Here is a 57,671-nt window from a genome sequence, read left to right as displayed (position 1 = left end):
TGAATTCACAGTCACTTCCAGCAAGCAAAACTTAAGTGAGCTGGTCAACGCCTATGTTGATCAAATGTTCAACGATACTACCGGAAAATATGAGGTATCCATGGAAGATGATGTGGAGTTTACCGGGTCACTCAAAGCCTTCAGTGCAGAAATCCCTTTTTCCATCCGGTTGGAGCCGATTGTCCAGGAAAACGGGGACCTCGTCCTCAAACAAAAAGACATTTCCCTGGGATTGCTGTATTTGCCCAAAAGAAAAGTGCTGGAATATCTGAATAAAAGCTATCCGACCCCTGATTGGGTGGTCGTCAATCCAGAAGAGGAAACGATTTACATTGCCATCACCCAAATGGAAATGAAGAGTAACTTCAAAGTCAAAGCGGAAAAATTCGATTTGGAGAATGATGATATTTCCTTCCGCATCAAGGTGCCTAATGAAACGCTGGGGCTTTGATGCCGCCTGTGGCAACCTTGTAAGGTTGGCCGCTTTTTATTCGGGAACAAGTCCCTGGCGATAGGCATACACCGCAGCCTGAGTGCGATCCTGTACCTCCAGCTTGCTTAAAATGTTACTGACGTGCACTTTTGCTGTTTTCAGGGCGATGAACAATTCGTCAGCAATTTCCTGATTGGTCTTTCCTTGTGCGACCAGTAACAGCACCTCCATCTCCCGAGCCGTCAAGCTTTCATGCGGAAGAGTCGTCCTTCTGTTTCTCATTTTTGCCATCACCTTATTGGTGACTTCTGGCTCGAATACCGCTTCTCCTTGGTATGTGGAACGGATTGCCTGTGCTATTTCACTGGCTTTAGATGTTTTTAACAAGTAACTGGAAGCACCCGCTTCTAGAGCAGGATACACTTTTTCATCGTCAATGAAACTGGTCACGACAATGATTTTCGCTTCCGGCCAGGCTTGGACAATCTTTTCTGTCGCTTCGATTCCATCCATCCCCTCCATGACCAGATCCATCAGAATAATATCCGGACGCAGCTCCAGCGCCAATTCAATCGCTTTTTTTCCATTATCGGCTTCGGCGATCACTTCGATATCCGGCTGGGTAGTCAAATAAGCACTTACCCCGATCCGGACCATTTCATGATCGTCGACAAACAATACCTTAATCATGTCCATCACCCTCTGACTTTATTACCGGCACTCTTACTTCCAATCTTGTCCCTCTATCCGGCAAACTAATGATTTTGATGGCAGCCCCCACTTCGGCCGCCCGTTCTTTCATATTCTGCAACCCATAAGATCCGGACTGGCTTTTTTCCACATGGAACCCCACCCCATCATCGATCACCCGTAAAATGACCTGGTCTCCGTTTTCAATGAGCAGAATATCCAGTGCGTGGGCTTTAGCATGGCGCAATGTATTGGACACTGACTCCTGCAAGATGCGAAAAAGATGATCTTCAATCCCTCTTTCAAGTTGTACGTCGTCCATTTTCCAGGAAATATCTATCGGGACCTTTTGTTTCAGCTCTCCCAGCAGCTGTTCGATTCCTTCCTGAAGAGATTTCCCTTTCAATGCGGCAGGCCGCAAGTGCAAGAGCAGCGCCCGCATTTCCAGCTGGGACTGCTGAACCATCGCTTCGATTTGTTCCAACTGCAAAGAGACTGCTTCATCGTTATTCAGTTCATTGAGCGCAGAAATCAACATCGAAGCAGCAAACAGCTCCTGACTGACGGAATCGTGCAGCTCTCTGGCCAATCGGTTTCTTTCCTCCGATATGACACGCTCGATTTCCTTCTCTTGGCTCTCCACCCGCTCGGTTGCCATTTTTTGAGCAAGTTTTGTCTGGTCGTAAATATAGGTTTGGAGTTTTGCAGCTTTCTCCTGTATGGCACGCACTTCAGCCAACGAAGCAGATTCCTCAAGAGTTCGCTTATAGTCCTGGTTTCTATCCAGCACCGTTTCCAATAAGCTTAATTGTTTTTTCCAAAAAAGTCCTTCCGCAATTCCGAAGCTGCCCCCTGCCGCCAATGTTATCACGATGATAAATACGGCAAACGGCAATTCCCATACTTTTCGTTGCCAAAGAGCCCCCCAGTCATCGAACGGAAAACCAATCCAGAATACGACCGAGAATACCACCAGCAAAACCAAAGCCGTCAACAAACCGACGACAAGCGAGCGTTGCACGACGTTTTTCATATGCGCTTCACCTCTATTTTGCCGGCCAGCATCGAAGTGACGATTTTCACCTTTTGTTTCGCCTGGTGGTAATTTTCGGTTTCGAGATGGATAACCTTGTTCCACATGTGATCTTCTGCGTAATCAAGAATCTCGGCGGTTCCCAACAAGGTGGAATGGCTGATGCTTATTTCTATTTCATAAGGGACAAGTATCTCGATGTTGCCGAAGAGATTGCGGATTAAAACGACCGACTCCCCTTTTGGCAGCACCGTATTATTCATATCGATAATCGAATCGCCGATACCTGTCTGAATATTGATATCCTGCCATTCGTATGCCCCTGTGCTGGTTTTTTGGCGGCCGAACCATTTATTGGTGAACATCGCCGGACGCTGGACAGTCTCTCCATTCGTGCCATTCTCCCCAAATTGCGGCTGATAGTACACCGGTTGTTTTTTGGAATGATACCATTTGAGCACAAAATAAGCGACGATGGTTAATAGTAAGAATTTGAAGGCGACCGTGTTGAGAATCATGATGATCAGTCCGACCAAGCCTGCCCAAAACACGAGTCTTCCCCAAGATTTGTCAATCCGCTTCCGACCATAGTAAATGGCCGCACTGTAAAGGAAAATAAAGAAGAGAAGCCAAGGTCCATCAAAAAGCAATTCAAACACAAAAATGACGACCGTAATTAGCAAGATCATATCGATGAGGTCTGTATTTTTACGATTAAACATAAGGCTGCTCCTCTTTTTCTAATTAGCTGTCCCAATAGACGGCGATCCCGTTACGGAGATGCTCCTCGCTCATTCGCTGACTGCTATCTCCAAAAGCTGCGCATACAACTTGTTTGCGCAGCTTTTGGAAATTCATTAAAAACGCCATGTATTTCCTTCATCAGCTAAACGATGGGGCACTTCGATCATACAGCCAATTCCCAAAACATGAAGGCGTACGACTAGTACGCCATCCAGTTTTTATCAGCTAGTACGTTCCCTTCTAGATTACCAGAACTCATATGCGAGGAGAAGCGCTAATTATTCCGCTCTTTTTTCTAATTCAGCGATGCGGGCGTCCAGTGTATAGCTTCGGTATTCAGCGTTCACCTGGTTTTCCAGACGCTCGATGTAATCTTCCATTTCAGCAAAGGTTGCATTGCTTTGATCGGCAAAACGATCAGTGTGGAGCACATTATTCATCCCTTTGTGAGCTTGCGCTGCGTTCTCCCGTCCCTTCAACTCCATCCTTTTTACATAGAGATCCTTCAGCTTATGCTTCATCTCTACATATTTGCTTTCCAGGGATTCCAGTTCCTTGATGGCGTTTCGTTTGATGGATTCCAGCTTATCCGCCCGTTCCTCAAAATACACCTGATCCTTATGGGCTTGTTCATGCAGTTCCTGTTCATTTGCCTTCAAGGCAATTTCAGCCTGTCGCTTACGCTTGTCCGCCATAGCGGCGGCCTGATGGAATTCTCTGGTGAACTCCTGCTTGAGGGCATATTGCTTTTCCATGAGGCCCCTGATTTTCTTCACTTCCTGTTCACAGCGGCGTACATATTGATTGATTTGTGCGATCGGATTTTTTCGCTCCTTTTGATCAAGCATCTCATTAAAATCGGCTGAAATCGTGTCCTTAATTCTCGTAAATAAATTACTCATTTTTCATCCAACTCCTCTTCTATGTTTTGTTCTACCAGGATCCTTTTGCGTTTTCGTTAAAGAGACCATCATCCAGAGAACTGGTTTCGTGTCTGTCTTTTTTCCACACCTTATAGGTATAGTACAAAACGACGAAAGCAGCTACTCCAATCAATGCAGGGAGGTTTGTCAAGGAAATCGAAAGACCGATCAGAATGGCGATTGCCCAAAGCGCCTTCTGGCCGATTGTATCCGCAAGAACGAACTTTTTCACTGCATAGTAAGAAACAACCAGACTGACAGCCAGTAAAATCATCGGTCCAAGATTGGCCAGGACGAGGATGACTGCTGTCACACCAAGTAATAGCAACAGGAATGTTTTCATGTCGATATCCTCCTTTCTTGTCTCTATCTTAAAGGGAATCATGAGTGAATATAACGACCTGGAGCTATAACTTTCACTAAGCCTGAAGGCTTATCCCAGGCAATTGATTTAAAAAATCGTGAACAAGGCGTTTCGTTTCCACCAAACAGAGGCAATATAAAAAAGCGTACTTATTTATCGATGCTATATAATTACCTGCAAGCTACGGGAAGGAAGGATAACAAATGAAAGAATTGTGGAGTCTGCTCAAACAAGGAACGAAATCTTCTTTGTGGGCGGCGACAATCAACATTGTCGTCGGAATTATCAAAACTATCGCCTACTTCATCACAGGGAACGTAGCCATGTTTGCGGAAATGATGCACAGTTATGCAGATGCGGCCAACCAATTGTTCGTATTCACCGGTTCGGCATTAAGTAAAAAATCGCCGACAGAACGGTTTCCGAATGGATTCGGTCGTCTGGTGAACCTAGTCCTTCTCGGAGCCGTTTTGATTGTCGGGATTCTCGCTTATGAGACGATAAAAGAGGGGATCCATCATATTTTTCAACCGGAAGGACATGAAGGCTGGTTTTGGCTCAACATAGGTGTACTGGGAGTATCATTTCTTCTGGAAGGATTTGTCCTGACGAAAGCAATGAAGGAAATAACCGAGCATGTTGCCGATGAGGAAAAGAAAGGGTTGAAGCTAGTTACGCAAAGCTTTAAACATGCCAAGGAGGCAAACCCAGCGACAAAACTTGTATTTTTAGAGGACCTGGTTGCGACACTGGGTGCACTGATTGCCATGATTGCCATCGCTCTTTCCAGCTATACGCCTTTTCACAGTGCCACTGGCTATGCTTCTGTCATTATCGGCCTGTTATTGTTTATCGTGGTCGGAAGGATTTTCCTCGATAACGCCGCAGGGGCGCTGGGAATCACTGTACCTGAAATGGAAAACGCGATTGGCAACCTGGCTATAAAGGAAGCGATGGTCAAAGACATCAAACGCCTTCATGTCATCAAAGAAGGCGACCAGCGCCACGTCGAGTTGAAAATTGAAGTAGACCCCAAAGTGACCATAGCCGAAGCTGATGACATGCGGGATCGTCTCGAAAAAAATATCATGTCCCAAAAAGGGGTCACAGACGTAATTATCGAATTTGATGAAGACGACCAGGTTCCGAGCTGGTCCAGAACATCTGAAAAAGAAAACGAATAATCCAGGATATGGCACAAAATCACTTTTAAATTCTTAGGAAAGACTTCCTTTTATGCTGTTGTCGAGTGCTTCGCATGCCACGGCAAGAAATTGCGCTTTTCACGGACATGGGATTCAACTTGCCCGGGAAAAGCGAAGCCCCTTGCCGCAGCGGTTGCAAACGCAGCCAAAATGAGAAGAAATGAAAGGAAGTCCATTTAAAAAGAATTCTCCTTTTCTTCATGGCTTATCCAACCGACCCTATAGTAGTTCCTTTCATACCAGCTAACCCGCTGTTTTCCGTTTGTTTTTTTTCCGTTCCTCGTTTCCTGTAAAAGAAGGCTAACAAAGTTTGAAATAAAAGTATGAGGGAAAAAGGAAACAATTACGGTAATAATAACAAGAATGCTGTAAGCGTTTTCTAACCTAGGGACTGGCCAATGGATATCTAAAGAATAGAAAGGGGGGAGTCTAATGTTTTTATCAATTATTTTTAAACTGTTGATCGGTTTGATTGGCATTGTAGCAATCACCAGATTTTTAGGGAAAAAGGAATTGTCGCAAGTTACCCCACTAGATTTTGTATATGTTTTGATTTTAGGCGGAATCATCGAGGAAGCAATTTATGATCAAAACACTAAATTTTATCACGTGCTATTTGCTTTATTCCTTTGGGGATTCTTAATATGGGGAGTTGAAAAAATAACGCAAAAATTCGAAACCCTGCGTACGATCATGAAAGGAAAAAATGTTGTACTCATTGAAGATGGAAAAGTGAATGTAAAAACAATCAAAGAAAACAAATTAGAAATTGAAGAAATCCGCACCTTATTGCGTATGAAAGGTATCTTTTCTATTAATCAAGTTCAATTTGCCATTTTGGAAACCAGCGGCATGATTAGTGTAATAGAGCAAGCAAAAAATGAACCAGTTACAAAAAAAGAGTTACTCGAGGACTATACAGAAAACGCTCCTTCTTATTTGTTGATCGAGGAAAAAGAAATCAAGGAAGACAATCTAAAGAAAATGGGTAAAGAGAAAGATTGGATTTTGAGCGAAATCAAAAAGAAGGGGTATCAATTAAACGATATTTATTTTGCTGAATGGAATAAAAAAGAGGGGCTTTTCATCCAAGTGTACCAATAGGAGATGAATCAAAAGCATAATAACAGATAAAAGGTAACAAACACCTCTTTGGAACAGCATTTGCTACCTCTTGCCTGTTACTTAACTTTCTATGGAAAATCCCGTTCATTTGCGTTTTTCTTGATTATTGTAAAAAATCTTCGATATAAACAAACCAATGACACCGAGCGTGATGAATAAAACCGCCCGCCAAACGATATCGATCGTCGTTAGGTCATAGAGGATGATTTTCGCCAGGGTAACCAGCAGGAACGTTAACCCCAGATACTGCCAGTGCTTTTCCTTAAAAAAACTGTATGCGCCATACATCAGCGCAACGAATATCATCCAGGAAATCGACAGTGCAATATCAAAATCCAGCGCCTTGCGGAATGTCAGCAAATCGGCTATTTCACCAAAAAAGTAGAGAAGCAAACCAGCAATGACGTATGGCGCCGCTATGCCCACCAATGACGGCTTTAACACGACCGCTTTCTCCTTGAAGCAATAAATCACGAGGAAAAAGCCGATCAGCAGCAGCCAGCAAAGAACTTCGGTTGTCGACAGGTCCCTTCCCGGGTAAAAAGTCAATTGGCTGAGCACCGGAAATAAAAGGAATAAGCTTGCGAGAGTTCCCAATAAGCTATCCCTCTTTTGAGAAAGATAATAGACTATAGCTGCCTGGATGATATAAACAAGTATCTGCACATACACGGTTTCTCCCAAGGCTTTGTCGATGATCAAAAACAGATAGAACATCGAGAAGACGAAGAACGTATTTTTCAATACAGCGTGGGATTCACTTTTCATGACGCTCAATCCACCGTATAGGACCGCCGTAACGATATAAAAGCTGTATAGCTGATAGTCATGTTGTCCGAACACATCCCACCCTATCAAGTAAAGGATTAAAGCTCCTGCAGAAATCGCCGGAATATACATTTCCTTGCTTGCTGTGTGATGAATCCGGAAGGTCAGATAAATGATCAACAGTTGCTGGACAACCAGTGCAGAAAAAGTGACAATGGTTGTCGTCCCCATCCCGGCAAAAGCAAAAAACACCACGGCAAACAAAAATGCATAGTTGGCAATGTTCCAAGTTACCTTATATTGCTTATAAATCGATTCCAATACCAAGCCGGCAAAAATCACCGTCTCATACAAGTAAAACACCGTTTCTGTTCCCCTGTCGCCAGCAAATAAAAAGGGATAAAGGTAAGCACCCAGACCGATGATGGCAAGCAGACTTTGAGAAGCAAATTTCCTCGACATCCAAACCCCTGCCATCATTCCTGCTGTCAATAGAATCAAGGTGATTGCGTAAGGAATGAGCTGGTACAAAACATTCCCGGCAAACACCGAAGCAATGTACACAACGATACTGCCGCCAAGCAGGACGATACTGAGTGCGCTTGGGTTTTTGCGAAACTGCATGTGTCCCGATCCATACAGCAATCCAGAGACAACAAATCCAGCCAATACCCGGATCGGCGGGCTGAGAATTCCTCTGTCCATTGCAGCAATGAAAGCCCAGATGATGCCGAGAACGAATACCAAAATGAATACACGCGGCAGCCAATCACTGATGATTTGCTCCAAGGTTTTCGGCTCTTTTTCCGTGACTGACGGGTGCTTCTCTGCCATGGCGGGTTGCTTTTCGATTAGGCCTGTATCGACTTCTCCTTGTTTCAAACTCCTTAATTCTTTTTTCACTTCCACTAACTCCGCCTCGATACGACGGACTTTTTCTTCAAGTTGATAAGCACGGTCATTCATGTTATTTCTCCTTTTCCATCCAATAAATGGGTTCCACTCTTATAATTCAGGATATGCAGCGAAATTCCTTCCTATCTTTAAATAATGTGCTCTCCCTGCTGAACCTCTGCAGTTCGCCTGAATCATTTTAAGCTCCATCGGCCAGATAAAGGAGTGCTCCTCATCGTTACAGCAATATACTTCGCTTCTTTGCTGAATGGAAAGCGTGCTGTCTTTCCGGGGTGGTGTTTTTCTACCTTTTTATGAAAAGGGCAGAACGGTTTATCATCCGTCAATCCCGTTTACATGCAAAAAAACCGAGCAGGTTCGACTGCCTTGGCAACGAACCTTCGTCCGGTTTTCAGATGTGTCATGCTTTGAAGACGTTCTATGCTTCAAAAAATTAGTAGGGACAGTTTTTTTATGCAGTACTCTTTTTCGTCCCCATCTGTTTCTGCTTCGTTTCCTCGATATAGAAAGGGTAATCGGTTAATTTCCCTCTGAAGATTAACTGAAGTTCATGCCATGAGCGGATATCCTGCGGTTTGGTGAGACATGGCGGTTTTTCATGCAGATAGCATCCGCACTCGGAAAGCAGTGTTGCTACGAACTGTGAACAAAAGAAGGCATTTTTTCGCTGCAATTCCCGTTTCAACGGCACAAGGAACAAACCGATAAAATTGTATCGATAGTTTGCTTTGTCTTCTTCCATGGCTCTTATCCGTTCCTTCATTTGCTGATATTCGTCATTGCTGACAGATAAGCGGTAAACCGCTCCTTTGCTGTTGTGAAAAAAAGCAGTCCGGATATCTTCTTTGACAAAGCCGCCGATAAACGGGTTGCGCGGATTCTTTCTTCCAAAACTATAGAGCTCCCTCAAATCATAATCAAAGGCAATCGACACATGGTTCATGCTCGACTTCGTCCAAAGATTGATAACCCGGCCCAAAACGGTGCCGGTATCTGAAAAAACCAAAAAAACCTGCTTGGTTTGCATGTCCATTCCCCCATCGAAACTATCGCGCTTTCTCTTTTTTAAAAGGGCGTATTACTCTTTAATATAGGGGAAAGCAAATTTTTTAGCAATAGACCTGTCAGAAAATTTACATTGCTGGCAACCCCTTCGTTCATGCTATAGAAAAGACCTCCGGCAAAACAGCCGGAGGTCTACCTTATCGCTTATTTGTTTTTCAGTTTTGACAATGCTTCGGCAAGCGCCGGATTGGTGAACTCTTCATTTTGTTTCTTCATATACTTGTTCACATCTTTTTTCGACACTTTACTCTGCTTCTCTTTTTTCTTCCGTTCATTGAACGTCGACAGTTTTTCACGGTGACCGCAGCTGCAGGTGAACATCTGCCCTTCTCCTTCACCGCGCAATTCCAATCGTTTGTGACAATTCGGGCATCTCGCATTGGTCTTTTTGGCGATGTTCTTCTTGCTCCCGCAAGAACGATCCTGACAGACAAGCATCCTGCCTTTTTTCCCGTTGACTTCCAGCATCAGTTTACCGCATTCCGGACACTTGGTACCGGTCATATTATCATGCTTGAAGGTTGCATCGCTGTGTTTGATTTCCTGTACGACTTGCTTCGCATATCCCTTCATTTCTTGGATGAAGGCAGCCTTACTGCGCTTTCCATCCGCTATTTCTCCAAGCTTCTGTTCCCATTCCGCAGTCAAAGCGGGTGACCTAAGGTCTTCTGGTACAAGGTCAAGTAGTTGGCGGCCTTTGGAAGTAATCAAAATATGCTTGCCTTTCTTCTCCATATAAAAGCTGTTGAACAGCTTTTCGATAATATCCGCGCGGGTGGCGACGGTCCCTAATCCACCTGTCTGGTTGATGGTTTTGGCCAGGTGTTTGTCATCCTTGGCCATATAGCGGACTGGATTTTCCATCGCTTGCAGGAGGTTCCCCTCGGTAAACCGTTCCGGCGGCTTTGTTTTACCGTTCGTTAACGAGATTTTCAGTTCTGTGAATGTATCGCCGGCCTCGATATTCGGCAGCTTCTGGTCTTCATCCTGATCGTTTTCATCCTGATAGCGATGGTCATAAACTTCCTTCCAGCCTTGCTTACTGATTCTCTTGCCGCTTGCAGTAAAGATATGGCCGCCAATCTCTGCAGTAATCTTCGTCTGTTCGTATTCATGCGGCGGGTACAAAACAGCAAGGAACCGTTTGACGACGAGGTCATAAATTTTTCGTTCCTTGTCGTTTAATTCCGCCAATAGGACGGTTTGTTCGGTCGGGATGATGGCATGGTGGTCGGAAACTTTGTTGTTGTCCACGACAGATTTTCCGAGTTTGATGTCCCGTTGGCTGATTTTATTGGCCAGCTTGGCATATTCATCGACTCCGCATGCTTTCACCCTGTCCTTTATGGTTGGAACGATATCAGTGGACAAATAACGGGAATCGGTTCGTGGATACGTCAGAACTTTGTGTTGTTCATACAGTTTCTGCATGAGCGACAACGTCTGTTTTCCGGAAAAACCGAAAATCTGGTTCGCGTCCCGCTGCAGTTCAGTCAAGTCATACAGCTGCGGTGCAAAAGTTTTTTTCTGCTTTTTATCGGCTTTCGTCACTTTTGCCGGCTTCCCTTTGATACTGTTAAGGATTTGCTCAGCTTTCTGCTTGGAAAAAGTCCGATTGTTATGCTTCTCATCCTGCCAGGTCAACGTAAATCCTTTGTTTGTTTTTGCCTGGACTCCATAGTATTCCTGTGGCTTGAATTCCTTGATTTCTTTCTCCCTTGCGGCAATCATCGCAAGGGTCGGTGTTTGTACACGACCGCTCGACAACTGGGCATTGAATTTGGTCGTCAATGCTCTGGTGGCGTTCAAACCGACATACCAGTCCGCTTCCGAGCGTGCTACAGCCGCATCGTACAGGTGTTCATACTGCTTACCTGGTTTCAATTGCTTAAACCCGTCTTTGATCGCTTTGTCGGTGACGGAAGAAATCCAAAGCCGTTTGACCGGTTTTTTGACACGTGCTTTTTCAATGATCCAACGCGCTACCAGCTCTCCTTCACGTCCGGCATCGGTAGCGATGACGATTTGATTTACATCATTACGGTTCAATTGTGTTTTCACCGTGTTGAACTGCTTGCCCGTCTTCTTGATGACAACAAGCTTCAGGCGATCCGGCAGCATCGGCAGATCTTCCATCCGCCATGTTTTATATTTTTCATCATACAATTCCGGGTCCGCCAAAGTCACTAGATGACCGAGTGCCCATGTTACAATATATTGTGAACCTTCAAAGAAGCCGTTGCCTTGTTTATGACAATTAAGCACCCTGGCAATATCTCTTCCTACTGAAGGTTTTTCTGCTAATACTACAGTTTTACTCATCAAAACAAATCCTTTCTGGATAATGCTCTTCTTAACTTTAACACATTTTGACTTTTGGCAGAATAGATCTTCCTTGTGTTTGAAAGGAAATAAAAAGGATCAACTCCTTAGCTGGATTCCTTTTACCATGTGGAAATAAGTGCTTCGTATCGACTGTTCATTAGAAAAGCGCGGCAAGTACTAAACAAAAGGATAATAAGAAAACATACAAATAAAACCGAACGAATTTGATTGGCATTTAGAATTCGCTCGGTTTTTACTTTGGTGGCCATGCTATTGTCCCAGTTTCTTTTAGATCGGTTTTTATTCTCCCGTTTCGGCAAAGCGTCGAATGCGTTCACCGATTTGGTCACGTACACGTTGGAACACTTGCCATTTTTCTTCATCTGTACCTTTTGCTTTTGCCGGGTCATCGAAACCCCAGTGTTCCCTTTTCACCTGAGGGGGTGTCATCGGACATTTATCTGCTGCATCTCCGCATAGCGTAACTACCAAGTCCGCAGTGTTTAGAATGTCGGAATCGATAATATCTGAAGTTTGGTCTGAAATATCGATAGCAACCTCGTTCATTGCCTTCACCGCATTGGGATTCAGCCCGTGAGCCTCGATTCCGGCACTTTTGACATCCCATTCGTCTCCAAGATACTTTTTTCCCCAGCCCTCGGCCATTTGACTTCTGCAGGAATTACCCGTACATAAAAAGTAAAGTGTTTTCTTATCCATGTTATCCATCTCCTTGATTTACAGTAATAATAGCGTTAGAAATAATCCTATCAACGTAATGAACAGGATGGGAATCGTCAAAATGATCCCTGTCTTGAAGTAAGTGCCCCAGCTGATTTTTACGCCTTTTTGCGAAAGGACATGGAGCCATAGCAATGTCGCCAGGGAACCGATCGGTGTAATTTTCGGCCCTAAATCAGATCCAATGACATTGGCGTAAACGAGCGCCTCCCGCATGACTCCAGTAGTATCCGTTTCTGCAATCGCCAGCGCATCGATCATGACGGTCGGCATGTTATTCATAATCGAGGATAAAATAGCCGCAATAAAGCCCATTGCCACTGTCCCGACAAACAACCCTTGTTCGGCACTTGCTTCAATCGCCCGGGCCAGAACCTCTGTCAGTCCGGCATTCCGCAACCCATACACCACGACATACATGCCGATCGAGAAAAACACAATCTCCCAAGGCGCACCTTTTACGACAGCTGTCGTGTTCACGGCTTTGCTTCCACGTGCCAGTCCCAGGAAGCATATCGCAATCACACCGGCTACAATGGAAACCGGTAGGGCGATGAATTCACTGACAAAATAACCGATGAGCAGAATACCGAGCACATACCAGGAAATCCGGAACAGTTTTGGATCTCTTACGGCTTCCCCCGGTGTTTTCAACTGGGACAAATCGTATTGCCTGGGAATGTTTTTTCTGAAGTAAATAAATAGTACCAGTACGGTTGCAGCCAGTGAGAACAAGTTCGGGATGATCATCCGCGATGCATATTCCAGAAAACCAATGCCGAAGAAATCGGCCGATACAATGTTCACCAGGTTGCTGACAACCAGGGGCAGCGAGGTGGTATCGGCAATAAAACCGCTCGCCATGATGAATGGAAAGATCATTTTTTCTTGAAAGTTCAAATTGCGCACCATCGCCAACACGATCGGCGTTAATATCAAGGCTGCTCCGTCATTGGCAAACAGTGCCGCCACAATCGCTCCCAACAAGCTGACGTAAATAAACATTTTCACGCCATTGCCTCGTGCGGCTCTTGCCATATGTAAAGCAGCCCATTCAAAGAAACCAATTTCATCCAGAATAAGAGAAATAATAATAATGGCGACAAAGGCGAGCGTGGCATTCCAGACTATTTCGGTTACTTCCCAGACATCACTGAATCCGACCACTCCTGCCAACAATGCAAGAACAGCACCGCCGCAGGCAGACCATCCAATCGATAAACCTTTCGGCTGCCAAATGACGAGAACGAGAGTCGCCAAAAAAATCAACAGTGCTAAGATGACTGACAAAGACAACGTTTATTCCCTCCGATCAACAACATGTAATCCGTGTACCTTTTGCTTCCAGTTCTTTTAATTTTTCCTCCTGATCAGGCAATTGCGTGAGCACTTGCTGGACAAACGAAAAATATTCACTATTCTTATTGATCGAATAAAAAATCCATTGTCCTTTCCGTTCTTCTTTGACAATCCCGACATCACGCAGTTTGCGGAGGTGCTGACTGATCGACGGCTGACTTGCCTGGAATATTTCGACGAATTCACAAACACAACAATCATGGTTTTCAAGCAGCTTCATCATCGTCAGCCGGGTTTTATCCCCCAACAATTTCAAGATCATGGCAGCTTTCTCCATTTCGAGTTCCCTTTTCAGCATATATGTCTCTCCCTTCAATCCGTATATTAATATATAATGATTTGCTTATATATGCAAATAAAAAAAACTTTCATAAAAACATATCCGGCATCCCCCTCCACCCTCATGCAATCACCTTAATGGAAGAGGATCCCAGCAATGAACTGGAATATTATATTTTTTTCATTATCTTGCCTTGTCCATCGCACTCAGGACATTTATTATCCAGGCGAAAGAACAGGAACTTTTTTTGGATACTTCCTTTCCCACGACAGCTGCGGCATATCGTATATAACTTCACATGTCCAATCCTTTCTGGTTTTTGATTGTACGCAAAATGTAAATTTTTAGTTAATTTCAATTATATCATATTGATTCCCTTGAAAGAGGGTAAACACTTAAGCGTATGCCGACATGGTATAGAAGAATCCCGTTTCCACGATTACCATTTTGATTTTTGATGAAAGAAAAGGAACGGGAACAAAAGCAGCGTGATCAATATAAAAACCGAACCATCTCGTTCGGTTTTTTGGTTAGAAAGGAGTACACTGTTCTACACTTTTAAAAAGAGCAACGCTCCACTCCGGCAAGGTACTTCGCTTCCGCGGATACGTAGTATCTTGCCGAAACGATTCGAAGCACATATCAAACAACAGGATAAAAAGAAGTCTATCTAGGGACAAATAACAACCGGCCTCTTCCCTTTTTATATAGTCACTTTCCAATTATGATCACAAGTAGCTTCAATTGTTTTTCTTTTTAAAATATAGTCTGCAATCAGCTCGGTCATGTCGACCGGAATATCTTTGACCAGCGGCTTGCCCTGGTACATATCGAAGTCGCCGGCACCACCAGCGCGGTAGTTGTTCATTACTACATCATACTGCTTATCAAGATCGATCGGTTTGCCGTGATAGTCCAGCTTGACTACGCGGTCCCCAACCGGATTGGAGATTTGCAGCTGATAATCGATCCCTTCCCACATATCATAGTTATAATGCTGCGGTTTTGGCTCGATAAAAGCTGGATTGACGGTGATTTCTCCATCCACGACCTGGAAGTATTTCGCGCTTTGCTCCAAGGCATCCTTGATATCCTGTCCACTGATGCGGATGACGTTCAATGTGTTTGGATACACATAATTCGAAACAATGTCCCTCATGGTGACATTTTCTCCAAACCCTGGTGAATCATTATTGAATAGTGCGGTATTGGCAATATCCACACCTGCCGCATCCATTTGTACCTTATTGATGAATTCAATCAAAGGATTGTCCTGAAGCCGTGTTTGCATGGGATCATCTATCGTCATATCCCCTTGGATTTTCCCAATCGGACTATCCAGCCATTCCTGTGTGGCTTCCTCGAATTCAGCAATCAAATCCAACACTTCTTCGTCCGCCTGAATCTGTTCATCTATTTCGATTACTGCGGGAAGCGCCTGTTTCAGTTGCCATCCTTCACCGCCCTTCTCCAGTGACAATCTCACTTCTCCAAGCACTTGTCCATTGTTGCTTGGCTGGACGACAGCTATGTTATTGACCGTTTCGGCAATCGTGCGATGCTGATGACCAGTAATCAGCACATCGACTCCCTCAAGCTCCTCCACCATTTGATAACCTTCATTTTCGCCGGTCAGCCTTTCGGTCGGTTCCCCGGTTTTCAAATCCCGTTCAAATCCGCCGTGATAGGAGACGATCATAACGTCCGGCCGCTCTGTTTCCCGGATAAATGCCACCCATTTTTTTGCCGTCTCCAAGGCATCCGGGAACTCCAGCCCCTCGATATTCCGCGCTTCTTCCCAATTCGGAATGAATTGAGTCGTTATACCGAGCACCGCAATTTTGACCCCGGCGATTTCCTTTATGATGTATGGGTCGCCAAATGCCGGTTTTCCCGTAGCTCCATCGACGACTGTCGCGGAAAGCCAGGGAAAATCCGCTTGTTCCACCACTTTTTTCAAATATTCCAGTCCATAATTGAATTCATGGTTTCCAAAAACCGAGGATTGATAGCCCATATGATTGGCCACTTTGATAATCGGGTTCGGCTCCTCCTGTTTATACTTCGCATGGTAATAAGTCAGAGGACTCCCCTGGATCAAGTCTCCATTGTCGAGCAGCAGTACATTGCTTCCTGTCCGCTTTTGATTTACAAGGGTGGAAATTTTCGCGAGCCCGAGCCCTCGGTCTGTATGGTCCCGGTAAGTAGTCGGATAGATGTATCCATGGATATCGCTGGTGACTAGTACGTGAATCTCTCTCTCCATGATTTCCCTCCTGTTAATGGTTATCTCCTGTTTCTCTAAAAATATCATAACAATACCAAAATCTATTATAATCGAAATCGGGAAAATTTTTTAAAAATTTTACAAACTATTTACATCATATGACAAAAATTATGCTATAGTAACGGAGTAACACATTTTAAAAAATATTGGAGGTAGTTTTCCTATGTTGTTTAAGAAGCTTGCAACAGTTGGAGCGACTTTAGCTTTAACGGCTGGTATTATTAGTGGATGCGGCGGTTCAGATGATGCAGAAGGCGCTAGCGGTGAAGGTTCAGAGGCTTATGTTCCAGAGAAATTGACGGTGCAATTCGTCCCTTCCCAGAATGCCGATACATTGGAAGCCAAAGCGAAGCCATTGGAAGAATTGCTTAGTGAACGTCTGGACATCCCGGTTGAAGTTAGTGTATCCACGAACTACAACACAATCATAGAAGCTATGGATTCAAAGAAAGTTGACGTAGGATTCTTACCCCCTACTGCTTATGTGTTAGCAAAAGAAAAAGGTGCAGCAGAAGTAATCCTGCAAGCACAGCGTTACGGTGTAGAAGATGAAACCGGACAGCCGACAGACGAGCTGGTGGACGGTTATAAATCCGAGTTTGTCGTTAAAGCAGACTCTGATATTGAAAGCATTGAAGACTTAAAAGGCAAAAAAATCGCCTTCCAGGACGTTACTTCTTCTGCAGGATATGTATGGCCGGCAGCAGCTTTGATGGATGCTGGAATCGATCCGCTTGAAGATGTACAAGGTGTCACTGTCAAAGGCCACGACCAAGGTGTCATCTCGGTTCTTAATGGCGATGTTGACGCGGCAGTTGTTTTCCAGGATGCACGTAACACGGTAGTGGGAGATTACCCGACCGTATTTGAAGATACGAAGATTGTTGAGTTTACTGAAATGATCCCTAACGATACCATCGCTGTCCGTTCCGACATGGATTCCGAATGGAGCGATAAAATCAAAGAAGCCTTCATCGACATCGGCCAAGATGAAGAAGGCCATGAAATCGTCAAAGAAATCTATACACATGAAGGATATGTTGAATCAGAAGACAGCAAGTTTGATATTGTAAGAGAATACTCCGACAAAGTAAAAACCGAATAGTTTCATCCGTTTTCGGGATTTAGCCTATCCAATAGTATGAACATACAGCCAGTCGATATTATCTCGTACTGGCTTTTCTTTTATGTAAACAATTAGGTATATCCAGCAGCTCAGATTGATTAAATTCTTGTAAAGGTTGGTATGAAGAGTGATAGAATTCAAGAACGTTTCGAAAGTTTATCCGAATGGTACTCAGGGATTGAAAAACATCAATATCAAGATAGAAAAAGGCGAATTCGTCGTTATTGTCGGGCTTTCCGGGGCTGGTAAATCTACTTTTCTCCGCTCGATCAACAGATTGCACGAAATTACATCCGGTGAAATCACCATCGACGGCAAATCGATCACGAAAGCAAAAGGGAAAGATTTACGCATCGCCCGCCGTAACATCGGGATGATTTTCCAGAACTTCAACCTGGTGAAAAGGTCGACGGTTATCCGGAATGTCCTGTCAGGCCGGGTTGGCTATCATTCCACCTTGCGGACAGTACTAGGCTTGTTCCCCAAAGAAGATGTCAATCTTGCCCTCAACGCATTGGACCGGGTGAACATAGTCGAGAAAGCTTACACCCGATCTGATCAGCTTTCCGGCGGGCAGCAACAAAGGGTATCGATTGCCCGTGCACTTGCCCAGGAAGCAAAAATCATCCTGGCAGACGAGCCTGTTGCCTCGCTTGACCCTTTGACGACGAAACAAGTAATGGATGACTTGCAAAAAATCAATCAGGATTTGGGGATCACAACCGTGGTAAACCTGCATTTCATCGACATCGCAAGGCAATATGCTACCAGAATCATCGGCCTGCAAGCTGGTGAAGTCGTATTCGACGGTCCAGTCGAAGAAGCAACCGATGAAAGGTTCTCAGAAATTTACGGCCGTCCTCTTGAAACACGAGAAGAGGACGAAGTAGAAGTAGGAGAGTCTGCCAATGAATCAAGTAAATGAACAAAAGATTCCGAAAGCACCCAGCAAACTGAAGCATTATTTTACGTTCATCCTGATTTTGCTGCTGCTTTGGGGCAGCGCCTACCAAACTGACAGCACGTTCAGCGAATTGATCGAAGGCTTTCCAAACATGTTTTCTGTGCTTGACCAAATGATTCCGCCCAATTGGGCCTACTTCGACAACATTATCGAAGCCATGCTCGACACCATCCGTATGGCCGTTTTAGGAACGACCATCGGGGCAATCATTGCCATTCCGTTTGCGATTTTCTCGGCTAGTAACATGATAAAGTCCACTTGGGTGTATTACCCTGTAAGGTTTCTTTTAAACCTGGTCCGTACCATTCCGGAATTGTTATTGGCGGCAATATTCGTTGCCATTTTCGGTTTAGGACCGCTCCCTGGTATCTTTGCCTTGGGTATTTTTTCGACCGGAATCATCGCCAAGTTGACATATGAAGCAATTGAAGGCATCGACAAAGGCCCTCTTGAATCGATGACAGCGGTCGGCGCCAATAAGATACAATGGATCATGTTCTCTGTGGTGCCGCAGGTTGCCGCTTATTATGTATCCTATGTACTTTATTCTTTTGAAATCAATGTCCGTGCTGCTGCAATATTGGGACTCGTCGGAGCTGGCGGTATCGGGGAATATTACGACCGGACCCTTGGCTTCCTGGAGTATGACAAGGTCAGCACGATTATTATATTCACATTGTTGGTTGTGTTAATAATTGATTATATCAGTACTAAATTACGGGAGAATTTACTATGAGCAGTGCAACTAGACCGATTAAACCAAAAAAGAATATCGTCAGACGCTGGGTTATCTTTATAGCGCTCGCTTTGTTGTATATCTGGGCTTTATCCGGTGTTCCGATTGAGGGATTCAAAGAGACTGCCGGACAAATCTCGAAAGCGATCGTCTCGGGTATCTTTTCACCGGATTGGGACTATGTTTATTTACCTGAAGGGGAAGACCTTCTGCGCGGCCTCCTGGATACTTTGGCCATCGCCATTCTGGGGACGTTCATTTCGGCCTTTCTCTGTATCCCGTTCGCTTTCTGGGCAGCAAACAATATGAGTAAATTCAAAGCCAATGCCGGTATCGGAAAGTTCTTCCTCAGCTTTGTCCGTACGTTTCCGGAATTGGTTATGGCCTTGTTGTTCATCAAAATGGTCGGACCGGGTTCGTTTGCCGGGGTTCTGGCATTGGGACTCCATTCCATCGGCATGCTCGGAAAATTATTCTCCGAGGAAGTGGAAAACATTGATTTCGGGCCTTCCGAAGCCTTGAAGGCGACCGGTGCCCGTCCGCTTCAAACATTGTGGTTTGCCGTGTTCCCACAGGTTTTGCCCGGTTTTATCTCTTATACCTTGTATCGTTTTGAAATCAACCTCCGTTCTGCCAGTGTGCTTGGTATCATCGGAGCCGGCGGTATCGGTACGCCGTTGATTTTCGCTATGCAATCCAGGGATTGGAGCCGAGTAGGTATCATCCTTCTCGGAATTATCGTCATGGTAACCATCGTCGATATCATTTCCGGATATCTTCGTAAAAAAATTGTTTAATAGTACCGACATTGTCACCCAATAGACAGACACCCGCAGAAAACTACAATTGCCGTGAAATCCAGATCGGTAGATTGTAGTTTTTCTGTTAAATCTTTTCCTTATTATAAGAACGTTGATTGATAGAAATGCTGTGTGGCATCTTGATTGATTGCTGTGATGCCCACATCATTCTCCTATTGCATTGATCTTTAGAACGTGCTTTTCTGAGGGTTCGGTGTTTGTAGCAGGCACAGCCGCCCACGGTAGCGTATTGTAGTTGCAGGCAAATTACACCTTCACTCTCCCGAAAAGTCAGATAGAATCCACAACTTGTCAGAAGCAGTCCTCGCAGTACATTGACTAAAAGCAGCAAAACCTTTATCCTTGATTGGATGGAATACTATTTGGAGGAATGTTATAACTTATGATAAATGTGAGCAATGTAAGTCTCCGTTATGGCGATAAAAAGTTGTTTGAAGACGTTAATATAAAATTCACTGCCGGTAATTGCTATGGCTTGATTGGTGCCAATGGCGCCGGAAAATCAACCTTCTTAAAGGTGCTTTCCGGAGAAGTCGAACCGCAAACCGGTCATGTGTCCCTTGGCCCCGATGAGCGGCTGGCTGTGTTGAAGCAGGACCACTTTGAGTATGAAGAATATGAAGTTCTGAAAACTGTCGTGATGGGCCATGAACGCCTGTACCAAATCATGCAGGAGAAAGACGCCATTTACATGAAGCCGGATTTTTCCGAGGAAGACGGCATGCGGGCTGCCGAGCTTGAAGGCGAATTCGCCGAATTGAACGGTTGGGAAGCTGAGTCCGATGCAGCCGTTCTATTGAAGGGGTTGGGAATCGGTGAAGATCTCCACACGAAGCAAATGGCCGACTTAACAGGTTCTGAAAAGGTAAAAGTGCTTCTTGCCCAAGCCTTGTTCGGCAATCCGGACATTCTACTGTTGGATGAACCGACCAACCATCTGGACATCCATGCAATTCAGTGGCTGGAAGAGTTCTTGATCAACTTCGAGAACACCGTCATCGTCGTTTCCCATGACCGTCACTTCCTGAATAAGGTGTGTACCCATATTGCTGACGTCGATTATGGAAAAATTGAAATCTATGTCGGCAACTATGACTTCTGGTACGAGTCGAGCCAGCTTGCTTTGAAAATGGCCCAGGAAGCGAACAAGAAAAAGGAAGAAAAAATCAAGGAACTGCAAAACTTCGTTGCCCGATTTAGCGCGAATGCTTCGAAGTCGAAACAGGCCACTTCCCGAAAAAAAATGCTCGATAATATTACCCTGGATGATATCAAGCCGTCCTCACGCCGTTATCCGTATGTGGCATTCACACCGGGCCGTGAAATCGGGAATGACCTTTTGCGCGTTGAAGGGATTTCCAAAACAATCGATGGTGAAAAGGTACTTGATAACGTCAGCTTTACCATGAATAAAGATGACAAGATTGCACTTGTCGGTAAAAATGAGATTGCCAAAACCACCTTGCTCCGGATATTGATGGGTGAAATCGAACCAGATGAAGGAACATACAAATGGGGAGTAACCACTTCACAATCGTATTTCCCGAAAGATAATACCGAGTATTTCAAAAATGGTGACTTAAACTTGGTCGACTGGCTGCGTCAATATTCACCTGAAGACCAAACGGAAACCTTCCTGCGCGGATTCCTGGGAAGAATGTTGTTCTCTGGTGAAGAAGCGTTGAAGAAATCCAATGTTCTTTCCGGGGGAGAAAAAGTGCGCTGCATGCTTTCCAAGATGATGCTCAGCAATGCCAATGTCTTATTGTTGGATGAACCTACCAACCATCTGGACTTGGAATCGATCACCTCATTAAATAACGGTTTGGTCAATTTCAAGGGATCTGTTCTATTCACTTCCCATGACCAGCAGTTTGTCGACAGTATTGCCAACCGCTTGATTGAAATTACGCCAAAAGGCTTGGTCGACAAAGAAATGAGCTACGATGAATATGTAGCAGACAAAAAATTGCAACAGCAAATAGAAGAAATGTACGCTGTTTGACTTGTGGAGGCAGAGACAACAGTGTATGTCTGTTCTACCCGCTAAAACCGAACGATTCCAAATCGTTCGGTTTTTTGATTACAAGATAGGAACCGTCTTCCCCCTTCTCTTTGGAAGCTTGCCTTCCCAATCCGGCAAGTTTCGCTTTCCGTGGGCACGGCTTCTAGTCACTGGCCATCAAAGAGTCCCTTCTATGTTTTTAGGTCTATATACCTATTTTGTGAAATATATCACAAAGTTGTTGATTTATCCTCCCGACGGGTCTATACTTGGTATGTAATCAATTGTGATTAATTTCACATGTATATGTGAATTGATTCACATGTATATATACTATCAATCCATTGGAGGATGATTTTCTATGAAAGTAGCAGTTATCGGATGTACCCACGCAGGGACTGCAGCAATAACAAATATTTTGAATATGTATCCTGATGCAGAAATTGATGTATTTGAAAAAAATGACAATGTTTCTTTTTTATCCTGTGGCATCGCCTTATATGTAGGCGGAGTCGTAAAAGATCCAGACGGCTTGTTCTATGCATCCGTTGAAGGCTTTGAAAAACAAGGAGTCCGAATGCATATGCAGCACATCGTGACGGAATGCGATACGAACAACAAAACCTTGGTAGCAAAAAACCTGAAAACAGACGAAACAAGAGAATATCAGTACGACAAACTGATTATCACCTCTGGATCTTGGCCAGTGACACCGCCTATTCCAGGAAGTGACCTGGAAAATGTGCAGCTTTGTAAAAACTTTCACCATGCCAACGAAATCATACAGCGTTCTGAACACGCCGAGAACATCGTGGTAGTCGGTGCCGGCTATATCGGTATTGAGCTAGTCGAAGCATTCGAGCAGGCTGGAAAGCAGGTAACGTTGATCGATAGTGAAAGCCGCATCCTTAACCGTTATCTGGATGAGGAATTCACCAGTCCGATTGAAAAAACACTTAGCGAAAAAGGAGTCACCTTGGCTCTCGACCAGACAGTCAGTTCCTTCCAGGGCGATGGTGGCAAGGTCACACAAGTAATCACCGGGCAATCGAGCTATGATGCAGATTTAGTCATTATGTGTATCGGCTTCCGTCCGAACACCGCATTGTTTACCGGGCAAGTAGACATGCTTGAAAATGGGGCCATCATCGTGAATGAGTATATGCAAACAAGCAAAAAAGACGTTTTCGCAGCAGGTGACTGTTGTGCCGTAGCTTACAATCCTACGGAAAAACCGGCTTATATTCCTTTAGCCACAAACGCTGTCCGGATGGGTACATTGGCTGCTTACAATCTATTGGTACCACGAATCCCCCATCAAGGGACACAGGGTACTTCTGGATTGAAGATCCATCAGCACAACCTATCGGCAACTGGTTTGACAGAAACCGCAGCCGCTACAGCCGGCATGCGAGTGGGAAGCGCGTTGCTGGAAGATACCTACAGACCAGAATTCATGCCGGAAAATACTATGCTCAGACTGAAGGTCGTGTACGAGATGGACAGCCACCGGATTGTCGGTGCCCAAGTCATCTCTGAAGGAGATTTCACTCAAGCAATGAACACATTGAGTGTCGCCATTCAAAACAAGATGACGATTGAACAAATGGCACTGACAGATTTCTTCTTCCAGCCACATTATAACAAGCCATGGAATTACCTCAATCAAGTATGTATCCAGGCAATGAAACAAATCGAGGAAAAGCAGATTAGACAACAAAAGGAGCCTGGGACAAAAGCATCGTGACCAAAATAAAACCGAACGATACTACCATTCGTTCGGTTTTTTGATGAGCAAAAAGCAAAACGTTCGGCTCTATAATGAATGTGGTGGTGCCCCCTGTCGTAATGGCTGTTCCTGCAGTGTGCAAAAAAACACACGCATTCCCTCTCTCTTTGTTACCTTAAAGTTGCGACACCAAAGGAAAAAGAGAGGGATAGGAGTGCAATGTCATTTAATCATAGAATTATTGGGGATTAAAGATAAACAAGTGGATGTATGGGGTGTAGAGGAAGAAGACAGTGCTTTTAGGGTAGAACTCTACACAAGACAAAAACGACAAACGTGCCCGTTCTGTAAAGAGAAAACAAAACGGGTACATATATATCCATTTAATAATGGGGATATCGAGGGAATAAACAATACATAAAGGTTTTAAAACGAGATTCCTTAAGGATCAAATACTTTGGACGATTAAAGCATAAAATTTTATGGCAGGAAGTGGTTAAAAAGGCTCCATAGAGCGAAATAGCGTAGCAGAGGAAATAAGCGAGACTCCTGCGGAAAAACGGGCGGCCGAGACCCCGCAGCGGCCTTTGCGAGGAGGCTCGGGCGTTCGTCCGCGGAAAGCGAGTTTATTTCCTCTGCGGTCTGAGTAAAATAGCTATTTTTGGAATGAGTTTTCGATAAAGAGAGGGGGGAAGAAAAATCACACCCCCCATGTGACAGAGTACCAAACGTTCTCCCCCTTACAATAGTGCAAATTTCCACTCCGGCAAGGTACTTCACTTTCCGCGTATCTGGCCGTAGCGATTTGAAGCACACATCAAACAACAGGATAAAACGAGAATATATCAAGAAAAACCGAACGGATGTAGTATAAATTTACAATTCGTTCGGTTTTTTCTTTACTGGCCATGCTTTTATCCCGGCCTCTGTTTTACTTTCTAACTGCATTCAAATCCAAAGAAATCCTATTATGCATAGCTCGTTGTCTAGACAAGGATCCATTGCTAGTTATTCAGCAGTTGTCTGCTCCTTGCCGCTTGCTGCAGCTATCAATGTTTTGATTTCCTCACGGTTGTTTTGATGAAGGGCATCGACGATTTTGCTTCCCACGACCACCCCGTCACAGTTGGCGCTCAGTTCTTTGACATGTTCGGGAGTCGATACCCCGAATCCGGCAAGCACCGGTTCCTGGCAAATATTTTTCAAAGAAGCCAAATGTTCCTGCAATTCATCCTTGAAATCTGCCCTCGCTCCGGTTGTTCCGGTCACGGTGACCGCATACAAAAAACCTTCTGTGCGTCTTGCCAATTCCTTCAGACGCTCTGGAGGACTAGTCAAGGATGCTAAGCGGATCAAGGCAATATCGTTGGCCTGCAGCTCCTTTGCGACCAGGTTTTCTTCTTCGAGCGGCAGGTCGGGAATAATCAAGCCGCTGACTCCGGCAGTCCGGCAAGCTGAAGCAAATGCCTCTATCCCATATGCATAAATTGGATTCAGATAGGTCATAAGGACAATCGGAATCGAACGTTTTTCCTTGAATTGGCCGAGTTTATCCAATATCGCACGAAGACTGACACCTTGTTCAAGAGCACGGATACCCGCCTCCTGTATTGTCGGGCCGTCTGCTACAGGATCGGAAAACGGAACGCCAAGCTCCAGAATGGTCGCACCGCTGTCCTGCAAAAATTGAACCTTTTCTTCTAAACTGTCCAAGCCGCCATCTCCGGCCATGATATAAGGAACAAACGCCTTATCGCCTTGATCAAGCACTTCCTGAAACGCCTGTTTTATTCGTTGTTTACTCATATGAACTCCCTCCAAACGCAGATCTCACCGTATCCACATCCTTATCCCCGCGACCAGATAAACAGACGACAATCGTTTCCGATGCCTCCATTTTTTTAGCCAGCTTCATGCTGTAAGCAACCGCATGAGCACTTTCCAACGCCGGCATGATTCCTTCCGTCTTGGTCAAAAGCTGCAATGCCTCCAATGCCTCCGTATCTGTGATGGAGTCATAGAGGACTCTTCCCGTTTCTTTCAAATGACTGTGCTCCGGCCCGATTCCAGGGTAATCAAGGCCGGCTGAAATCGAGTGCGCCTCCGTCACCTGGCCGTTCTCATCCTGCAGCAAGTAGCTGAGGGTGCCATGAAGAATACCGGCTTTTCCGTCCGTCAATGTAGCAGCATGCTTACCAGTGTCAATGCCCGACCCGCCTGCTTCCACACCATGAAGCGTTACCTGTTCATCTTCGACAAATGGATAAAACATCCCCATCGAATTACTCCCGCCACCGATACAGGCTACGACTGCCTCCGGAAGTTTCCCTTCCTGCTCAACAATTTGTTTGCGTGTTTCAATCCCGATCACGCTTTGGAAGTCCCGCACAATTTTCGGAAATGGATGGGGTCCGACGACGGAGCCGATAATATAATGGGTATCTTCCACATTTGTCACCCAGTACCGCAGCGCTTCGTTCACAGCATCCTTAAGCGTTCCGCTCCCTTGGTCCACGCTCTCGACTCGTGCGCCAAGCAGTTCCATCCGGAAAACATTCAGTTTTTGTCTTCGTATATCCTCTTTGCCCATGAAAATCACACAATCCAGCCCGAGCAATGCACAAACAGTGGCGGTTGCCACGCCATGCTGTCCCGCTCCGGTTTCTGCCACTACTTTTTTCTTGCCCATCCGTTGGGTGAGCAGGGCCTGCCCGATGGCATTGTTGATTTTATGAGCACCGGTATGGTTGAGATCCTCCCGCTTCAAATAAATTTTGGGTCCACCAAGCTGGCGGGAAAAATTTTCGGCATAGTACAAAGGGGTTTCCCTGCCTACATATTGCTTGAAGTAATAATCCACTTGATCAATAAATGCCGGATCCGCCATTGCTTCTTCATATGCCTTTTCCAGCTCCAATACGGCCGGCATCAATGTTTCAGGGACGAATCTTCCGCCAAAACTGCCAAAATGGCCCTGGATATCGGGTTGTTGGTAGGTTTTCATGTTATCCTTCCTCTCCTGTGGTTTTTGCCGCTTGAATAAATGTGCGGATTTTTTTTTCATCCTTCATCCCTTCCGTTTCCACCCCACTTGATACGTCCACCGCATACGGGGTGACCTCTTGTATCGCCTCTCTGACATTATCGGCATGTAATCCGCCCGCCAGAATCAACTTTCCGTTCAATGATGGCAGCTCACTGGTCAGTGACCAGTCGAATACTTCTCCGTTCCCACCACGATATTTCCCGGCAGGGCTGTCGAGCAAAAAGTAATCACATTGATAGAAAGCCAGTTTTTTCAGGTCTGTTGTACTTGTGATTTGAAATGCTTTGATTACAGGGATTTTCAAGCTTTTTACCATTTCCGGCGATTCGTCTCCATGAAGCTGAGCATAATCCAGTCCGACGCGTGCGGCAATTTCCTCGACTGTTTCCGCCTGCTCATTGACAAATACACCGACTTTTTTCACTTCGGCAGGAAGTTTTTCTGCAATGGAGCGGGCCTGTTCCACACTAACCCGACGCTTACTTGGGGCAAAGACAAAGCCAATGAAGTCGGCTCCCCCGTTCACCGCTGCTTCTGCTGCCTCCCGTGTCGTTATCCCGCAAATTTTCACTTGCATGTCTACATCCTCCTAAAACTGCGGCACCCGCAAATCCTTAAATGTCTGTGCTAAATTTCCTGAACGCATCATGGTTTCTCCGACCAATATACCTTTGACACCGTGCTGCCGGACTCTTTCTACATCGTCTCTGTGCCGAAATCCACTTTCGCTGATGACCAATGTTTCCGGATCCTTGATGTGCGATGCAAGCCGTTCTGTAATACCGAGATCCACTTCAAATGTTTTTAAATCCCGGTTGTTGATTCCGATGATTTGCGCACCTATGCCTTTTGCCGTGTCCAATTCTTCCTCGTTATGCACCTCCAGCAAGACATCGAGGTCTTTTGCCTTCGCATACTGGTATAATGCGGTCAAACGCTCTTTAGGAAGAGCGGCAGCGATCAGCAAAATAACGTCTGCTCCATAATCCTTTGCCCGGTCGATTTGAATTTCATCAATCATAAAGTCTTTGTTCAAAATCGGTACTTCGACCTTCTGACGGACAGCTGCCAAATCGAGCATGGTACCTTGAAAAAATGGCTGATCGGTCAAAATCGAAATCGCTCCTGCCCCGTTGCCGGCATACTCCTGTGCCTGTTCAGGTGGATTTACGGCAGTGTTTATCACTCCCTTGGAAGGGGAAGCCCGCTTTATTTCTGCGATGATACCGATGGTTTCAGCATGGATAAACCGGTCATATAAGGAGCGTTTCGCTGTCACGGATGCACGGGATGCCGGCTGGTAGCTATGTTTCAGTTGAGCAACTTCTTTCGCTTTTTCTGCCAAAATTTTATCCAGGATAGTCATCAGCCGACCACCTCCTGTTTCACTTTGTTGCTGTAATCAATCAAATTCTCCAGCTTGGTCAATGCTGCTCCCGAATCTATGCTCTCCTTGGCCAGAGCCACGCCTTCATGGACGGTAGACGCTTTACCGTTAGCCAAAATCGCCAGTCCGGCATTGAAAACAACAGTATCCCTATAGGCGCCCGTTTCTCCTCTCAGTACTCGATTTAAAATATCCGCATTTGCTTTGGCATCTCCACCGCGAATGTCGGCATTTGGATAAACGGGAAGCCCGACCTCCTCCGGATGTAACGTAAACGGAATCAATTCGCCCTTTTCCATCAACACCAAATGATTTTTTCCAGCCAGCGAAGCTTCATCCATATAACCGGCGCCATTGACAACCAACGCGCGTTTTCGGCCCAGACGATGCAGCGCTGCAGCCATCATTTCCAGCATCTCCCGGCTGTATATGCCGAGCAACTGGGTTTCTAATGTTACCGGGTTTGTCAACGGGCCGATCAGGTTGAAAATGGTCGGGATCCGCAAGTTTTGCCGGACCTTCATGATTTTCTTCAGAGATGGATGCACATGTGGTGCAAACAAAAAGGCGATGCCGTTATCCCTCAGTACTTCCTGCATTTGCTGCTTCGTCAAATCGAGCGATACTCCGAGCTCTTCCAGTACATCAGCGCTTCCGGTTTTGCTTGAAACACTGCGATTTCCATGTTTGGCGACAGGGATTCCGGCTCCGGCTATCACAAATGCGGAAGTAGTACTGATGTTAAAGCTGTGAGAACCGTCTCCTCCCGTGCCACAGTTATCCATCACCCCATCGATTCCATCGGTAGCGGCAATCGATTTTTCCCGAATGACATTGACGAGTCCTGCGATTTCTCCTGCCTGTTCTCCTTTGATTTTCAACGCGGTCAAAAATGCACCAATTTCCGTCTCGGATGTTTTATCCTGGAACATTTCCTGTGCTGCCTGCTCCATTTCCTGCTGGCTCAATGTTTCCTGTTGCATCAATTTATCGAGATACCGTTTCATATACATCCTCCTTACGTGTTGTCGAAAAGAAATTGCGAAGTATCGCCTTTCCTGTTTCCGTACCGATCGATTCCGGATGGAACTGCAGTCCGTAAACTGGATATTCCTGGTGCTGGAGTGCCATGATTTCCCCGTCGTCTTCGGAAGACGCTGTTACTTCCAAACAAGTCGGAACAGAGGTCTTATCCACGACGAGGGAATGATATCGCATCACTTCCAGCCCATCGGGAAAGCCTGCAAAAAGCTGCGACCCTGTATGAGTAATCGTCGACGTTTTCCCGTGCATGACCCTTGAAGCATGGACAATCGAACCACCGAAAGCTTCCCCTATTGCCTGGTGTCCGAGACAAATGCCAAGTAACGGTATGTTTCCGGCAAACTGCTGTACCGTCTCGACACATATCCCGGCTTCACTGGGACTCCCGGGTCCTGGCGATAAAACGATTGCTTTCGGGGCCATTTTCTGAATATCCGTTATTTTTATTGCATCGTTGCGGACAACCTGCACGGTTTCGCCTAATTCGGAAATATATTGAAACAGGTTATACGTAAAGGAATCATAGTTATCGATTAATAAAATCATGTTGGTTTACCTCCAATAAAGATTTCGCCTTATTGAGTGTCTCCTGATATTCAGCTGCCGGATCGGAGTCAAAAACGATACCGGCTCCGGCCTGTACGTAAGCCTTGTCGTCCTTGATGACCATCGTCCGGATGGCAAGGGCCAGATCGACATCTCCGTTCATATTCAAATAACCGACTGCTCCGGCATACACTCCGCGCCTTTCTTTTTCCAGATCATTTATGATTTGCATCGCCCTTATTTTCGGTGCGCCGGACACAGTACCTGCCGGGAGTGTCGCCGCCAGTGCATCCAGTCCGCTATAGCCCGCCAGAAGGGTACCTTGTACTTCCGAAACAATATGCATCACATGCTGGTATCGTTCAATCGTCATATATTTCGGAATCGAGATCGATCCAACCTGGCAAACTCTTCCCAGATCATTTCTGCTTAAGTCCACCAGCATCTTATGTTCGGCAAGCTCTTTTTCGTCTGTAATCAATTCTCCTGCCAGTTTGTCATCCTCTGCTGTTGTCCTCCCCCGCCGCCGGGTTCCCGCAATAGGGTTGGTGATGACTTGGTCACCTTTCGTTTTAATCAAGCTTTCCGGGGAAGCACCGAGGACAATGTAATCGTCAAAATCCAGATAAAACATATACGGAGAAGGATTCGCCCGGCGCAGGTGCCTGTAAAAAGTAAAAGGATCGGCATCAAAGCTTGCTTTCATACGCTGGGAAAGGACGACCTGGAAGATGTCTCCATCGACGATATGTTGTTTCGCCTGCTCGACTCTTTTCATAAATTCCTGTTTCTCCAGTTCCGGCGTAAATTCGACCGGTTCCAAGAGAGAGGAATCATCCTCCTTCCCCATCGAAACCATACGATGCAAGTCGGATAGTCGCTGCTCCAGTTCCTGTTCTGCCCGTTCCCCCGTCATGTCGATAGCAACGAGGGAAACGGTATGGTGGAGGTGGTCGAAAACAATGACATCCTGATAAAACAGCAAGTGCATATCTGGCATCGCTATTTCATCGTTTGCCACATCTCCAATATCTTCGTATTGCCGAATTGCGTCATAACCGACGTAACCGACCGCACCTCCGTAAAACGGAAACGGAAGCGGCAGTTCCTCTTCCCTCAAATGCTGTTTCGCCACCTCAAGTGGCCTGCCGGTTTCTGTAAAAGCTTGATCGGATAGCGTATCTTTGATGAATGCTTGATTGCCATCCCCTACGATTTCCTTGTATGGATCTGCACCCAAAAAAGAGTACCGTCCTTTTTCCGATTCACTTCCCAAGCTTTCCAATAAAAATTTTCGTTCTCCCTTCAACCGTTTGAACACGGAGATTGGGGTCAATGTATCTCCATTCACTTGCATTTGTTTATATACCGGGATATTCTTCGTCACCGTCATTTTCACACGCTCCTTTTATAATGATGTAGCTGATAAATAAAAAACCCCTATAAACACAACTAACTGTGTTTATAGGGGACGGTTTCTGCCGCGGTGCCACCACTATTGAAGGATTATCCTTCCGCTTTTTCGAGTACGGGACCGATTAAAATGCTTCATCCGATACTCTATCCCTGTAACGTGGGAATGACGGTTCTTCCTACTCCACTTTCAGAAAAACTCTCGTAAGGCCATTCAGTTTTTTTATTCTGCCAGGATCCCACCATCCCCGGCTCTCTTGAAGAAATCAAAAAACTTACTCTTCTTACTCGACGATTTAATCACCTATCTAATTGTCTGGAACGTATAAAAAAAACGGGTTCCCTCTCCATATAAAGGACGAGGGAACCCGTGGTACCACCTTTTTAGCTATTTAAGAAAACAGCCGCTCTGACAGCACAAACCGAAGTCTGCACCTGCCCTTTTAACGTTGGGCCATCCGCCAAAGCCTACTGTTCCGTGAAGTTCGGTTTGGGGCTCGGAAGTCCATTCACACAGCCGACGTACTGGTTTCCAGCTGCCACCAGCTCTCTATAACGTCTTCGCATGTGCTACTCTTCTTCGTCTTTGCCAAAGCTCATTGAATTATTGTTTACAATCATAGTACGGTCTTTTTGTTTTGTCAACAAGATAACGGAAAATTATTTATTGTTTTCCGAAAATTCATACACATGGCTTAAACTTGCTTTCCGAATTCACCCTTTTTGCCGGCCCAATCTTACAACAGCCATTTGCTTTAAATTACCCGCCTGTTTAATCATCATGGGATAAATCCATGCCAGCTTTCCGTCGTGACGCTCTCTTCCGGTCATGTCACCATATCCTGCATACCAAAACGCTTGCCATATGAATTTGGAACAATAATTGGTAGCCAATGTATCCAACCGTGGATCGAAGACATACCGTTTTATCTCGCAGATATGGTCCCCCGCCCACCTGGCAGCGTCCTCTGCTCCCCTCATCGGCCGAAAAATCGTCAGATCGGTTCCGAATTTGTGCCGCGACAAATAGACCGCCAACCCTTCGTAAAAGCCGCCTTTGGGATGGGAATGATAGACAAGCCGGTCATGCCCCACCATTCCCACATGTCCAACCATGAAAGTGGACCTTCCTTTGGCAGAATAAAGCACGTCCCCAGGTTCCATGGCAATTTTCGTTCCTGGATAAAGCTGTTCACCAGACATATGAAGCTGTCCCAGGTCGGCATATGCGAAATCGATGGATCGTTTGGAAAATGGTAACACTTCCCTCTTCTCCTTTTTGCCTTTATATTTCCTTGCGTTTAATTTTTCCTTTCAACTCCCGCTCGATTGCCTGCAAATATTTCCGGTCTTTGGGCGCAACAAAGGTGATTGCCAAGCCTTCACTTCCTGCTCGGCCGGTCCGGCCGATGCGGTGGATATAGCTTTCGGTATCTTCCGGGATATCATAGTTAATCACATGGGTGACTCCTTCTACATCCAGTCCTCTCGCAGCAACATCCGTCGCTACTAAAAACTGTGTCTTCATTTCCCGGAACCGTTTCATCGCCTTCTCCCGTTTCGCCTGGGAAAGATCGCCGTGCAGTTCATCCGACAAATAACCATGGCTTTGCAAGGCGGCGTTGAGCTTGGCCGCCCTCCGTTTTGTGCGGCAAAAAATCACAGCCAGGAAGGGGCGGAACTGGTCCAGTACTGTACGCAGTTTATCCTGTTTTTCCCTATCCGTCGTTTCGATTACCATTTGCTTAATGCCTTCCAGGGTCGTATCGCTTCCCTTTACCTTGACGTTCCGGGGATTGGTCATATAATTTTTTGCCAGTGTTCTCACTTCTTCAGGCATCGTAGCGGAAAATAGCATTGTCTGCCGCTGTTCCGGCAGTTGTCCGATAATTTCTTTTATCTCGGGCATAAATCCGAATTGCAGCATCTGGTCCGCTTCATCCAAAACAAGCATGGAAACGCCGGAAAGGGTGATGGTACCGCGCCTGGTGTGGTCCAGCAGCCTGCCTGGAGTCGCCACCACAATATTCACCTGTTTTTTCAACTTGTTCAACTGACTTTGAATATCCTGTCCGCCATAAACAGCCAACGTATGTATTCCAGAAAAATGTTCCGCCACTTTATTCAGCTCACTCGTTATTTGCAGAGCCAGTTCCCTGGTCGGTGTTACAATCAATGCTTGGGGAGAATCGGCTTCCGGCTGTAAGTGTTCCAGTATCGGCAGTATAAAAGCCAATGTCTTGCCGGTTCCTGTCTGTGCCTGAGCAATCACATCCCACCCTTCATGCAGTAACGGAATCGCCTGTTCCTGTATGGGGGTCGGTTCATAAATACCATGGTCTTTTAAAATATCTGTCAGCTTGGCTGAAACGCCAAGCGAAGAAAATGTCGTCAACCTCTTCACCTCTTCAATCGGTTTCACTTGAAAGTGTTCCCTGCAGCGCAATCGATTAACCGCAGGGCAATCATTAATCCTATTTTAACCTCTCGGTGCTAAGATATAAACTTTCTTACAATATTGTAAGAATTTTATCGAAGATTGTTAGAATTTACTATGGAAAAGGGATAGGTCTTTGATTTACAATAAAAGTAAGAATTCAACAGGGGGAGAATGATAGTGAAGAAACTGTTAATCATCTTGTTTCTTATGTTGATTATTAGCTTCGGAGTAGTAGGTTATGTCCAAACGGTAAGTCCGGACGGGAAAGTAGAAATGGAAGCCGACAAAGGAACCCAACTACTCAATTAAAAGCTATTTTATAAAATAGAGAGATTTGCTTACAGCCGTGATATTTAATATGGCAAAAGCTTTTACGATAAAGAAAAGTGCAAGCGCCTGTTGGTTGCATTCGCCACATGCTGTGGCAACGTCAGCATGGCTCATACCGTGAGGGTCTCCGACAAGCTCTTAATCAAAGTCTCGGGGATAGGAGCTGGATCTTTGCTTAAAGAAAAGGCAGAAGCGCTGCAACGCTTCTGCCTTTTCTTTTACAGGGGGAATTTAATCAAGAATCGTGACTTCTACGGTTCTTCTGCCCCAGTCATATGCTTCTGATTTAGTTGGTACATGAAGGTCCACGCGGTTTCCTTGGATAGCTCCGCCGGTATCAGCCGCAATCGCTTCGCCGTATCCTTCTACATAAACTCTGGAACCTAACGGAATCACTTTCGGATCAACTGCAATAACTTTCGCGTTTGGATTTTCATTTAAGTTGACTCCAGTCGCGGTGATTCCCGAGCATCCGGCACAATCGGAAGTATAGGCAGTAGATTCAACGGTTACCACTTTGCCATCTGCTTCTTTTTCAGAGTCGGGTGCCGGTTTCGATGCAACCTGTTCTGCGGCTTTATCCGCATCGGTTTCTTTTGCTGTTTCTTTGTCTACTGTTTCGTTTTCTACTTGCGGAATAACGTCAAGATTATTGGATTCTTCCACCAACAATTCTTGTGCCGGCAGAATCACAGAAGTTGATAGATTGTTCCAATCTTTCAACTCTGAAACACTCACGTCGTATTCGTCCGCGATGCCGAATAACGTGTCGCCTTCTTTTACCGTGTAAGTTTCTGCTTTATCTATTTCTAAATCTTGTCCTGGATGGATAATATCTGTGTCCAACCCGTTGAGATCTCTTAACGTCTCAACAGATACTTGATAGTCATTGGCGATTCCCCAAAGCGTATCGCCTGACTCCACTTGATAGTCTTCGGCGGATGCAGATGTTGCAGCAGTCCCTGCAATAATAAGCCCTGTAGTTAGAGATACTACGAATTTCTTCATCTGTGTTTCCCTCCTCAAAATTTCTGACAAGCCTTATAGTAACACACACAAAATGGTGTTGTGGTTACAGCCTATTTAAGAGTAAATTACAAAAGTAACCCTTTATCATAGACTTGTCATATTTGTAATTGTGGGGCAATAATCCTGGTTTTTATACATGAAAATGTAAAAAAAAACAGGTTTAATAGTGAGAAGGGACCTTTTTGCTAGATAAATTCTATGTTAATAGCATAGAAAAATAGGAAAACAACCCTTGATTTTCCTAAAAAAATTAAATTCTGATATCTCTGATAGGTTCTCATGAAAAATTCAGTGCTTTTCTACGCGATAATCATCCACTGAGAGAGGAAATATCTTGCAACTTTACAATTTCTTTATGGCAAATTCATATTCTCTTAGTATGGGTTGGTTAAGATAATAGAGAATACCCCTTTGTGATGGAAGATACCAGCTACCTCCCGCAGCTGGGCTTCCATTTTTTTATTCGATTTTCTGTGTATTGGCGGTGATAAACTGCTCAGTGCTTCTGATTTTGCCAATTTTGGGGAAAATAAAACGACAGCTGGATTGATGTTCTTCCTCTGTAAAAGAGCTCATGGCATCTGTCACAAAAATTTGATTATACCCATACTGGAAGGCCTCCCTTGCGGTGCTTTCCACTCCAATATTCGTGGCGATTCCACACAATACAATCGTATCTATTCCTCTGCGCCGAAGCTGTAGGTCAAGATCAGTACCGAAAAAAGCCCCCCATTGCCGTTTGGTCACGACGTAATCCTTGGCATTAACGCCAAGTTCCGGAATGAATTCTGCCCAGTCCCCGGGGCGGTCAACAGCTTGGGAAGACTGATCAGTAATCGGCTGTAAGGCATCTTTCCCATCCAAAAAATCAACCTTTACAAAGGAAATCAATCCGTCATTTTCCCTGAAGCACTTAACCAACTCTGATGCATTCTCGACAACTTTGGCACTTTAGGCACTATTTGGCGCAAGTTGCACAATGCCTTTCTGTAAATCGATAATTACCAGCGCCGTTTTTTTGAAATCAACAGTCGCCATTTCCATCGCCTCCTAAATCATTTCTCCTAATAGTGTACTCTTCTTTTTTAAAATACCAAATAGAAAACGCCCAATGCTTAACAAAAGAGGTGAAAAACTTTGCAACCGTCCTTGCCCCTTCTGCCCCCTCTTCATCGACTCCATCAAGGGCTCTTTCACACTCTTGTGTACACCTATATTTTGTGTAATAGAAGAGGCTGGAACAAAAGTATGGCACCAAAGCAAAATCCGAGCGAATTCAAACAGCTGATTGAATTCGCTCGGTATTTTTGTGAAGTTATACTGCCTTTTATCCAGTTGTTTGATGCGTGCTTCTAATTGCTCCCGAAAAAACCACGCATCCCGCGGAAAGCGAAGTACCCTGCCGGAGTAAGGAGTACAGGCTAAAACCGCCACATCCTGTGGCAACGCCTGCATGACCCACATCGTGTGGGCCTCCGACAAGCTTAAGAACAACCTCGATGTGGCGCTTTTTGCCACACAGAGGATGGGCTTAAGACCTCGAGGGGGTAGGCGCTGGAGCTAGACATCTCTGAAATTTATACTTTCTTATCTTTCAAAAAAACCGAACGAATTGTCCGGTTTTGGTTCGCTATGCTTTTTCCCCAGGCTCTCCATTCAATCTAATTCTGTTATCAGTTGTTGAACGTCCGCTCTCGGTCTTGGTTTTGGAACTTTTGCCGGATAACCGATTTGCAGCATTCCTGCCACTCTTTCTCCAGGCTGTACACCGACAGCCTCCCGGAACGCGTCCTCCATGGTAATGGCACCTGTCTTCCAGATCATGCCGATTCCCTTTTCCCAAGCCAGTAGACTGAAGTTTTGGATCACACAGCTAGTGGCGGCATAATCTTCTTCACGGAACTTCGGATTATGGTTTTCTTTAATCGTGACAATCAACAAGGCAGGTACATTGGCAATCTTTTGATAAGCTTTTTCTCCATTTGCTTTGCGCTCTTCTGGATCGGCGCCTTTTTCGCCCAGCTTGCGATTGATTTCGGCTACCTTTTTAAGCGACTCGCCATGGACAAAGGTGAAACGCCATGGCTGGGTCATTTTATGGTTGGGTACCCAAACCGCCGATTCCAACATTTGTTTCAATTCATCCAATGGTACCGGACGGTCCTCATAAAGCTGAATGGAACGTCGGTCTTTCATTAATTCAGAAAGATTCATGATTTTCTCCCCTTTGCTTTATTATATAATTATATGAAGTTCGACCATTTATCAATAGTGATAATCATTATCACTTACTGTCAAATTTATCTTATCAGATTTACGGTATGTGTCAATTCTCCTTTCAAACTCCTCCTGATTGCCAGACACGATCCTTTTCTGCAAACAAAAAAATCACTTTCCATATTATATGCCCTTTCCTATTAATCTAGGTCGTGAATTTTCCGCAATGCGCGGAGGGTAGTAACCGTCCTTGAAACATACCTTAAAAAGAACTTGAAAAAGAATTGAAAGCATAGTAAGCTGAAAACAAGATAATTAATTAATTTAATTAAGTTGTTTTATTTTTCAGGAGAGAGGAGTATTAGATGGATACAAAACAACTCATTCATACGTTTCAGAAGATTTTTCAGTCTACAAAACAGCCCCATACGTTCTTTGCACCCGGACGAATCAACTTAATCGGGGAACACACGGATTATAACGGCGGCCACGTCTTCCCCGCATCCATTTCATTCGGCACTTATGCGGCCGCTGCCAAACGTGATGATCAGACCATCAGGCTTTATTCGGTCAACTTCCCTGAAACCGGTATCATTGAATGTGAAATGAATCAGCTGGACTATCAGGAAAAAGATCAATGGGCCAATTATCCAAAAGGCATGATAAACTATTTAATGAAGGATGGGCTCACCATTTCCTCGGGAGCAGATATTTTATTTTGGGGAGACATTCCCAATGGCGCAGGTTTATCATCGTCTGCCTCGATCGAAATGGTGACCGGCGTTTTGGCCGAGTCACTCTATGAATTACCTATTGACCGCATCCGCATGATCCAGCAAGGCCAAAAAGTAGAAAACGAGTATATCGGTGTCAATAGCGGGATAATGGATCAGTTTGCCATCGGAATGGGCAAAAAAAATCATGCTATATTGCTCGATTGTCAATCACTGGATTATTCCTATGCCCCTGTTCAGCTAAAGGAGTATATCGTGATGATCATCAACACCAACAAGCGAAGAGAATTGGCAGGATCGAAATATAATGAACGACGGATGGAATGTGAGCGGGCACTTGCCGATTTACAGAAAGTAATCGGCATTAGTAGTTTGGGAGATTTAACAGAGGAGCAATTTGAAGCAAACAAACACGCCATTCAACATGGACTCGATCGCAAACGCGCCAAGCATGCCGTTTATGAAAACCGCCGGACGTTAAAGGCGCTGCAAAGCTTGAAGGATAATGACCTCAAGCAATTCGGAGAACTAATGAACCAGTCGCACATTTCGTTGCAGCAGGATTACGAGGTTACAGGCAAGGAACTCGATACGATTGTCGAAGCAGCCTGGAAACAGCCTGGTGTTCTGGGGGCAAGAATGACAGGAGCCGGTTTCGGCGGCTGCGCCATCGCCATCGTCCCGGAAAAAGATGTGAATAGCTTCCGAGAAAATGTCAACCAATTATACCGGCAACAAGTTGGATACGATGCCTCTTTTTACCCCGCGACAATAAGCGACGGAGCTAAACCATTATAAAAGAAAATCCTCAAAAGGAGTGGGAAAAATGAGTATTTTGGTATTAGGCGGAGCTGGATATATCGGTTCACATGCAGTCTATCAATTAATCGATCAGAAACACCACGTGGTGGTAATAGATAATGCGGAAACTGGACACAGCCAAGCCGTACATCCTGATGCAACCTTTTACCAGGGTGACATCCGGGAGAAAGAGTTTTTAGAGAATGTATTCAACAAGGAAGATATTGAAGCAGTCTTGCATTTTTCTGCTAATTCGCTTGTCGGCGAATCGATGCAGGAGCCGCTGAAATATTTCAGCAACAATGTGCACGGTACCCAGGTACTGCTGGAAACCATGAAGGCACACAACGTCGACAAGATTGTTTTCTCTTCCACAGCAGCCACTTACGGAGAGCCGGAAGCTGTTCCGATTACCGAAGACATGCGGACAAATCCGGAAAGCGCCTACGGGGAAACAAAACTGGCAATGGAAAAAATGATGAAATGGTGTGCCCTTGCCTATGGTCTCAAATACGTATCCCTCCGTTACTTCAATGTAGCCGGAGCGAGAAGGACAGGAGAGATCGGCGAGGATCACCAGCCAGAGACGCACTTGATTCCAATTGTATTGCAGACCGCACTGGAGCAGCGTGAGGCCATCACTATTTTCGGAGAAGACTACGACACTGAAGATGGCACGTGCATCCGGGATTACATTCACGTGGAAGACTTGATTGATGCTCACCTGCTTGCGCTGTCTTACTTGGAAAATGGCGGAGAAAGCGAGATTTTCAACCTTGGAAGCAATCAAGGTTTTTCGGTAAAACAAATCATTGATACCGCCCGGAAAGTGACCGGCAAACCGATACCGGCTGTGCCCGGTGAGCGTCGACCCGGCGATCCAAGCGTCCTGATTGCATCGGCGGAAAAGGCCAAGCGCATTTTGGGCTGGCAGCCTTCACGCACCTCGATCGAAACGATCATCGAGGATGCATGGAACTGGCATCGCAACCATCCTCACGGCTATGATGGAGGAGTCGGGGCATAATGTCTGTCTTTCAAACGATTGCCAGTTTAATAGATAAAGCCATTTCCACCGGATTGATTGAGCGGCAAGATGCTGTTTATGTACGCAACCAGCTGCTGGGGCTGTTGAAAATGAACGATTATCAAGATGAAGGCCCAGCTGATACGCAGCAGACTTCCATTCCCGACTTCGTCGAGGAGCTTGTCGGTTACGCGGTTGAAAATCAAATCATCGAGGATGTGCTGGATGAAAAGGAAATATTTTCGGCCAATGTGATGAATATCTTCCTGCCGAAACCCTCTGCCGTCCAGCAGACATTTGAAGCCAAATATCGGGAAAGAGCAGAGCAGGCGACAGATTACTTTTATGCTTTAAGCAAAGACAGCAATTATATCCAAATGAAGCGTATCAGTAAAAACATCCACTTTAAAGCAGACACTGCTTACGGGAAAATGGATATTACCATCAACCTGTCCAAACCGGAAAAAGATCCAGAGCAAATCAGACGGGAAAAAGAAGAAAAACAAGCGATTGGTTACCCGCAATGTGTGTTATGCAGGGAAAACGAAGGGTATGTCGGCAGGATCGGCCATCCGGCCCGGTCCAACCACCGGATCGTGAAAATATCTTTGGAGGACGAAAACTGGTACCTGCAATATTCCCCTTATGTTTACTACAACGAACACAGCATTGTACTAGCGGAAGAGCACCGGGAAATGAAAATCGACAGGCAAACCTTCTTGCGCCTGACCGCATTTGTAGAAAAGTTTCCGCATTATTTTCTCGGTTCCAATGCAGATTTGCCGATTGTAGGGGGGTCGATTCTCAGCCATGATCATTACCAAGGCGGCCGTTATCAGTTTGCCATGGAAGCTGCTGGTAAAACGGCAACATTTTCGTTAAAGGATTTCCCGGCTGTGCAAGCCGGAATAGTCGACTGGCCGCTTTCTGTTATACGTCTTTCTTCTCCTGACCGTATGGAGCTGGTGGAAGCTGCAACCCATATCTTGCAAACATGGCGCAATTACGAGGACGAGCATGTGGCAATCATAGCTTATAGCGGTGGTACGCCACATAACACGGTTACACCGATAGTCCGGATGCGGGACGGCCGCTTGGAAATGGACATTGTCCTGCGCAACAACCGTACATCCGAACAGCACCCCTTGGGGATATTCCATCCCCACGCCGATGTGCATCATATTAAACGGGAAAACATCGGGCTGATCGAAGTGATGGGATTAGCGGTACTGCCAGCCAGACTCAAATCCGAACTGGAGGAAGTCAAACGCTTTTTACTCGAAGAAACGGAAGCGGTTCCTAACCATCACCGCAACTGGGCAGAACAAATCAAACGGAATAATCAGATCCACAAAGAGAACGTGGGAGCAATTTTACAAGATGAAGTAGGAAGAAAATTCACCAAAGTATTGGAAGATGCAGGTGTCTTCAAACGGGATGAACAAGGCAGCCAGGCATTTCAGCGATTTATCATGGCATTGAATCAAGACTAGCAAGGAGTGTATCGAATGCAAATCAAACAGGAACAAATTGCTCTTTCCACCGGACAAAACTGGAAACGGTTCACTTTCTCCAATGACCGTGGCATGGAGTTGAGCTGCCTCGATTTCGGCGGCATTATCACGGAGATACTGGTGCCCGACAAGAACGGCCGCAAAGAAAATATCGTGGTTGGATATAAAAACTACGAAGATTATCTCGACAATCCAAATTTCTTTGGGGCTCTGATCGGCCGCGTAGCCGGAAGAATCGAAGGGTCCTCCTTTTCCCTTAACGGAAAAACCTACCGACTACCGTCAAATGAAGGGGAAAACCATCTACATGGCGGACCGGATGCTTTCCATAAAACGATATGGCAGACAGAAACCTTTGAAAAAGAAAATATGGTGGGCGTTGTCTTTACCCATCAAAGTGGGGATGGAGAAAACGGATATCCCGGCAATCTGGAAATGAAAATCACATACACCCTGGACAACACCAATCAGTTTTCCATCACCTACCAGGGTTCGGCAGACAAGGATACCGTGTTGACCACGACCAACCATTCCTACTTTAACTTAAGCGGTGATTTACAATCTGATATCCGGAATCACGAAGTTACCCTCGACAGCAGTCAGTTCGTCGAGCTCGATGAAGCGTTGATTCCAACCGGCAACAAACTGGATGTCAGAGGAACGGTGTTTGATTTCCGCCAGGGTAGAAAAATAGAGGATGGAATCCAATCCGATAACCAGCAGAATATCTATGCCGGGCACGGCTACGATCATTACTTTATTTTTGATAAGAAAAAGGAGTCTCAAGTCACTGCCGCCGATCAACATAGCGGAAGGAAAATGACGATTAAAACCGACCAGCCTGGAATGGTCATGTACACTTCCAATGGCTTGGGGGAAGGGTTACAGCTGAAGGAGCGGGAATCTGCGCAATACCTGGGTATTTGCTTTGAGACACAGGCTTCTCCTGCCTCGCTGCACCATAAAGGATTTCCTTCCTGCTTCCTGCCTGCCGGAGAAGACTATTATTCCCGGACAATGTTTCAATTTTTTTCTTAGAGAGAAATACAACAATTCCATATCTGCTTATTGACAAAGGGTGCTAATATGAGTTGGCACCCTTTCTTTATGGTTGGGGACTCCCTTTATATCGATTTGTTCTTTTAAATAATAACTTTTTTGAAACTTTTCTATTCACTAATTGCTCTAACAGGTGAAAGGAGGGCAAAAACTTGAAACACTCATCCCTAGTCAAAAAAGCAATAAAAGGAGACGAAGCTGCCTTTGAAACACTTGTAAAAAATGAAAGTGAGAAATTGTATAAAACAGCATTTCTTTACGTTAAAAATAAGGAAGACGCTCTCGATGTGCTTCAGGAAACAATCTATAAAGCTTTTGTCTCCATAAACCAAGTTAAAAAACCCGAATACTTTTACACATGGCTTACGAAAATTCTTATTCACACAGCTTATGAGTTATTAAGAAAACGGAAAAAGGTTGTTTATGATGAAAACCTTATTCACCATTTGCCTGAAACAGAAGGAAATCAGGATGTAGAAACGAAGATGGATTTGCTGAACGCTATTTCTTATTTAAGTGAACAATATCAGACAGTCATCATCTTATTTTATTACCATGACTTACCCATTCATCAAATCGCTGAAACCATGGAAAAGCCGGAAAACACCGTAAAAACCTATTTGCGCAGAGCAAAAAAGGAATTAAAACATTATTTGGAGGGAGTGCATCACTATGGACAAAGAGCGTTATCATAAACAAATCAGCGAAATCGATGTTCCCGAAAGCGAGATTTTCCATGCGATAGACAAAGGAATAACCAGAGGGCGAAGAGAAAAAAGGGCACGTAGAAAATCCAGGATCAAGCTTTCCGGCACGATTGCAGCAGGTGCAGCCACCTTTTTCCTGGCAGCCGGATTCGTATTCGCTCCCGTTTCCTATGCCTTGTCAACGGTTCCCTTGTTGGGCAGTGTCTATGAAAAAGCTGGCTTACAAATTGGTCATGAGTTAATGGAAAGTGATTTAGTGACCCAGCTAAACAAAAAGGCGACGAGTAACGGGGTCGATATAACCATAACAAGCGCTTATTATGACGGGAATATCATCGGAGTCACGTTCCAAGCAAAAGGGGAGAAAATCTCTCTGGAAAACATGGGGGGCGATCGCGGACCAGAAGCCGGATATGCCTTTCACCTTTTTGATGGAAAAGAACAAAATCAATGGTCTTCAACGATGAAAGAATTGACAGAAACCGAAGATGGTTATATCGCTTCAATGGAGTTTTATAACGCAGAAGCTGATTTACCCGCTAGCTATTCGTTGCCCTTAACCTTTACTTCGATTACCGGTGTAAAGGGAAAATGGAATTTCGATATTCCTGTTGAGCAAATTCCTCCAGAGACCATTTATTCAAATGCTGAGAGCAAACTGGAAGGTAAAGGTTACTCTCTTACAATGGAATCGGTCGTCAAAGGGGAAGCAACCACAACATTAAATTACAAGACCACTTTTCCATTAGTGGGGGAGAAAGATGAAATCAGAATCCATGTAGTCGATAATAAAGGTAATCGATTATCAAAATACCATCCAAATCTTTTGACAACCGAGTCAGATGGGTCTTCTGTTACAAAAGAATACCAAGAATTATTTAGCAGCAAAATCAGTGAGGATGCAAACTCTTTAACAATTCAACCTGAGATAATAAAAAATGATACGATGCAGATTGGAGCGATGGATCAACAAGCACCTTTCACAGTGGAAAGCAACAGGTTTGACTATGCTGTTAAGGTAACCAACATGGAACAAAACGGAGAACAAATAATAGTGGATTATACGATACAACATACCGATACAAGTAAAATCAGAAAAGATATCATTCAAAACTTTGCTGATTTTATCCAACTAATTAAATCAGACAATGTTCAAAGGAATGAAAAAGGAGAACTGGACAGACAAAAGATGCTTGAACACGAGATTCGGAGTGATCAGGCAACTTTACTCGATGAAAACAGTTTGCACTTTCAATCCATTTATACCATAGATAATCCGGCTGATTTCGATTTTAAGAACTACTCCCTCCTTGTTCCGTTCGCTACCTTAAGCGCAAATGAAAAACCGATTAAAATGGAACCTATAAAAGTGGACTTGAAATAAGTGACAACGGAAAAGGAGGCGGAAAGAACCCGGCTCCTTTTTCTTAGTATAAATTATAAATTTAATTGACTGTGGATAATTAATGGCTGAAACAGCCACGTCCAGCTCCAGTGCCTACCCCCCTCGAGGTCTTAAGCCCATTCTCTGTGTAGCAAAAAGCGCCACGCCGAGAGTGTTCTTAAGCTTGTCGGAGGCCCACACGATGTGGGTCATGCAGGCGTTGCCCCAGGACGTGGCGGCTTTAGCCTGTACTCCTTTAAACAGGCGCTTGCGCTTTTGTCCTTTACTTCCAATGTTCCGGTATCTTTAGTGCAGGTGGAAGGATAGTAGCATCATCGCCATTTGCTGCGTTTACCTGCGCCTGGGTAAGAAAAATACTATCCGTGAAATCAGCTCCGCTTACATCTGCATCTCGTAAATCCGCTCCAATAAAATCGACAGCACGTAAGTCTGCCTTATACAAATCTGCAGCTATCAGCCACTTACCTCTGAGATCAGCACCCTTCAAATCCGTTCCGCGTAAATCAGCGCCTATAAGGTCATCCTTTTCCGTTAGCTGAAGATCTTTTCCGCTACGTATCCTTTTGCGCACCAATTCACTCGTTTTGACCAGCAACTTATTTACTTTTTTTCTATGAATTGAAACCTTCACTTGTAAGAGTTCAGCCGGAGGTAATTCAGTAAGCCGTATCGTCTCTTCCAAGACCTTTTTCAGTTCACCTGACAGTGACCCCGCTTCCGCGAGATGAACCGCTTCATGCAAATAACGAATGATTTCTTGCAGCTGTTGCATAACCGAAAAAACGCTGAACATTTCTTCTTTCAACTCGGAATGGTCCCGCCAGCTTCTGCCCCTATATGTAAGCTGGGAGACCTTCTGCCCGGCCCCGAAGCATTCATATACAGTACAGCCACGGTATCCTTCTTTTCGTAGCATTTCATGAATACGGCAGCGATAATCGTCTTGGAGGTAGGAACAAGGCGTTCCTCCTGCTTTGTTGGCAGCAAAGTCCGAGGACTTTGCATAAGGCAAGGCAACACAACAAAGTCCAAAGCAACGGGAGCAATCAGCTTGCAATTCATATTTCATCATCTAACTTTCTCTCCCATCATCCATAGTTTCCCCTTTCTTCAACCGGAAATACGGGGCAACGGATCAAACAACTCGGTCAGTACCAGGGCCACCGCCCCTAAAACCGTCGCATTTCCCCTTAACGGCGAAATGGTGATCTCTGTCTGTTTCGCTTCAGCTGTCAATGCCCTTGCTTTAATGGTCTCCTTAATAGGCTTTAAAATTATGTCCCCTGCGTTGGAAACGCCCCCGCCGATGACGATTTTACTCGGGTTGATGACATGGATCAGATTGGTGAGACCAATGCCGATATAGGTTCCGGTTTCCTCCAGTATTGCCTTGGAGTCCTTATCTCCCTGGACTGCCGCCTGATAAACAAGTTCGCCGGATACCTGGTTCTCCTTATCGTCCATCAAGGAAGCTAAGCCGGACATTCTTCCTTCGTCCAGCAGTCTTCTAGCACGTTTTTCGATAGCAGGCCCTGAAGCAACTGTTTGCAGACAACCATTGTTGCCGCATGTACATTTTTCACCGTGAAGATCGAGCGTCATATGACCTATTTCTCCCGCCAAGTCATATTCGCCATGATAGAGCTTTCCATCAATCATCAATCCGGCACCGATACCGCTGCCGATATTCAATGCCAGCATGCTTTTTACTCCTTCACTATCCCCGAACCATGCCTCTCCCAGCGCCATCGCCCGTGCATCGTTTTCAACCTTCACTTCATAGTCGAAGGTCTTTTCTAGCTCCTCTTTTATCGCCACATCGCGCAAATCGAGATTCGGTGCAAATTCGGACACTCCATCTTCCACTTTCACTACGCCATGCATAGCGACTCCTATCCCGACAATTTTGCCAACCAAGCCTTTCCGGGCCAATAGAAGGCTTTTTACACCGGTGATCAGGACCTCAATAAATTGATGACTGGTTATCGTACTGTCTATTGGAGTAATCTTTTCTTCTTTCAAGTCGCCCGACAAATCCGCCAGAACAAATTTAACGGTTCGAGGTCCTGCATCGATTCCGATGATATAGAATTCTGTACGGTTGATGACCAGCATCGTCGGTTTGCGGCCACCCTGCGAGGTTCCCTGGGCACTCTCCCGGACGATCCCCTGCTCGATCAGCTCTTTGACAATACTGCTGACCGTAGGCGGCGTCAATTTAGTATCTTTGGCTATCTGGGCCCGCGATATGGGCCCGCTCGTCCTTATTTTATTCAGGATGATGGATTTGTTCAATGTCTTCATCCACTGAAAGCTTCCACGCTGCATCGCTTTTCCCACCTGTTGTTATTTTTGTACCTAGATTATACCACAGCTTAATTAAGTTAATTTATTATTTAAAAATCCTCTCACAGAAAAAAGAAAGTCAAAAAGCGGCCGGGGGAAAGCGAAGTACCTTGCCGGAGTGAAGCGTTGCTCTTTTTATAAATTTTATAAACCAAAAACCCAACGAACTAGAATCGTCAGGTTTTTGGTTTGTTCACGATACATTTGTCCCAACCTCTTTATCTGCCAACTGTTCTTTTACGATGTTTCGGATGGATTCTTTAGTAAGCGCCGCGAATGTGGTCATGGACATCGTGTTGGTAGAACTTTTGCAATTTATCCATTTCCTCGGCGCTGAAGCTTGGCACCTCTAATGACTTCAAGTTATCTTCCACCTGCTTGACTGTTTTGAAGCCCGGAATTGCACAGGTGATTTCCTCATGGTCCAAAATCCAGCGAAGCGCCGCTTTCGACATGCTGTCCCTGTCGTTGGCGATCCATTTAAGCTGTTCACTTAATTGGACACCCTTGTTGAATTCGAGACCTGCGAACGTTTCTCCCACATTGAATGCTTCCCCGTTTTGATTGAAATTGCGGTGATCATCTGCCTGGAAGCTGTGGTTCTCGCTAAACTTCCCTGTCAACAGACCACTTGCAAGAGGCACGCGTGCCAGGACCCCAACTCCTTTTCGGTAAGCCTGTGGAACCAATTCTTCCAAAGGCTTTTGCCGGAAAATATTGAAAATAATTTGCAAGGCCGAAACATCCGTGTTTTCCAAACAATACAATCCTTCTTCCACGGTTTCAACGCTGACTCCATAATGGCGGATTTTCCCTTCGGCTTTCAATTTATCCAGCACCTCGAAGACCCTGCCGTCTTTCAGAATGGCGAGTGGCGGGCAATGAATCTGGTACAAATCAATTGTATCCCTGTTCAACCGTTTCAAGCTGTTCTCACAGTACTCCCTTACTTGCCGTTCCGAGTACGTTTCAGGATCTTCGATATCGCCGGCCCGGCAAAATTTTGTCGCAATATGGATGTCATCTTCTTTTCCTTTTGTCGCCTTGGCCAGCAGCTCCTCACTGTGTCCATCGCCATAAACATCTGCTGTATCGAAAAAATTAACTCCGGCTTCCATGGCATGCTGGAGGGCCTTCAATGATTCTTCATCATTGGTATTTCCCCAGGAACCGCCGATTGCCCAAGTACCAAAGCTCAATTCGCTTACCTTTAGATCCGTATTGCCTAATTGACGGTAATTCATCTGACCTGCTCCCTCCAAAAGTCCTTAAAATTTTGAAATACAAATCAATTATGGCATGCCCGCATAACCACTACAAATGTAACGCTTTCATGAGAAGCGAAGCGCCTTGCCCCCAAGAATAGATAATTCCATCCAAGGACTAGATTGTTTAATTAATAGATAATAGTCTCAAAATCTTTCCCATCAACAAATGAACCGAAATATCCACCTGCAAATTCAACTTATTGTTCATCCTTCCCCCACTTATAGGGAGTCTTCGACCATTCATGAAACAGAATAAACAAATACATGATAAAACACACCATTATGTTATCCAGCCATTCAATCTCTTTATTGAAAATCAATTGCCAAACTGTTGATACAACAAAGTATGTTGAAGGAAAGCTCATGCTTTTCTTAAGCACTCTGTCACCTCATTTCATGCAATTCCCTTTCAAGTATTCAACGAATCTTCCAATCAAGCACATGTTGATCCTTGAAATATTTTAACAAACATTCAGATATCGACGAAAAAAGCAAGGCAGGGATGAAAGCAGGACCACCAAAGCAGAAACCGAGCGAATTCTAAATACTAATCAATTTCGTTCGGTTTTTATTTTGATCACGATGCTTTTGTCCCCGCTCGTTTTTCGAATGGTGAAGGGAAAGATTAGCCTGGTCCCTATTGCTCACTCTGCGAACTTTTCAGATAAAAACTTGTATAACCCGTCTTCTTTGTGGCTGTATGTCGTAATTTCGTCTACTTGCTGCTTTACTATATCCGCCGCGTTCTTCATCGCTACCGCATACCCGGCTATTTTCATCAATGGCAAATCATTCTCACTGTCGCCGATCATCATGATTTCGTCATTGGTCAAAGAATAATGCTCCAACAAATATTGAACACCTGTCGCTTTTGAAACGTTTTTCTCCATCACTTCTACATTGTGGTCAGAGGAAGCGAAAGCACTAAAGTCATGCTTTTGCTTTAGCTCGTCCAAAGTCTGTTTCCAGATAGTCATCCGCTTCTTGTCTCTGCTGAAGAAATAAATCTTGGCAGCATCGGCCACCGGCAGATTGTCTGTCCATTCAATGTCTTCCTTGATTGCCGCTTTTCGGGATAGCCATTCATCCTCTTTCACTGAAGCCGGCATCGGCTCTGCAATCTCTGCAGTAAAATAACCTTTATCCTTCATCAAAGCAGATCCGCTTCCCTCTATCGGATGCACTTCGTAATACATTTTTTCCTCCCGGGCCTTCGACACTAATTCCTTGACCAAATTGTCATCCAAGGAATGTTTTACGATTTGCTTTCCGTTTATGTAGACCACCATACCATTGGCACAAACAATTCCATCCACCTCCAAATCAGCGGGAAGGGGGTCCTTCACTTCCTTTAGAGTCCTGCCGGTGGCAATGAATACCAGTCTGCGATTTCGCCGGATTGTTTTGATGATATCTGCCAATGTGTCGCTCACTTGGTTTGTTTGATTGAGCATGGTTCCATCCATATCTAGAATTACCGCTTTCGCCTGAAATGTCATCTGTTTACCTCCGTTGTATAACTTAGTCCTTTTCCAGAATACCGTTTTTTGTTACATTAGCAAGTCAAATGGTGTAAAGTCCTAATCAAGAAGGGAATGATAGCCGAAATTTACACACTTATTTGTTTATGATTCACTATTAATAAGGATAAGGAAAGGTTGATTGAATGAAAAGGTACTCTTGGATAAGTTTCGTTTCCTTAGCTTTTGGCTTATTGGCATGTGTTTTCATTTATACATACAGAAGTCCAAAAATAATGCAATATGGCATCCTGATAAATGCTTCCATCGGGATCATATTTTCGTTCACCGCCTTTTTTAGTAAATCCGAGAAAAAAATCATTGCCATTTTCGCATTACTGCTCTGCCTGACTGCTATATTATTCTTTATAACCGTCATTACTGTCGCAGGTATGGGACAAACTTGAACGGAGGTAGTACTTTTTTATATCATGGAATGAATGAACATTGAGCCGTGAAAGAGCTGAACATACATACAGACTACAAATCCCTTTTTGAACCGGAGTTTATTTGCAGAAGGATATGCTGGCTTGTATTTTCACATAGGCGTTTCAAATGAATGAACTTATAGGAGTGAGTAAATGCCAGATTTAACAGATTACGTCGTTCTCATAACAGGGGCCAATCGGGGCCAGGGAAAAGCCATCGCCCATCACCTTGCCGAACTGGGAGCCAAGGTGGGGATTGGTGCCCGCAACTATGCAGAGGCAGAAAAAGTCGCTGATTCAATCGGAGAGGACCGTGCAATTCCAGTTCCATTAGATGTTACACAAGAGTCTGATTGGAAAGCGGCAGTCGATAAGGTAGTCAATAAATTCAACAGGATTGACGTGTTAGTAAATAATGCAGGCGTCCTGAAAAGGAAACCTTTTACAGAAACAACATTGGAGGATTACCAACAGCTGATTCATGTTAATCAACTTGGCGTGTTCATGGGAATGCAGGCAGTCATCCCACAGATGGAAAAACAGCAAAGCGGTTCAATTGTAAACAATGTATCGATATCTGCTTTTGCTCCGATTAGTAAATCTTCTGCATATGCCGCCACGAAAGCATCGGTGGTGGCAATGTCCAAGGCTGCCGCCATCGAACTGGGACCAAAGGGGATTCGGGTGAATATGATTCATCCCGGTGGAATTGAAACAGATATGGTCAAGCAAGGCGCGGATGTTCCTGCTTATTACGACTCGGTTCCTCTCGGACGAATTGGAAAGCCGGTTGAGATCGCCCAAGCGGTGGCGTTTCTCGCCTCTAGCGAAAGCTCTTACTGCACGGGTACAGAAATGGTGGTCGATGGGGGAATGACGCTAGGAACTGCGGATGATTGAATAAACCAGGGTTTCAAGACACACACAAATGCTTCGCCAGCGTTCGAATGCCCTTCCATACCGGAATGGCATCGATTTGCAGTCATTAATTCACTTTCAGTGTAAAATCAAATTAGAAATAATGGTGGAAACTGGAGAAAATGAAAGGATATGAATAGTAGACCGCTTTCAGGTTTTGTAAAGTTTAAACTGTACAAACAATTCAAATAAAATCATTAAATTTGGCGTTTGAGCATGCTCCCCCAAAAAAGATATAGTATGTACAGACGTTAAATGAGGAATAGTAATGCTACATAAAAAACGAAACAGGTAGCATTAGGCAAAATTAAAGGAGTGTTTGACAGTATGTTTCATTTTAAGTGGAAAAAAATAGGAGCTATCACCGGTCTATCCTTGGCTCTTATCGCCGCTGGATGCGGACAACAGGAAGATAATAGCGGCGGCGGAGACGATCAATCGGATAGTTCTGCAAATATCAGTGAAGAGGTAGACCATACCATCACTGGAATTGAGCCAGGTGCCGGCATTGCACAAGCAACGGATAACGCTGTAGAGGAGTATGAAAACCTCGCTGGCTGGGAACACGAAAAATCCTCCACAGCTGCCATGTTGACAGCATTAGGAGATGCAATAGACAAGGAAGAACCAATCGTCGTTACTGGATGGTCTCCTCACTATATGTTTGCCAAATGGGACCTGAAGTACCTAGAGGATCCTAACGGTGTTTATGGCGATGTAGAAAAGATCATCACTATAGCAAGACAAGGATTAAAAGAAGATATGCCTGAAGCTTACACGATTTTGGACAACTTCCACTGGGAGCCGGAGGACATGGAATCGGTTATGCTTGATGCCCAGGAAATGGAATTTGAAGAAGCTGCCCAAAAGTGGGTAGATGACAACCAAGACGTGGTGGATGAATGGACGGAAGGAGTCGAGCCTGTCGATGGAAAGTCGATCGAATTGGTTCTTACCCCTTGGGATACCGAGCGCTCTTCAGCCAATGTGGCGAAAATTGTATTAGAACAACAAGGATATGATGTTACCCTTACACCGGTCGATCCGTCTGTTGTCTTTGAGGCAATCGCTGCAGGTGATGCAGATGCTTCCCTTGCCCCATGGATGCCGGCAACGCATGGCGCTTTCTATGAAAAGCATGAAGGTGAATTTGAAGATTTAGGAGAAAACTTGACAGGTGCCAAAATTGGCCTCGTTGTTCCATCGTATATGGACATCGATTCAATTGAAGACCTTGAACCTGCAGAGTAAAATGGAACAAATGCTTCCCTTTCGTTAGGGAAGCATTTTTTCTCGATAAAACTCGGTATTACTAGAAGGATGTATTGCCCGATTTTCAATTACGAACCATACGCCGCTTTTTCTGGCGGAAGATTTACAGGTGTTTAAATTCTTCATTAGTTTCTGCAAAGTTAACCGACATAAAAAAAGTGAACGTTCGTTTCCATAAAGACAGCAGGAGGTAGCCCCCTGCTGTCTTTTAGCCATTCTGCTTCGTATCCAATGGTTCCAGTCTTGCTTCGATCTCTGCCCGCCTGTCTTCCAAAAACGGGGGCAATGCGACCGTTTCACCAAGATGCTCAATATCCTCATCTGTGGCAAAACCAGGACCGTCGGTAGCCAATTCGAACAAAACCCCATTCGGCTCCCGGAAATAGAGCGACTTGAAGTAGTAACGATCAACCAGTCCGGAGTTAGGGAATCTTGCCTGTTTGATTTTTTCTGCCCATTGGGCAAGTTCTTGCTCATCCGCGACGCGAAAAGCTACATGATGGACACTGCCTCGCCCCGGGCGTTCTTTTGGCAGTCCTTCCTGTTCCTCGACGTGGATCTCCGCCCCTGTGCCGCCTTCTCCGGTAGCAAACACTTGAATATCACCGCCCCCTTGTGAGGTATAACTGCCCACCTTACGGAATCCAAGGATGTTTGTCAGCACTTGAACGGTACGTTCTGCCTGCGGAACTGTCAGCTTGGAAGGTCCAAGGCCGGTAATGCCCTGCTCCTGCGGTACCGGACTCTGCTCCCAGGGAGTTCCCCCGGCCACACCTTGATTGGTCTCATCCGATACCAACGCAAGCCGCTGATCTTCCGAATCACGAAAATATATTACTTTTCTTCCGAATTGCTCGATAATCCCCTCATGTTCAACCTCGTATTCGTTGAAGCGGTCTTCCCAATAAGCTAAAGCCTCGTCATCTTTCACTCGCAAAGAAGTAAGCGAAATACTGTTATTCCCGGGATACGTATGACCTGCCCGCGGAATTTCAAAAAAAGTAAGGTCCGTGCCCGGATTGCCAGCTTCATCAGCATAGAACAGATGGTACATGCTGGTGTCATCCTGGTTGACCGACTTTTTGACCAGCCTCATTCCCAAAACCTTTGTATAAAAGTCATAATTGTTTTTCGCATTTGCGGTTATCGCCGAAACATGATGGAGTCCTTTCAGTTCCATATGCATCCCTCTTCTACTTTAATATATATTATATCTCGAATTCAAGATAATTATAATGCAAGGAATGGCACCTGTCAATGAGCGGAGATTCCAACTATCGCAACAAGGATTCCGCTCCATCGATATACAACTCGGTCCCCGTGATATGGGAGGATTCATCAGAGGCAAGGAATCGGATCAAGTCAGCTACCTGCTCCGGTTTTCCCGCGCCATGCTCCAACGGCTGATTGCCTTCCGGGAATTCTACCGGAATTTTGACTTTTTCCAAGTTCTCTTGATCTGGATGGGTATTTTCCCCGATATTGGTTTCGATTGCTCCCGGACAAATGATATTGACCCGTATGCGATATTCCGCCAGCTCCAACGCCGCCATTTTTCCAAACGCCATTTGGCCCGCTTTGGAAGAACTGTAGGCAGACATTCCGATACCGGAAAATGTCCGGTTACCATTGATGGAACTGGTGATGACGATACTTCCGCCCTTATCTTTCATTGCCGGTATTGCATACTTGACGGTTAAAAAGGTGCTTTTTAGATTATTGGTCAACGTTTGGTCCCACTCGTCAACAGGCAAATCCTCAATCGGAGCCAAATGTCCATTGACGCCTGCGTTGGCAAAAACAAAATCCAAGTGTCCCCAAGTATCGAGTACCTTTTTGACACCTTGTTCTACCTGGATCGGTTGCGAAACATCTGCTTCGATAATGATTGCTTCTCCACCGGCATCGCCGATTGCCTGTTTCACCTCTGCAGCGTTTTCTTCCTTGATATCGACAAGCCCCACTTTGGCACCGGATTGAGCCAGCCGCAATGCAGAGGCACGGCCGATTCCCGAACCGGCACCTGTCACAATGGCTGTTTTCCCCTGCAAGCTTTTATTTTCCATTGAATAGCCTCCTTTTTTCGGTTGTGACCAATTACTTCCTATATATCCTTCCCCCTTCAACTTAAACACCACTCACCTTTCGTTTTGCTTAATTGTCTGGTTTGAAGGAAGTCAAAAAAGGGGAAGTTCACACCAAAACAAACTTACAAACAATGGGAGCGGGTTGCCATGAATCATACCAATCTGTGGTTTACACTATTATCGTGCATCTTTTTTATGGGGCTGGTAGCCTGGATTGCTTACCGGCAGACCAAAAATCAAGTCAACGACTCAGCCGGTTACTTCCTTGCCGGCCGCGGACTTTCCGGTGGATTTATAGCCGGCTCCTTGCTGCTGACCAATCTTTCCGCTGAACAGCTGGTCGGTTTGAACGGACAAGCCTATCGCGCCAACCTGTCCAATATGGCCTGGGAGGTCACCGCACCGATTGCAGTGGTCATTATGGCACTTTATTTACTGCCAAAATACTTAGGGGGATCTGTAACGACGCTCCCAGAATTTTTAAGCCGGCGTTTCGATAAGACGGTTCGACTATATATTGTTGTCTTATTTATGTTTGGATATGTATTCGTTACGATTCCTTCCATGTTGTATTCCGGTGCTTTAGCCGTACTCCGGTTGTTTAATATTCCGGATTTACTGGGAATTCCTTATGTACAGTCTGTCTGGCTGGTCGTATGGGTCGTCGGCCTGATCGGAGCAGCATATGCCATTTTCGGAGGGTTGAAAGCCGTTGCGGTTTCAGACACCTTAAATGGAATCGGCTTGTTGATAGTCGGAATCCTGGTTCCCGTCCTGGGCTTTTTCGCTTTAGGCGACGGGAACATGCTAAGTGGCATGAAGGAAATCACGGTGAACAATGCCGAAAAGTTGAACGCAATCGGCAGTCCGGACGACTCGGTTCCCTTTGGAAGCATTTTTACCGGGTTGATTATCGCAAACCTATTCTACTGGGCATCCAATCAGTATGTCATACAACGTACTTTGGGAGCCAAAAGCCTGAAAGAGGGACAAAAAGGGGTACTTTATTCAGGCTTCTACAAGCTGCTGGTGCCATTGTTCATGATGGTTCCAGGTATCATCGCGTTTCATCTGTACGGGGAAAATTTACGCAACGTCGACCTGGCCTATCCGACGCTTATTTCCAATGTACTGCCGACTTACTTATCAGGGTTTTTCCTGGCTGTCCTGTTAGGGGCTGTGCTTAGTTCTTATAATTCTTTGTTGAACAGTGCTGCGACCATGTTCGCATTTGATGTATACAAGCCACGGGCCAAAAAAGACGTCAGTGATGAAAAGTTGATCAAAATCAGTAAAATATTCGGAACAATCATTGCCTTTATTACATTTTTCATTTCCCCGCTACTCATGTATGCACCGAACGGGCTTTGGGATTTGATCCGGCAGTTTACAGGATTTTTCAATATTCCGATCGTGACCATTTTACTGGCAGCGGTTTTATCGAAATACACACCAGCGATTGCACCAAAAGTGGTCATCATCTTTCATGTGGTTGCTTACTACCTGATGATTTGGGGAACCGATCACTTATTTGGTTTCTCATTGGACATTAACTATATCCATGTTTATGGTATCCTGTTCGTCATCGAAGTCGGCATCATCCTGGCTTTCCGGTTTACCAAGCCGCGGAAAGAAGCGTATGTTTTCAAAAAGGATCCAAAAGTCAGCCTCGTGCCATGGAAGCATGCCTTACCCGTCACCATTTTACTGCTTGCACTGATGTGTGCAGTATATGTGGTGTTTTCACCTATCGGCCTCGCTTATCCAGATGCAGTCGTATCGGGAAGCTTCTGGTACACAATCGGAGCTCTAGCAGTCGTGACGGCTGCACTTTACTTCCTTGCACTGAGGAATTGGACGAAAAAATATGCTGCCTATTTGGATAAGGAGGAGGAACAAAAGCAGCCCTTTTCCACATCCCGGCAGGTTAACCAATAAGTGGAATATAGTAATGGAACCGGAAAAACTTCAGGACCAAAAGAAAGTGGCCGGGACAAAAGCTTGGCCACCAAAGCAAAAACCGAGTGAATGTTGAACTATCAATCAAATTCGCTCGGTTTTTAATGTTTGTGTTCCTTAGATAGACTTACGTGTCTGGGATTGCTGCGGCAAGATACGTTTTCGGGGTCCCATTTTTAAATAAATAGAAGCATATTCTTCTGGCTGTTAAGGTTTCTAAACAGGGACGAAGACAAAATCAGCACGGAAGGTTTTTAATTTAGAAATTGGAGCTTGAGAACCAACACCACATAAAAAAGAAGGACTCCTGTTTTCATACGGTTTAGCTTTCTTCATGTAACGGTATGAGAAAAAACAGAAATCAGCTAGGAGTGATCATTGCTCGTTTGCGAATAATTCCACGTGAACGAAGGAAAGGTACGCAGACTACAGGAACAGAACGAGCTGAGAAAGTGGAAGCTGCGCCTCCATCGAACGAGTTTGCAGTTGCATAGGAAGCACGCAACAAACAAGGGAAAAGTGAGCATACAAAATGATGGTAGCGTACTTTTGTCCTTGCCTTGTTTTCCAAAGGGTAAATTCAGTCAACGATCGGCCGCTGCTTACCGCTGGTATAATCGTCAATAATCGGAACATGGCTTTCGAATAATTGGTCAGGAAGTTCATCAAGTGGAAAAAACCTGGCATCTAACGACTCTTCATTTTCCCGAATTAACTCGCCGCTGTATTCTCTGCAAGTGAACCAAATCTGCACCATTGCGACCTGGTCGCCGTTGCCGAGCGTCTTTTCTTTCGTTTGTCCCGAATAGATGCTGAACAATTCCAATTCACCAAGACACAGGCCTGTTTCTTCAAAAGCTTCTCTTCTTGCCGTATCGGAAACCGTTTCCCCCATCTCCATATAGCCGCCGGGCAGCCCCCACGTTTCATTGTCGGAGCGTAAATGCAGCAACAGACGGTCCTGTTCATCAAATACGAAAACCCCCGCCACCACCATGATCACTTTTTCATGACCGACCATCGAACGCAAATAAGTTATGTAGTCCATAAAACCTCTCCTTTACACGTGCAAAAAGGCAGGCTCCTTCTTGGAAGAACCTGCCTTCAGGCGTGTATGTTATCGATTGGCAAAAAACGCTTCCGCTCTCTCGAGATCGACTTCCTGTTCCGGTGTCAGATCATACTCTTCTTCGATTGCATTCACCGGGCATACCGCTTTACAGGCGCCACAATCGATGCAAATATCCGGGTCGATAAAAAATTGATCCGGTCCTTCTTCTATACAATCAACCGGGCAGACAGTAAGACATTCTGCCGCTTTTTCGTCTTTACAAGGACTTGTGATAACAAAAGCCACCGCGATTCCTCCTTATTAAGCAGAAAGTAGATTAGTACTTCAATTATTATTTAATAACACTTGACCCATGGTTTGCAAGGATATGGATTGCTTTTCCTGTTATTAAGAGTCTGTCATCGTTGGTTTTATTGCTTTGTAAAGCTGTTTAGAAACCTATCAGTCAATAGAAGGAAACGGTT

At 45.0% G+C, this 57,671-nt stretch carries 54 protein-coding genes, 1 pseudogene and 2 other annotated features (1 of these 57 cut by a window edge); of the genes and pseudogenes, 21 read left to right on the top strand and 34 right to left on the bottom strand.

Annotated features, from left to right (window positions below):
- Window positions 1-451, top strand: partial view of a YpmS family protein gene (locus tag ABVF09_RS07900; protein ID WP_026570888.1) — the 3' portion only. 164 nt of this gene lie to the left of the window's left edge; only the last 451 of its 615 coding nucleotides appear in the window; its start codon lies off the left edge, out of view; its stop codon occupies window positions 449-451.
- 36 nt (window positions 452-487) lie between these two features.
- Here the strand turns inward: ABVF09_RS07900 and ABVF09_RS07895 are convergent, their stop codons facing one another.
- From ABVF09_RS07895 to ABVF09_RS07870, 6 genes are all read right to left on the bottom strand, one after another.
- Entirely contained in the window at window positions 488-1,123 is a 636-nt protein-coding gene (locus ABVF09_RS07895; protein WP_026570889.1) for a response regulator, read from the bottom strand.
- Window positions 1,116-2,156 carry a sensor histidine kinase gene (locus ABVF09_RS07890; protein WP_026771930.1) on the bottom strand — a complete coding sequence of 347 codons (1,041 nt, stop codon included), beginning with the start codon at window positions 2,154-2,156 and terminating at the stop codon, window positions 1,116-1,118. The genes ABVF09_RS07895 and ABVF09_RS07890 overlap by 8 nt, the downstream gene beginning before the upstream one ends.
- Window positions 2,153-2,878: a cell wall-active antibiotics response protein LiaF gene (liaF, locus tag ABVF09_RS07885; protein WP_153463681.1), complete on the bottom strand. Its 726-nt coding sequence runs from the start codon at window positions 2,876-2,878 to the stop codon at window positions 2,153-2,155. The genes ABVF09_RS07890 and liaF overlap by 4 nt, the downstream gene beginning before the upstream one ends.
- Before the next feature lie 22 nt (window positions 2,879-2,900).
- A complete protein-coding gene (locus ABVF09_RS07880) occupies window positions 2,901-3,026 on the bottom strand; it encodes a hypothetical protein (RefSeq protein WP_272914946.1) in 126 nt (41 codons plus the stop codon).
- Between the two features lie 152 nt (window positions 3,027-3,178).
- Window positions 3,179-3,802: a PspA/IM30 family protein gene (locus ABVF09_RS07875; protein WP_026570892.1), complete on the bottom strand. Its 624-nt coding sequence runs from the start codon at window positions 3,800-3,802 to the stop codon at window positions 3,179-3,181.
- A gap of 31 nt (window positions 3,803-3,833) precedes the next feature.
- Window positions 3,834-4,166 (bottom strand): lmo0954 family membrane protein, encoded by a 333-nt coding sequence (locus ABVF09_RS07870; RefSeq protein ID WP_371068933.1) that lies wholly within the window; start codon window positions 4,164-4,166, stop codon window positions 3,834-3,836.
- Window positions 4,167-4,390: 224 nt separating this feature from the next.
- Here ABVF09_RS07870 and ABVF09_RS07865 point away from each other — a divergent pair, with 224 nt between their 5' ends.
- Window positions 4,391-5,371: a cation diffusion facilitator family transporter gene (locus ABVF09_RS07865; RefSeq protein WP_371068932.1), complete on the top strand. Its 981-nt coding sequence runs from the start codon at window positions 4,391-4,393 to the stop codon at window positions 5,369-5,371.
- 453 nt (window positions 5,372-5,824) lie between these two features.
- Entirely contained in the window at window positions 5,825-6,496 is a 672-nt protein-coding gene (locus ABVF09_RS07860; protein WP_371068931.1) for a DUF421 domain-containing protein, read from the top strand.
- Between the two features lie 105 nt (window positions 6,497-6,601).
- Here the strand turns inward: ABVF09_RS07860 and ABVF09_RS07855 are convergent, their stop codons facing one another.
- The 7 genes from ABVF09_RS07855 to ABVF09_RS07825 all read right to left on the bottom strand — a co-directional run bounded on the left by ABVF09_RS07855 (window position 6,602) and on the right by ABVF09_RS07825 (window position 16,236).
- Complete coding sequence (locus ABVF09_RS07855) at window positions 6,602-8,251, bottom strand: DUF2339 domain-containing protein (protein ID WP_153463690.1); 1,650 nt, start codon at window positions 8,249-8,251, stop codon at window positions 6,602-6,604.
- Window positions 8,252-8,651: 400 nt separating this feature from the next.
- Window positions 8,652-9,227 carry a hypothetical protein gene (locus tag ABVF09_RS07850; RefSeq protein WP_026771932.1) on the bottom strand — a complete coding sequence of 192 codons (576 nt, stop codon included), beginning with the start codon at window positions 9,225-9,227 and terminating at the stop codon, window positions 8,652-8,654.
- Between the two features lie 182 nt (window positions 9,228-9,409).
- The gene (locus tag ABVF09_RS07845) at window positions 9,410-11,587 is read right to left on the bottom strand and encodes a DNA topoisomerase III (protein ID WP_371068930.1); all 2,178 of its coding nucleotides are present in this window, start codon (window positions 11,585-11,587) and stop codon (window positions 9,410-9,412) included.
- A 303-nt stretch (window positions 11,588-11,890) separates the two neighbouring features.
- Window positions 11,891-12,310, bottom strand: a complete 420-nt coding sequence (gene arsC / locus ABVF09_RS07840) for an arsenate reductase (thioredoxin) (protein ID WP_153463696.1) — start codon at window positions 12,308-12,310, stop codon at window positions 11,891-11,893.
- An 18-nt stretch (window positions 12,311-12,328) separates the two neighbouring features.
- Window positions 12,329-13,627 (bottom strand): arsenic transporter, encoded by a 1,299-nt coding sequence (locus ABVF09_RS07835; protein ID WP_371068929.1) that lies wholly within the window; start codon window positions 13,625-13,627, stop codon window positions 12,329-12,331.
- 16 nt (window positions 13,628-13,643) lie between these two features.
- On the bottom strand, window positions 13,644-13,988 hold the full coding sequence (locus ABVF09_RS07830) for an ArsR/SmtB family transcription factor (protein ID WP_026568688.1): 345 nt from the start codon (window positions 13,986-13,988) through the stop codon (window positions 13,644-13,646).
- A 685-nt stretch (window positions 13,989-14,673) separates the two neighbouring features.
- Complete coding sequence (locus ABVF09_RS07825) at window positions 14,674-16,236, bottom strand: bifunctional metallophosphatase/5'-nucleotidase (protein ID WP_371068928.1); 1,563 nt, start codon at window positions 16,234-16,236, stop codon at window positions 14,674-14,676.
- 184 nt (window positions 16,237-16,420) lie between these two features.
- On the opposite strand from ABVF09_RS07825, the gene ABVF09_RS07820 reads away from it, so the two are divergent.
- From ABVF09_RS07820 to ABVF09_RS07790, 7 genes are all read left to right on the top strand, one after another.
- The gene (locus ABVF09_RS07820; protein ID WP_152525558.1) at window positions 16,421-17,362 is read left to right on the top strand and encodes a phosphate/phosphite/phosphonate ABC transporter substrate-binding protein; all 942 of its coding nucleotides are present in this window, start codon (window positions 16,421-16,423) and stop codon (window positions 17,360-17,362) included.
- Window positions 17,363-17,510: 148 nt separating this feature from the next.
- A complete protein-coding gene (phnC, locus tag ABVF09_RS07815) occupies window positions 17,511-18,308 on the top strand; it encodes a phosphonate ABC transporter ATP-binding protein (protein ID WP_026568690.1) in 798 nt (265 codons plus the stop codon).
- On the top strand, window positions 18,292-19,083 hold the full coding sequence (gene phnE / locus ABVF09_RS07810; RefSeq protein ID WP_026568691.1) for a phosphonate ABC transporter, permease protein PhnE: 792 nt from the start codon (window positions 18,292-18,294) through the stop codon (window positions 19,081-19,083). The genes phnC and phnE (ABVF09_RS07810) overlap by 17 nt, the downstream gene beginning before the upstream one ends.
- Window positions 19,080-19,880, top strand: coding sequence for a phosphonate ABC transporter, permease protein PhnE (phnE, locus tag ABVF09_RS07805; protein WP_026568692.1), 801 nt, complete (start codon window positions 19,080-19,082; stop codon window positions 19,878-19,880). The genes phnE (ABVF09_RS07810) and phnE (ABVF09_RS07805) overlap by 4 nt, the downstream gene beginning before the upstream one ends.
- Window positions 19,881-20,286: 406 nt before the next feature.
- The gene (locus ABVF09_RS07800) at window positions 20,287-21,909 is read left to right on the top strand and encodes an ABC-F family ATP-binding cassette domain-containing protein (protein ID WP_026568693.1); all 1,623 of its coding nucleotides are present in this window, start codon (window positions 20,287-20,289) and stop codon (window positions 21,907-21,909) included.
- 361 nt (window positions 21,910-22,270) lie between these two features.
- The gene (locus ABVF09_RS07795; protein ID WP_153463705.1) at window positions 22,271-23,656 is read left to right on the top strand and encodes an FAD-dependent oxidoreductase; all 1,386 of its coding nucleotides are present in this window, start codon (window positions 22,271-22,273) and stop codon (window positions 23,654-23,656) included.
- 196 nt (window positions 23,657-23,852) lie between these two features.
- Window positions 23,853-24,059 carry a hypothetical protein gene (locus tag ABVF09_RS07790; protein ID WP_153463708.1) on the top strand — a complete coding sequence of 69 codons (207 nt, stop codon included), beginning with the start codon at window positions 23,853-23,855 and terminating at the stop codon, window positions 24,057-24,059.
- A gap of 587 nt (window positions 24,060-24,646) precedes the next feature.
- Here the strand turns inward: ABVF09_RS07790 and trpA are convergent.
- The 9 genes from trpA to ABVF09_RS07745 form a co-directional block, all read right to left on the bottom strand.
- Window positions 24,647-25,444, bottom strand: a complete 798-nt coding sequence (gene trpA, locus ABVF09_RS07785) for a tryptophan synthase subunit alpha (RefSeq protein ID WP_371068927.1) — start codon at window positions 25,442-25,444, stop codon at window positions 24,647-24,649.
- Entirely contained in the window at window positions 25,437-26,642 is a 1,206-nt protein-coding gene (trpB, locus tag ABVF09_RS07780; protein WP_371068926.1) for a tryptophan synthase subunit beta, read from the bottom strand. Before trpB ends, trpA begins: the two co-directional genes overlap by 8 nt.
- A 1-nt stretch (window position 26,643) precedes the next feature.
- Window positions 26,644-27,261, bottom strand: a complete 618-nt coding sequence (locus ABVF09_RS07775) for a phosphoribosylanthranilate isomerase (protein ID WP_237648660.1) — start codon at window positions 27,259-27,261, stop codon at window positions 26,644-26,646.
- 12 nt (window positions 27,262-27,273) lie between these two features.
- Window positions 27,274-28,050: an indole-3-glycerol phosphate synthase TrpC gene (gene trpC / locus ABVF09_RS07770; protein WP_237648661.1), complete on the bottom strand. Its 777-nt coding sequence runs from the start codon at window positions 28,048-28,050 to the stop codon at window positions 27,274-27,276.
- Window positions 28,050-29,078: an anthranilate phosphoribosyltransferase gene (trpD, locus tag ABVF09_RS07765; protein WP_153463715.1), complete on the bottom strand. Its 1,029-nt coding sequence runs from the start codon at window positions 29,076-29,078 to the stop codon at window positions 28,050-28,052. The genes trpC and trpD overlap by 1 nt, the downstream gene beginning before the upstream one ends.
- On the bottom strand, window positions 29,059-29,661 hold the full coding sequence (locus ABVF09_RS07760) for an anthranilate synthase component II (protein ID WP_153463718.1): 603 nt from the start codon (window positions 29,659-29,661) through the stop codon (window positions 29,059-29,061). The genes trpD and ABVF09_RS07760 overlap by 20 nt, the downstream gene beginning before the upstream one ends.
- Window positions 29,642-31,054 (bottom strand): anthranilate synthase component I, encoded by a 1,413-nt coding sequence (trpE, locus tag ABVF09_RS07755; RefSeq protein WP_153463721.1) that lies wholly within the window; start codon window positions 31,052-31,054, stop codon window positions 29,642-29,644. Before trpE ends, ABVF09_RS07760 begins: the two co-directional genes overlap by 20 nt.
- Window positions 31,055-31,125: 71 nt before the next feature.
- Window positions 31,126-31,375: a binding site (T-box leader), on the bottom strand.
- 50 nt (window positions 31,376-31,425) lie between these two features.
- Window positions 31,426-31,670, bottom strand: a binding site (T-box leader).
- Between the two features lie 118 nt (window positions 31,671-31,788).
- Complete coding sequence (locus ABVF09_RS07750) at window positions 31,789-32,337, bottom strand: hypothetical protein (RefSeq protein ID WP_051382154.1); 549 nt, start codon at window positions 32,335-32,337, stop codon at window positions 31,789-31,791.
- Window positions 32,338-32,359: 22 nt separating this feature from the next.
- A complete protein-coding gene (locus ABVF09_RS07745; RefSeq protein ID WP_051382155.1) occupies window positions 32,360-33,469 on the bottom strand; it encodes a DEAD/DEAH box helicase in 1,110 nt (369 codons plus the stop codon).
- A gap of 222 nt (window positions 33,470-33,691) precedes the next feature.
- On the opposite strand from ABVF09_RS07745, the gene ABVF09_RS07740 reads away from it, so the two are divergent.
- Window positions 33,692-33,823 (top strand): hypothetical protein, encoded by a 132-nt coding sequence (locus ABVF09_RS07740; RefSeq protein ID WP_268744596.1) that lies wholly within the window; start codon window positions 33,692-33,694, stop codon window positions 33,821-33,823.
- A gap of 252 nt (window positions 33,824-34,075) precedes the next feature.
- On the opposite strand, the gene ABVF09_RS07735 is transcribed toward ABVF09_RS07740, so the two are convergent.
- The 4 genes and pseudogenes from ABVF09_RS07735 to ABVF09_RS07720 all read right to left on the bottom strand — a co-directional run bounded on the left by ABVF09_RS07735 (window position 34,076) and on the right by ABVF09_RS07720 (window position 37,087).
- Window positions 34,076-34,852 carry a 3D domain-containing protein gene (locus ABVF09_RS07735; RefSeq protein WP_026568704.1) on the bottom strand — a complete coding sequence of 259 codons (777 nt, stop codon included), beginning with the start codon at window positions 34,850-34,852 and terminating at the stop codon, window positions 34,076-34,078.
- Window positions 34,853-35,332: 480 nt separating this feature from the next.
- A pseudogene (locus tag ABVF09_RS07730) lies at window positions 35,333-35,917 on the bottom strand (hydrolase).
- A 6-nt stretch (window positions 35,918-35,923) separates the two neighbouring features.
- Window positions 35,924-36,337, bottom strand: a complete 414-nt coding sequence (locus ABVF09_RS07725; protein ID WP_371068925.1) for a hypothetical protein — start codon at window positions 36,335-36,337, stop codon at window positions 35,924-35,926.
- 192 nt (window positions 36,338-36,529) lie between these two features.
- Window positions 36,530-37,087 (bottom strand): nitroreductase family protein, encoded by a 558-nt coding sequence (locus ABVF09_RS07720; RefSeq protein ID WP_026568714.1) that lies wholly within the window; start codon window positions 37,085-37,087, stop codon window positions 36,530-36,532.
- A 368-nt stretch (window positions 37,088-37,455) separates the two neighbouring features.
- On the opposite strand from ABVF09_RS07720, the gene ABVF09_RS07715 reads away from it, so the two are divergent.
- The 6 genes from ABVF09_RS07715 (at window position 37,456) to ABVF09_RS07690 (ending at window position 44,316) form a co-directional block, all read left to right on the top strand.
- Window positions 37,456-38,622 (top strand): galactokinase, encoded by a 1,167-nt coding sequence (locus tag ABVF09_RS07715; RefSeq protein WP_371068924.1) that lies wholly within the window; start codon window positions 37,456-37,458, stop codon window positions 38,620-38,622.
- Window positions 38,623-38,650: 28 nt separating this feature from the next.
- On the top strand, window positions 38,651-39,652 hold the full coding sequence (galE, locus tag ABVF09_RS07710; RefSeq protein ID WP_371068923.1) for a UDP-glucose 4-epimerase GalE: 1,002 nt from the start codon (window positions 38,651-38,653) through the stop codon (window positions 39,650-39,652).
- The gene (gene galT, locus ABVF09_RS07705) at window positions 39,652-41,145 is read left to right on the top strand and encodes a UDP-glucose--hexose-1-phosphate uridylyltransferase (RefSeq protein WP_371068922.1); all 1,494 of its coding nucleotides are present in this window, start codon (window positions 39,652-39,654) and stop codon (window positions 41,143-41,145) included. The genes galE and galT overlap by 1 nt, the downstream gene beginning before the upstream one ends.
- 15 nt (window positions 41,146-41,160) lie before the next feature.
- The gene (locus ABVF09_RS07700; protein WP_371068921.1) at window positions 41,161-42,204 is read left to right on the top strand and encodes an aldose epimerase family protein; all 1,044 of its coding nucleotides are present in this window, start codon (window positions 41,161-41,163) and stop codon (window positions 42,202-42,204) included.
- A gap of 173 nt (window positions 42,205-42,377) precedes the next feature.
- The gene (locus tag ABVF09_RS07695; RefSeq protein ID WP_153463734.1) at window positions 42,378-42,920 is read left to right on the top strand and encodes a sigma-70 family RNA polymerase sigma factor; all 543 of its coding nucleotides are present in this window, start codon (window positions 42,378-42,380) and stop codon (window positions 42,918-42,920) included.
- Window positions 42,898-44,316, top strand: a complete 1,419-nt coding sequence (locus ABVF09_RS07690) for a DUF4179 domain-containing protein (RefSeq protein WP_153463736.1) — start codon at window positions 42,898-42,900, stop codon at window positions 44,314-44,316. The genes ABVF09_RS07695 and ABVF09_RS07690 overlap by 23 nt, the downstream gene beginning before the upstream one ends.
- A gap of 283 nt (window positions 44,317-44,599) precedes the next feature.
- Here ABVF09_RS07690 and ABVF09_RS07685 read toward each other — a convergent pair whose 3' ends face one another.
- The 4 genes from ABVF09_RS07685 to ABVF09_RS07670 all read right to left on the bottom strand — a co-directional run bounded on the left by ABVF09_RS07685 (window position 44,600) and on the right by ABVF09_RS07670 (window position 49,450).
- Window positions 44,600-45,409 carry a pentapeptide repeat-containing protein gene (locus ABVF09_RS07685; protein WP_371068920.1) on the bottom strand — a complete coding sequence of 270 codons (810 nt, stop codon included), beginning with the start codon at window positions 45,407-45,409 and terminating at the stop codon, window positions 44,600-44,602.
- 38 nt (window positions 45,410-45,447) lie between these two features.
- A complete protein-coding gene (locus ABVF09_RS07680; RefSeq protein WP_371068919.1) occupies window positions 45,448-46,665 on the bottom strand; it encodes an ROK family transcriptional regulator in 1,218 nt (405 codons plus the stop codon).
- Window positions 46,666-46,943: 278 nt separating this feature from the next.
- Window positions 46,944-47,927, bottom strand: coding sequence for an aldo/keto reductase (locus ABVF09_RS07675; RefSeq protein ID WP_026568720.1), 984 nt, complete (start codon window positions 47,925-47,927; stop codon window positions 46,944-46,946).
- Window positions 47,928-48,595: 668 nt separating this feature from the next.
- Complete coding sequence (locus tag ABVF09_RS07670; protein ID WP_371068918.1) at window positions 48,596-49,450, bottom strand: HAD family hydrolase; 855 nt, start codon at window positions 49,448-49,450, stop codon at window positions 48,596-48,598.
- A 257-nt stretch (window positions 49,451-49,707) separates the two neighbouring features.
- Between ABVF09_RS07670 and ABVF09_RS07665 the strand changes: the two genes are divergently transcribed.
- From ABVF09_RS07665 to ABVF09_RS07655, 3 genes are all read left to right on the top strand, one after another.
- Window positions 49,708-49,878, top strand: coding sequence for a hypothetical protein (locus tag ABVF09_RS07665; RefSeq protein ID WP_153463752.1), 171 nt, complete (start codon window positions 49,708-49,710; stop codon window positions 49,876-49,878).
- 174 nt (window positions 49,879-50,052) lie between these two features.
- Entirely contained in the window at window positions 50,053-50,799 is a 747-nt protein-coding gene (locus ABVF09_RS07660) for an SDR family NAD(P)-dependent oxidoreductase (protein WP_371068917.1), read from the top strand.
- A 345-nt stretch (window positions 50,800-51,144) separates the two neighbouring features.
- The gene (locus ABVF09_RS07655) at window positions 51,145-52,068 is read left to right on the top strand and encodes a glycine betaine ABC transporter substrate-binding protein (RefSeq protein ID WP_026568725.1); all 924 of its coding nucleotides are present in this window, start codon (window positions 51,145-51,147) and stop codon (window positions 52,066-52,068) included.
- 229 nt (window positions 52,069-52,297) lie between these two features.
- On the opposite strand, the gene ABVF09_RS07650 is transcribed toward ABVF09_RS07655, so the two are convergent.
- Both ABVF09_RS07650 and ABVF09_RS07645 read right to left on the bottom strand, forming a co-directional pair.
- Window positions 52,298-53,269, bottom strand: coding sequence for a ring-cleaving dioxygenase (locus tag ABVF09_RS07650; protein WP_371068916.1), 972 nt, complete (start codon window positions 53,267-53,269; stop codon window positions 52,298-52,300).
- Window positions 53,270-53,363: 94 nt separating this feature from the next.
- Entirely contained in the window at window positions 53,364-54,155 is a 792-nt protein-coding gene (locus ABVF09_RS07645; protein ID WP_026568727.1) for an SDR family oxidoreductase, read from the bottom strand.
- 168 nt (window positions 54,156-54,323) lie between these two features.
- Here ABVF09_RS07645 and ABVF09_RS07640 point away from each other — a divergent pair, with 168 nt between their 5' ends.
- Window positions 54,324-56,114 (top strand): solute:sodium symporter family transporter, encoded by a 1,791-nt coding sequence (locus tag ABVF09_RS07640; RefSeq protein WP_035426378.1) that lies wholly within the window; start codon window positions 54,324-54,326, stop codon window positions 56,112-56,114.
- Window positions 56,115-56,715: 601 nt separating this feature from the next.
- Here the strand turns inward: ABVF09_RS07640 and ABVF09_RS07635 are convergent.
- Both ABVF09_RS07635 and ABVF09_RS07630 read right to left on the bottom strand, forming a co-directional pair.
- Window positions 56,716-57,183, bottom strand: a complete 468-nt coding sequence (locus ABVF09_RS07635) for an NUDIX hydrolase (RefSeq protein ID WP_026568728.1) — start codon at window positions 57,181-57,183, stop codon at window positions 56,716-56,718.
- A 69-nt stretch (window positions 57,184-57,252) separates the two neighbouring features.
- Window positions 57,253-57,492 carry a ferredoxin family protein gene (locus tag ABVF09_RS07630; RefSeq protein ID WP_026568729.1) on the bottom strand — a complete coding sequence of 80 codons (240 nt, stop codon included), beginning with the start codon at window positions 57,490-57,492 and terminating at the stop codon, window positions 57,253-57,255.
- Window positions 57,493-57,671 lie beyond the last annotated feature (179 nt).

The organism is Sediminibacillus sp. JSM 1682029 (assembly GCF_041366435.1).
Taxonomy (GTDB): Bacteria; Bacillota; Bacilli; order Bacillales; family Amphibacillaceae; genus Sediminibacillus; species Sediminibacillus terrae.
The sequence above is the reverse complement of the archived record's forward strand: the minus strand, read 5'-3'. Positions and strand labels throughout refer to the sequence as shown.

Bases quoted from the DNA above. Each gene is read 5' to 3' on its own strand.
- ABVF09_RS07895 (WP_026570889.1), bottom strand. From the start codon at position 1,123: ATGATTAAGGTATTGTTTGTCGACGATCATGAAATGGTCCGGATCGGG.
- ABVF09_RS07890 (WP_026771930.1), bottom strand. From the start codon at position 2,156: ATGAAAAACGTCGTGCAACGCTCGCTTGTCGTCGGTTTGTTGACGGCT.
- liaF (WP_153463681.1), bottom strand. From the start codon at position 2,878: ATGTTTAATCGTAAAAATACAGACCTCATCGATATGATCTTGCTAATT.
- ABVF09_RS07880 (WP_272914946.1), bottom strand. From the start codon at position 3,026: ATGGCGTTTTTAATGAATTTCCAAAAGCTGCGCAAACAAGTTGTATGC.
- ABVF09_RS07875 (WP_026570892.1), bottom strand. From the start codon at position 3,802: ATGAGTAATTTATTTACGAGAATTAAGGACACGATTTCAGCCGATTTT.
- ABVF09_RS07870 (WP_371068933.1), bottom strand. From the start codon at position 4,166: ATGAAAACATTCCTGTTGCTATTACTTGGTGTGACAGCAGTCATCCTC.
- ABVF09_RS07865 (WP_371068932.1), top strand. From the start codon at position 4,391: ATGAAAGAATTGTGGAGTCTGCTCAAACAAGGAACGAAATCTTCTTTG.
- ABVF09_RS07860 (WP_371068931.1), top strand. From the start codon at position 5,825: ATGTTTTTATCAATTATTTTTAAACTGTTGATCGGTTTGATTGGCATT.
- ABVF09_RS07855 (WP_153463690.1), bottom strand. From the start codon at position 8,251: ATGAATGACCGTGCTTATCAACTTGAAGAAAAAGTCCGTCGTATCGAG.
- ABVF09_RS07850 (WP_026771932.1), bottom strand. From the start codon at position 9,227: ATGCAAACCAAGCAGGTTTTTTTGGTTTTTTCAGATACCGGCACCGTT.
- ABVF09_RS07845 (WP_371068930.1), bottom strand. From the start codon at position 11,587: ATGAGTAAAACTGTAGTATTAGCAGAAAAACCTTCAGTAGGAAGAGAT.
- arsC (WP_153463696.1), bottom strand. From the start codon at position 12,310: ATGGATAAGAAAACACTTTACTTTTTATGTACGGGTAATTCCTGCAGA.
- ABVF09_RS07830 (WP_026568688.1), bottom strand. From the start codon at position 13,988: ATGCTGAAAAGGGAACTCGAAATGGAGAAAGCTGCCATGATCTTGAAA.
- ABVF09_RS07825 (WP_371068928.1), bottom strand. From the start codon at position 16,236: ATGGAGAGAGAGATTCACGTACTAGTCACCAGCGATATCCATGGATAC.
- ABVF09_RS07820 (WP_152525558.1), top strand. From the start codon at position 16,421: ATGTTGTTTAAGAAGCTTGCAACAGTTGGAGCGACTTTAGCTTTAACG.
- phnE (WP_026568691.1), top strand. From the start codon at position 18,292: ATGAATCAAGTAAATGAACAAAAGATTCCGAAAGCACCCAGCAAACTG.
- phnE (WP_026568692.1), top strand. From the start codon at position 19,080: ATGAGCAGTGCAACTAGACCGATTAAACCAAAAAAGAATATCGTCAGA.
- ABVF09_RS07800 (WP_026568693.1), top strand. From the start codon at position 20,287: ATGATAAATGTGAGCAATGTAAGTCTCCGTTATGGCGATAAAAAGTTG.
- ABVF09_RS07795 (WP_153463705.1), top strand. From the start codon at position 22,271: ATGAAAGTAGCAGTTATCGGATGTACCCACGCAGGGACTGCAGCAATA.
- trpA (WP_371068927.1), bottom strand. From the start codon at position 25,444: ATGAGTAAACAACGAATAAAACAGGCGTTTCAGGAAGTGCTTGATCAA.
- trpB (WP_371068926.1), bottom strand. From the start codon at position 26,642: ATGAAAACCTACCAACAACCCGATATCCAGGGCCATTTTGGCAGTTTT.
- ABVF09_RS07775 (WP_237648660.1), bottom strand. From the start codon at position 27,261: ATGCAAGTGAAAATTTGCGGGATAACGACACGGGAGGCAGCAGAAGCA.
- trpC (WP_237648661.1), bottom strand. From the start codon at position 28,050: ATGACTATCCTGGATAAAATTTTGGCAGAAAAAGCGAAAGAAGTTGCT.
- trpD (WP_153463715.1), bottom strand. From the start codon at position 29,078: ATGAAACGGTATCTCGATAAATTGATGCAACAGGAAACATTGAGCCAG.
- ABVF09_RS07760 (WP_153463718.1), bottom strand. From the start codon at position 29,661: ATGATTTTATTAATCGATAACTATGATTCCTTTACGTATAACCTGTTT.
- trpE (WP_153463721.1), bottom strand. From the start codon at position 31,054: ATGACGGTGACGAAGAATATCCCGGTATATAAACAAATGCAAGTGAAT.
- ABVF09_RS07735 (WP_026568704.1), bottom strand. From the start codon at position 34,852: ATGAAGAAATTCGTAGTATCTCTAACTACAGGGCTTATTATTGCAGGG.
- ABVF09_RS07725 (WP_371068925.1), bottom strand. From the start codon at position 36,337: ATGTGGGTCATGCAGGCGTTGCCACAGGATGTGGCGGTTTTAGCCTGT.
- ABVF09_RS07720 (WP_026568714.1), bottom strand. From the start codon at position 37,087: ATGAATCTTTCTGAATTAATGAAAGACCGACGTTCCATTCAGCTTTAT.
- ABVF09_RS07715 (WP_371068924.1), top strand. From the start codon at position 37,456: ATGGATACAAAACAACTCATTCATACGTTTCAGAAGATTTTTCAGTCT.
- galE (WP_371068923.1), top strand. From the start codon at position 38,651: ATGAGTATTTTGGTATTAGGCGGAGCTGGATATATCGGTTCACATGCA.
- galT (WP_371068922.1), top strand. From the start codon at position 39,652: ATGTCTGTCTTTCAAACGATTGCCAGTTTAATAGATAAAGCCATTTCC.
- ABVF09_RS07700 (WP_371068921.1), top strand. From the start codon at position 41,161: ATGCAAATCAAACAGGAACAAATTGCTCTTTCCACCGGACAAAACTGG.
- ABVF09_RS07690 (WP_153463736.1), top strand. From the start codon at position 42,898: ATGGACAAAGAGCGTTATCATAAACAAATCAGCGAAATCGATGTTCCC.
- ABVF09_RS07685 (WP_371068920.1), bottom strand. From the start codon at position 45,409: ATGATGAAATATGAATTGCAAGCTGATTGCTCCCGTTGCTTTGGACTT.
- ABVF09_RS07680 (WP_371068919.1), bottom strand. From the start codon at position 46,665: ATGCAGCGTGGAAGCTTTCAGTGGATGAAGACATTGAACAAATCCATC.
- ABVF09_RS07675 (WP_026568720.1), bottom strand. From the start codon at position 47,927: ATGAATTACCGTCAATTAGGCAATACGGATCTAAAGGTAAGCGAATTG.
- ABVF09_RS07670 (WP_371068918.1), bottom strand. From the start codon at position 49,450: ATGACATTTCAGGCGAAAGCGGTAATTCTAGATATGGATGGAACCATG.
- ABVF09_RS07665 (WP_153463752.1), top strand. From the start codon at position 49,708: ATGCAATATGGCATCCTGATAAATGCTTCCATCGGGATCATATTTTCG.
- ABVF09_RS07660 (WP_371068917.1), top strand. From the start codon at position 50,053: ATGCCAGATTTAACAGATTACGTCGTTCTCATAACAGGGGCCAATCGG.
- ABVF09_RS07655 (WP_026568725.1), top strand. From the start codon at position 51,145: ATGTTTCATTTTAAGTGGAAAAAAATAGGAGCTATCACCGGTCTATCC.
- ABVF09_RS07650 (WP_371068916.1), bottom strand. From the start codon at position 53,269: ATGGAACTGAAAGGACTCCATCATGTTTCGGCGATAACCGCAAATGCG.
- ABVF09_RS07645 (WP_026568727.1), bottom strand. From the start codon at position 54,155: ATGGAAAATAAAAGCTTGCAGGGGAAAACAGCCATTGTGACAGGTGCC.
- ABVF09_RS07640 (WP_035426378.1), top strand. From the start codon at position 54,324: ATGAATCATACCAATCTGTGGTTTACACTATTATCGTGCATCTTTTTT.
- ABVF09_RS07635 (WP_026568728.1), bottom strand. From the start codon at position 57,183: ATGGACTACATAACTTATTTGCGTTCGATGGTCGGTCATGAAAAAGTG.